The sequence below is a fragment of the Mesorhizobium sp. L48C026A00 genome (genome assembly GCF_000502375.1).
In the GTDB taxonomy this organism is placed as follows: domain Bacteria; phylum Pseudomonadota; class Alphaproteobacteria; order Rhizobiales; family Rhizobiaceae; genus Mesorhizobium; species Mesorhizobium muleiense.
This window is the reverse complement of the sequence record NZ_AYWU01000006.1, coordinates 513,443-567,720: the sequence shown is the minus strand read 5'-3', so window position 1 is coordinate 567,720 and position 54,278 is coordinate 513,443. Positions and strand designations below refer to the sequence as shown.

General features: G+C 62.1%; 46 protein-coding genes and 4 pseudogenes (1 of these 50 cut by a window edge). 29 read left to right on the top strand and 21 right to left on the bottom strand.

The features are described from left to right. The 4 genes and pseudogenes from X738_RS86665 to X738_RS56615 form a co-directional block, all read left to right on the top strand. Positions 1–183, top strand: a pseudogene (locus tag X738_RS86665) (hypothetical protein); the annotation flags it as partial. A gap of 52 nt (positions 184–235) precedes the next feature. Continuing rightward, positions 236–406, top strand: a complete 171-nt coding sequence (locus X738_RS82555) for a hypothetical protein (RefSeq protein ID WP_023798964.1) — start codon at positions 236–238, stop codon at positions 404–406. Between the two features lie 99 nt (positions 407–505). Further along, complete coding sequence (locus X738_RS56620; protein WP_023798963.1) at positions 506–1,339, top strand: helix-turn-helix domain-containing protein; 834 nt, start codon at positions 506–508, stop codon at positions 1,337–1,339. Between the two features lie 84 nt (positions 1,340–1,423). Continuing rightward, positions 1,424–1,846, top strand: coding sequence for a VOC family protein (locus X738_RS56615; protein WP_023798962.1), 423 nt, complete (start codon positions 1,424–1,426; stop codon positions 1,844–1,846). Here the strand turns inward: X738_RS56615 and X738_RS56610 are convergent. The 3 genes from X738_RS56610 to X738_RS56605 are packed head-to-tail and all read right to left on the bottom strand — an operon-like array spanning position 1,843 to position 3,838. Next, entirely contained in the window at positions 1,843–3,315 is a 1,473-nt protein-coding gene (locus tag X738_RS56610; protein WP_023798961.1) for a cobyric acid synthase, read from the bottom strand. The two genes, X738_RS56615 and X738_RS56610, sit on opposite strands and share 4 nt — an antisense overlap. Beyond that, positions 3,315–3,452, bottom strand: a complete 138-nt coding sequence (locus X738_RS89035; protein WP_373420406.1) for a hypothetical protein — start codon at positions 3,450–3,452, stop codon at positions 3,315–3,317. Before X738_RS89035 ends, X738_RS56610 begins: the two co-directional genes overlap by 1 nt. Further along, entirely contained in the window at positions 3,449–3,838 is a 390-nt protein-coding gene (locus X738_RS56605; RefSeq protein ID WP_441295545.1) for a dimethylsulfonioproprionate lyase family protein, read from the bottom strand. Before X738_RS56605 ends, X738_RS89035 begins: the two co-directional genes overlap by 4 nt. Positions 3,839–4,091: 253 nt before the next feature. On the opposite strand from X738_RS56605, the gene X738_RS56600 reads away from it, so the two are divergent. Then, the gene (locus X738_RS56600) at positions 4,092–5,261 is read left to right on the top strand and encodes an isobutyryl-CoA dehydrogenase (RefSeq protein ID WP_023798960.1); all 1,170 of its coding nucleotides are present in this window, start codon (positions 4,092–4,094) and stop codon (positions 5,259–5,261) included. Positions 5,262–5,509: 248 nt separating this feature from the next. Then, positions 5,510–6,394, top strand: a complete 885-nt coding sequence (gene mmsB / locus X738_RS56595; RefSeq protein WP_023798959.1) for a 3-hydroxyisobutyrate dehydrogenase — start codon at positions 5,510–5,512, stop codon at positions 6,392–6,394. Positions 6,395–6,886: 492 nt separating this feature from the next. On the opposite strand, the gene X738_RS56590 is transcribed toward mmsB, so the two are convergent. Continuing rightward, a complete protein-coding gene (locus X738_RS56590) occupies positions 6,887–7,426 on the bottom strand; it encodes a hypothetical protein (RefSeq protein WP_156942578.1) in 540 nt (179 codons plus the stop codon). Between the two features lie 566 nt (positions 7,427–7,992). On the opposite strand from X738_RS56590, the gene X738_RS56585 reads away from it, so the two are divergent. Further along, positions 7,993–10,017 (top strand): ABC transporter ATP-binding protein/permease, encoded by a 2,025-nt coding sequence (locus tag X738_RS56585; RefSeq protein WP_023798955.1) that lies wholly within the window; start codon positions 7,993–7,995, stop codon positions 10,015–10,017. A gap of 108 nt (positions 10,018–10,125) precedes the next feature. On the opposite strand, the gene X738_RS56580 is transcribed toward X738_RS56585, so the two are convergent. The 3 genes from X738_RS56580 to X738_RS56575 form a co-directional block, all read right to left on the bottom strand. Continuing rightward, positions 10,126–11,505 (bottom strand): aspartate aminotransferase family protein, encoded by a 1,380-nt coding sequence (locus X738_RS56580; protein ID WP_023798954.1) that lies wholly within the window; start codon positions 11,503–11,505, stop codon positions 10,126–10,128. A gap of 69 nt (positions 11,506–11,574) precedes the next feature. Then, positions 11,575–11,697, bottom strand: coding sequence for a hypothetical protein (locus tag X738_RS0141405; RefSeq protein ID WP_031254781.1), 123 nt, complete (start codon positions 11,695–11,697; stop codon positions 11,575–11,577). Positions 11,698–11,742: 45 nt separating this feature from the next. Further along, the gene (locus tag X738_RS56575) at positions 11,743–13,812 is read right to left on the bottom strand and encodes a prolyl oligopeptidase family serine peptidase (RefSeq protein WP_023798952.1); all 2,070 of its coding nucleotides are present in this window, start codon (positions 13,810–13,812) and stop codon (positions 11,743–11,745) included. A 141-nt stretch (positions 13,813–13,953) separates the two neighbouring features. Between X738_RS56575 and X738_RS56570 the strand changes: the two genes are divergently transcribed. Then, entirely contained in the window at positions 13,954–14,511 is a 558-nt protein-coding gene (locus X738_RS56570) for a hypothetical protein (RefSeq protein WP_023798951.1), read from the top strand. Here X738_RS56570 and X738_RS56565 read toward each other — a convergent pair. Beyond that, positions 14,508–15,668, bottom strand: a complete 1,161-nt coding sequence (locus X738_RS56565) for an MFS transporter (protein WP_023798950.1) — start codon at positions 15,666–15,668, stop codon at positions 14,508–14,510. The genes X738_RS56570 and X738_RS56565 overlap by 4 nt on opposite strands. Before the next feature lie 124 nt (positions 15,669–15,792). After that, positions 15,793–17,661, bottom strand: coding sequence for a phospholipase D-like domain-containing protein (locus tag X738_RS56560; protein WP_023798949.1), 1,869 nt, complete (start codon positions 17,659–17,661; stop codon positions 15,793–15,795). Between the two features lie 228 nt (positions 17,662–17,889). Here X738_RS56560 and X738_RS56555 point away from each other — a divergent pair, with 228 nt between their 5' ends. The 3 genes from X738_RS56555 (at position 17,890) to X738_RS56545 (ending at position 23,678) form a co-directional block, all read left to right on the top strand. Next, the gene (locus X738_RS56555) at positions 17,890–19,467 is read left to right on the top strand and encodes a trimethylamine methyltransferase family protein (RefSeq protein ID WP_023798948.1); all 1,578 of its coding nucleotides are present in this window, start codon (positions 17,890–17,892) and stop codon (positions 19,465–19,467) included. Positions 19,468–19,645: 178 nt separating this feature from the next. After that, entirely contained in the window at positions 19,646–22,240 is a 2,595-nt protein-coding gene (locus tag X738_RS56550) for a GcvT family protein (protein ID WP_023798947.1), read from the top strand. Positions 22,241–22,310: 70 nt separating this feature from the next. After that, complete coding sequence (locus tag X738_RS56545) at positions 22,311–23,678, top strand: M24 family metallopeptidase (RefSeq protein WP_023798946.1); 1,368 nt, start codon at positions 22,311–22,313, stop codon at positions 23,676–23,678. A 4-nt stretch (positions 23,679–23,682) separates the two neighbouring features. Here the strand turns inward: X738_RS56545 and X738_RS56540 are convergent, their stop codons facing one another. Next, complete coding sequence (locus tag X738_RS56540) at positions 23,683–24,483, bottom strand: phosphate/phosphite/phosphonate ABC transporter substrate-binding protein (protein ID WP_023798945.1); 801 nt, start codon at positions 24,481–24,483, stop codon at positions 23,683–23,685. Between the two features lie 85 nt (positions 24,484–24,568). Next, a pseudogene (locus X738_RS56535) lies at positions 24,569–25,586 on the bottom strand (fatty acid desaturase). Positions 25,587–25,814: 228 nt separating this feature from the next. Between X738_RS56535 and X738_RS56530 the strand changes: the two are divergent. Both X738_RS56530 and bmt read left to right on the top strand, forming a co-directional pair. Then, positions 25,815–26,657 (top strand): helix-turn-helix domain-containing protein, encoded by an 843-nt coding sequence (locus X738_RS56530; RefSeq protein WP_023798944.1) that lies wholly within the window; start codon positions 25,815–25,817, stop codon positions 26,655–26,657. A 90-nt stretch (positions 26,658–26,747) separates the two neighbouring features. Further along, positions 26,748–27,764, top strand: coding sequence for a betaine--homocysteine S-methyltransferase (gene bmt, locus X738_RS56525; protein ID WP_023798943.1), 1,017 nt, complete (start codon positions 26,748–26,750; stop codon positions 27,762–27,764). 111 nt (positions 27,765–27,875) lie between these two features. Here bmt and X738_RS56520 read toward each other — a convergent pair whose 3' ends face one another. From X738_RS56520 to X738_RS56505, 4 genes are all read right to left on the bottom strand, one after another. Continuing rightward, positions 27,876–30,011, bottom strand: a complete 2,136-nt coding sequence (locus X738_RS56520; protein ID WP_023798942.1) for a YfbK domain-containing protein — start codon at positions 30,009–30,011, stop codon at positions 27,876–27,878. 2 nt (positions 30,012–30,013) lie between these two features. Further along, the gene (locus tag X738_RS56515) at positions 30,014–30,574 is read right to left on the bottom strand and encodes an RNA polymerase sigma factor (RefSeq protein WP_023798941.1); all 561 of its coding nucleotides are present in this window, start codon (positions 30,572–30,574) and stop codon (positions 30,014–30,016) included. 115 nt (positions 30,575–30,689) lie between these two features. Next, positions 30,690–31,379: a hypothetical protein gene (locus X738_RS56510; protein WP_023798940.1), complete on the bottom strand. Its 690-nt coding sequence runs from the start codon at positions 31,377–31,379 to the stop codon at positions 30,690–30,692. An 89-nt stretch (positions 31,380–31,468) separates the two neighbouring features. Continuing rightward, positions 31,469–33,043 carry a trimethylamine methyltransferase family protein gene (locus tag X738_RS56505; protein ID WP_023798939.1) on the bottom strand — a complete coding sequence of 525 codons (1,575 nt, stop codon included), beginning with the start codon at positions 33,041–33,043 and terminating at the stop codon, positions 31,469–31,471. A 271-nt stretch (positions 33,044–33,314) separates the two neighbouring features. Here X738_RS56505 and X738_RS89030 point away from each other — a divergent pair. Further along, positions 33,315–34,165, top strand: a pseudogene (locus tag X738_RS89030) (corrinoid protein). 125 nt (positions 34,166–34,290) lie between these two features. Here X738_RS89030 and X738_RS56495 read toward each other — a convergent pair. Then, positions 34,291–34,500 carry a hypothetical protein gene (locus tag X738_RS56495; RefSeq protein WP_023798938.1) on the bottom strand — a complete coding sequence of 70 codons (210 nt, stop codon included), beginning with the start codon at positions 34,498–34,500 and terminating at the stop codon, positions 34,291–34,293. Positions 34,501–34,783: 283 nt separating this feature from the next. Beyond that, a complete protein-coding gene (locus X738_RS56490) occupies positions 34,784–34,924 on the bottom strand; it encodes an entericidin A/B family lipoprotein (RefSeq protein WP_023798937.1) in 141 nt (46 codons plus the stop codon). Between the two features lie 64 nt (positions 34,925–34,988). Between X738_RS56490 and X738_RS56485 the strand changes: the two genes are divergently transcribed. Continuing rightward, on the top strand, positions 34,989–35,618 hold the full coding sequence (locus tag X738_RS56485) for a DUF1638 domain-containing protein (protein WP_023798936.1): 630 nt from the start codon (positions 34,989–34,991) through the stop codon (positions 35,616–35,618). A 7-nt stretch (positions 35,619–35,625) separates the two neighbouring features. On the opposite strand, the gene X738_RS56480 is transcribed toward X738_RS56485, so the two are convergent. After that, positions 35,626–36,549 (bottom strand): NAD-dependent epimerase/dehydratase family protein, encoded by a 924-nt coding sequence (locus tag X738_RS56480; RefSeq protein WP_023798935.1) that lies wholly within the window; start codon positions 36,547–36,549, stop codon positions 35,626–35,628. A 123-nt stretch (positions 36,550–36,672) separates the two neighbouring features. Between X738_RS56480 and X738_RS56475 the strand changes: the two genes are divergently transcribed. From X738_RS56475 to X738_RS56425, 11 genes and pseudogenes are all read left to right on the top strand, one after another. Next, on the top strand, positions 36,673–37,245 hold the full coding sequence (locus X738_RS56475; protein ID WP_023798934.1) for a DUF4893 domain-containing protein: 573 nt from the start codon (positions 36,673–36,675) through the stop codon (positions 37,243–37,245). 401 nt (positions 37,246–37,646) lie between these two features. Next, on the top strand, positions 37,647–41,054 hold the full coding sequence (locus X738_RS56470) for an AAA family ATPase (RefSeq protein ID WP_023798933.1): 3,408 nt from the start codon (positions 37,647–37,649) through the stop codon (positions 41,052–41,054). A 50-nt stretch (positions 41,055–41,104) separates the two neighbouring features. After that, positions 41,105–41,641: a nuclear transport factor 2 family protein gene (locus X738_RS56465; RefSeq protein WP_084833689.1), complete on the top strand. Its 537-nt coding sequence runs from the start codon at positions 41,105–41,107 to the stop codon at positions 41,639–41,641. Between the two features lie 410 nt (positions 41,642–42,051). Then, on the top strand, positions 42,052–42,963 hold the full coding sequence (locus X738_RS56460) for a fatty acid desaturase (RefSeq protein ID WP_245277645.1): 912 nt from the start codon (positions 42,052–42,054) through the stop codon (positions 42,961–42,963). 247 nt (positions 42,964–43,210) lie between these two features. Next, a complete protein-coding gene (locus X738_RS56455; protein ID WP_023798930.1) occupies positions 43,211–43,513 on the top strand; it encodes a virulence factor in 303 nt (100 codons plus the stop codon). Further along, positions 43,506–44,105 (top strand): methylenetetrahydrofolate reductase C-terminal domain-containing protein, encoded by a 600-nt coding sequence (locus X738_RS56450; protein WP_023798929.1) that lies wholly within the window; start codon positions 43,506–43,508, stop codon positions 44,103–44,105. The genes X738_RS56455 and X738_RS56450 overlap by 8 nt, the downstream gene beginning before the upstream one ends. Then, positions 44,102–45,206: pseudogene (locus X738_RS56445) on the top strand (methylenetetrahydrofolate reductase). The gene X738_RS56450 and the pseudogene X738_RS56445 overlap by 4 nt, the downstream one beginning before the upstream one ends. A 78-nt stretch (positions 45,207–45,284) precedes the next feature. Beyond that, on the top strand, positions 45,285–46,259 hold the full coding sequence (locus tag X738_RS56440; protein ID WP_023798928.1) for a methyltetrahydrofolate cobalamin methyltransferase: 975 nt from the start codon (positions 45,285–45,287) through the stop codon (positions 46,257–46,259). Beyond that, positions 46,210–48,339, top strand: a complete 2,130-nt coding sequence (locus X738_RS56435; RefSeq protein ID WP_036269602.1) for an ASKHA domain-containing protein — start codon at positions 46,210–46,212, stop codon at positions 48,337–48,339. Before X738_RS56440 ends, X738_RS56435 begins: the two co-directional genes overlap by 50 nt. A 189-nt stretch (positions 48,340–48,528) precedes the next feature. Then, on the top strand, positions 48,529–48,714 hold the full coding sequence (locus X738_RS56430) for a hypothetical protein (protein ID WP_023798926.1): 186 nt from the start codon (positions 48,529–48,531) through the stop codon (positions 48,712–48,714). 248 nt (positions 48,715–48,962) lie between these two features. Next, positions 48,963–49,946 (top strand): alpha/beta hydrolase, encoded by a 984-nt coding sequence (locus tag X738_RS56425; protein WP_023798924.1) that lies wholly within the window; start codon positions 48,963–48,965, stop codon positions 49,944–49,946. 1 nt (position 49,947) lies between these two features. On the opposite strand, the gene X738_RS56420 is transcribed toward X738_RS56425, so the two are convergent. Beyond that, positions 49,948–50,847 (bottom strand): LysR substrate-binding domain-containing protein, encoded by a 900-nt coding sequence (locus X738_RS56420; protein ID WP_023798923.1) that lies wholly within the window; start codon positions 50,845–50,847, stop codon positions 49,948–49,950. A gap of 207 nt (positions 50,848–51,054) precedes the next feature. Here X738_RS56420 and X738_RS56415 point away from each other — a divergent pair, with 207 nt between their 5' ends. The 3 genes from X738_RS56415 (at position 51,055) to X738_RS56410 (ending at position 53,005) form a co-directional block, all read left to right on the top strand. Continuing rightward, entirely contained in the window at positions 51,055–51,243 is a 189-nt protein-coding gene (locus tag X738_RS56415) for a hypothetical protein (protein ID WP_023798922.1), read from the top strand. A gap of 324 nt (positions 51,244–51,567) precedes the next feature. Next, a complete protein-coding gene (locus X738_RS82545) occupies positions 51,568–51,714 on the top strand; it encodes a hypothetical protein (RefSeq protein ID WP_198032808.1) in 147 nt (48 codons plus the stop codon). 352 nt (positions 51,715–52,066) lie between these two features. Beyond that, on the top strand, positions 52,067–53,005 hold the full coding sequence (locus X738_RS56410; protein ID WP_268931722.1) for a GlxA family transcriptional regulator: 939 nt from the start codon (positions 52,067–52,069) through the stop codon (positions 53,003–53,005). Positions 53,006–53,058: 53 nt separating this feature from the next. On the opposite strand, the gene X738_RS56405 is transcribed toward X738_RS56410, so the two are convergent. Both X738_RS56405 and X738_RS56400 read right to left on the bottom strand, forming a co-directional pair. Continuing rightward, positions 53,059–53,907 carry a DUF1194 domain-containing protein gene (locus tag X738_RS56405; RefSeq protein ID WP_023798918.1) on the bottom strand — a complete coding sequence of 283 codons (849 nt, stop codon included), beginning with the start codon at positions 53,905–53,907 and terminating at the stop codon, positions 53,059–53,061. A 239-nt stretch (positions 53,908–54,146) separates the two neighbouring features. Next, positions 54,147–54,278 carry the end of a GcvT family protein gene (locus X738_RS56400; RefSeq protein ID WP_023798917.1) on the bottom strand. The gene runs 2,430 nt beyond the window's last position, so the window shows 132 of its 2,562 coding nt (coding positions 2,431–2,562); the start codon falls outside the window, past its right edge; its stop codon occupies positions 54,147–54,149.

Genomic DNA, 54,278 nt, shown 5'->3' with positions numbered 1-54,278 from the left:
CCGGCGAAGGAGAAAACTGTCACCCATGCAATCAGTCCATTCTGTTACCTATCTATCCGGTTCGGACACCGCCCTCTTCTCCCCGTCCCTAAACGGGGAGAAGTGCCCGGCAGGGCGATGAGGGGCGGCGCCAAGATCGACAATTGGTGGTCTCCGCCGCTGCGCACGCTGATTGGTGTGTGAACGGGGCGCCTGATAGGATGCGGTTGTACGAATCATGTCGGAGGAGCCACACATGAATCTCAGTGCGCCTACGCAGCTTATTTTCATCATATCCCTTGTTATCGCCATCATCGGTCTTCTCGCCGCTCTCGGCGTTTTTGCGTTCATTCCCCTGGCCGCGGTGTGGATCGTCCTCATCGCTTATGTCGTGCTTGCCGGCGGCTGCCTGGTTCGCGGCGCTTAAGCCTCAGATCTCTCAGGCAACTCGGAGCGCCCGGCCACAAGCCGGGCACTTTTGATTCTGAGGGTTGGTCTGCTACCATCCGCGGGCGGAGGAAAGCTCATGTCTGCCCAGAGCGAAGACGGCAGCAACCAGCACAGTCCTGGCCTCGACCGGTTCGAGATGGTTCGGCGTGCGCCTGGCCCTAGGCTCCAGGGTTCAGTCACTGACATCTGCGGCTACCGCGAAACCATGCCCGGCCGTTTCCGCAACGTCGAATACGCATCGCTGACCGTGCCGCTGGTCATCAGCTTTGCCGAACCCTTCGCCATCGGGCTCGGCAAGGAGCCGGGCGACAACGACCGCTTCGCCAGTTTCGCCGCCGGCCTCTATGCCGGTCCGGTGGTGATCGAATCCCGCGGCGGCGCCTGCTGCATCCAGGTCAATTTCACCCCGCTCGGCGCCCGACGCTTCTTCGGCCTTGCGATGAGCGAACTGACCGACCGCATGGTCGGCCTCGACGATGTGCTCGGGATCGAAGGCATCGCGCTGCGCGAAAGACTTGGCAATGCGCACGGCTGGAACGCACGTTTTGCCATCGTCGAGACGTTCGTCGCCGCGCGGCTGACTGACGCCCGCGAAATGCAGGCCGAAATCGCGTGGGCCTATGACCGGATCATCGTCTCGGGTGGCCGCATTCGCGTCGCATCGCTCGCCGACAGGCTGGGCTGGAGCCGCAAGCATCTCGCGGGAAAATTCTCCAACGCGATCGGCGTCGGCCCCAAGACGCTGTCGCGCATCGTCCGCTTCAACCGGGCGCTCGGCCTGTCAAGGCAGGGCAAATCCGACTGGGCTGATATCGCCGCCGATTGCGGCTATGCCGACCAGGCGCATCTGGTGCGCGAATTCCGCGACCTTGCCGGCGAAACGCCGACGGCGCTGGCCGCCCAGGCATAGAGGCGCAGGTAACATTTCTTCAAGACGTGGGAAAAGCCTTCGCCCAGACTGGATTATCGTCCAATCCAATTGAAGGAGATCGTCATGACCATGTCAGTCGAACCGCCCAGGCTCTATCCCACCTTGCGCTACCGCAATGCCGCGAAAATGATCGACTGGCTCGGTGAAGCCTTCGGCTTTGCCGTTCATGCCCGCTACGGCGAAGGCGACATCGTCCAACACGCCGAACTGACTTTCGGCTCCTCGATGATCATGCTGGGCACCGCACGCGACGACAAGTTTGGCCAGATGATCGGCGCACCGGGCCCGGGTGGCGGCAGATCGATCTATGTTGCCGTCGACGATGCCGATGCCGCTTATGCCAGAGCCAAAAAGGCCGGCGCCGAAATACTGGAAGAGCTCACCGACCGCGACTATGGCAGCCGCGAATTCATCTGCAGCGATCCGGAAGGCAATGTCTGGTCGTTCGGCACCTATTGGCCAAAGGCCGGTGAGCCCGCCAGCTAACGCGCCAGACCAAAGATAGCGTCGCAGTCGAGGTGGGTTTCCAGTTCGGCTGCGACCTCGTCCAATGCCCGTTCGACCTCGGCGCGATAATCGATGCCGCCGCCTTTGACGCCGAGATTTTCCAGGAATTTCGCCCGAAAAGCGTCGGCGGAAAACAGCCCGTGCAGATAGCTGCCCGACACCTTGCCGTCGGCGGAGACGGCGCCGTCATCGGCGCCGTTGATGACGGTGGATGGGCGCAGCGTGTCCGGACCGGTGGTGCGGCCGAGATGGATCTCGTAGCCCTCGAGCGGCAGGTCGAACTGGACCGAGCGCGCGCTGACATTGCGCACCGTCTTTTCCGGCTCCATCAGCGTTTCGACGTCGAGCAGGCCGAGCCCGTCGGTCTCGGTAACGCTGCCCTCGATGCCGTCGGGATCGCGCACGACACGGCCAAGCATCTGGAAGCCGCCGCAGATGCCGACGACGTGGCCGCCGCGCTTGCGATGGGCAAGCAGATCGCGGTCCCAGCCATTTTCACGGAACCTTAGCAGGTCGCCGATCGTCGACTTGGAGCCGGGAATGATCACCAGCCCAGCGTCGTCCGGCAAATGCTGGCCGGGCGGCACGAAGACGACCTCGACCTGCGGCTCGGCCTTGAGCGGGTCGAGGTCGTCGAAATTGGCGATGCGCGAAAGCATCGGCACGGCCACCTTCAGCGCGCGCTTCTCTCCGGACGCCAGGCGTTCGAGCACCACGGAATCTTCCGAGGGCAGCCGCGCCGCCGCCTTCAGCCATGGCACGACGCCAAAACAGCGCCAGCCGGTGAAGCTCTCGATCGCCTTGATGCCGTTATCGAACAGCGAGACATCGCCGCGGAACTTGTTGATGAGATAGCCGACGATCATGCGCCGGTCCTCTTCCGGCAGGATCAGATGGGTGCCGGCGACCGAGGCGATGACGCCGCCGCGATCGATGTCGCCGACGAGGATCACCGGCACGTCGGCGCGCGTCGCAAAGCCCATATTGGCGATGTCGCGGCTCCTGAGATTGATCTCGGCCGGCGAGCCGGCGCCTTCGACGATGACGAGGTCGGCACCCTCGGCGACCTCGGCCCAGGAGTCCAGCACGGCATCCATCAGCCGGCCCTTCAGCGCCTGGTAGTCTCGCGCCCGCGCCTCGCCGAACACCTTGCCCTGCACCACCACTTGGGCGCCGATATCGGTCTGCGGCTTGAGCAGCACCGGGTTCATATGGACGGTGGGCACAACGCCGCAGGCGATCGCCTGCAGCCATTGGGCGCGGCCGATCTCGCCGCCGAGTTTGTCGCCCGGAATATCGGCGACGGCGGCGTTGTTCGACATGTTCTGCGGCTTGAACGGCCGCACCTTCAGCCCACGCTTCTTCGCCACGCGGCAGAGGCCCGCGACCAGCACCGTCTTGCCGACATCGGAGCCTGTGCCCTGCAGCATGATCGCCTTGGCCGCCATCAATTCCTGCCCTGTGAAACGCTGCCGGTGATCGTGGATTTCGCGGCCAGTGGTCCGCCGCGCCAGAGGTAGAGCGCCAGCAGCGGCTCCTTGCCGGTGCGCATGGCGTGGCTGACATCAGAGGCATGGTGGATCACCTCACCCGCCTCGCGCCTGCCAAAGTCGCCTTCGCCCATGCGCCANCCATGCGCCATTCGGTGCCGCCGGTCAGCGGAATGTAGATCTCCTCGGCGACATGATGGTGGTCGGGATAGACGATTTCAGGTCCGAGGATCAGCAGACCGGCCGCGACCTCGTCGTTGACGAAATGGCCGCGCGTGCCGAAGACCTCCAGCCAGCCGTAATTGTCGATGAACGTCTTGCCGAAATCCGCCTCGCTGTAGGTCTGCCCCCAGCGCAATTGGCCGCGACGCTCCGCAAGCAGCCGCGCCAGCGGCTGGGCGTTGGCCGGAGCGAGCTCGACGATACGATCGAGCTGGCGCAGGCAGGCAAGCGGACGCGGATCGAGCGGTCGTGCCGGCATGGCCCAGCCGATCCGGGCCACCTCATTGCGCACCAGCGCATCATCGAATGTTGCGAGAGTGGCGTGGAAACGCTCGAGCAGTTCATCGAAATTTGTCGTCACGCCTTGCCCCAGACACGCATTATCACACAGCCGCCCCCAGATCGTTGGATGGAGCTAGTCGGCTTGCGCGGCGGCATCATTGGTCTAGATTGAACCGCGCGCAAAGCCAAAAACGACAGGCCAGGAGGCCGACGACATTACGGAGCACGCCATGGACGCCGCTGTTGATGCGGGCACCAGCCAGTTCGAACTCAACGAGGACCAGCGCGCCATCCAGCAAATGGCCGAGGCCTTCGCTGCCGATCGCGTTGCGCCGAACGCGCTCGACTGGGACCGCAACAAGCATTTTCCGGCGGACGTGATCCGCGAGACTGGCCCGCTCGGGCTTGGCGGCATCTATGTCAGTGACGATGTCGGCGGCTCAGCGCTCGGCCGGCTCGACGCGGTGCTGATCTTCGAGGCGCTTTCGCGCGCCGATCCGGCCTTCTCCTCCTTCATCTCGATCCACAATATGGTGGCTTCGATGATCGACCGCTTCGGCAGCGACGAGCAGCGCCAGCACTTCCTGCCGAAGCTGACCTCTATGGAATGGCTGGCGAGCTATTGCCTGACCGAGCCGGGTTCGGGATCGGATGCTGCGGCGCTGAAGACGCGTGCGGTGAGGAGCGGCGGCGACTATGTGCTGAACGGCGTCAAGCAGTTCATTTCGGGCGCCGGCGACAGCGACCTTTACATCGTCATGGCGCGCACCGGCGCCGACGGTCCGAAGGGCATTTCGACCTTCGTCGTGCCGAAAGATGCGCCCGGCCTGTCTTTCGGCGCCAACGAGCACAAGATGGGCTGGCACATGCAGTCGACCCGCCAGGTCGTCTTCGAGGACTGCAAGGTGCCGGTTGAAAACCTGCTCTCGGACGAAGGCGCCGGCTTCGGCATCGCCATGGCCGGGCTCGACGGCGGCCGGCTCAACATCGCCGCCTGTTCGCTGGGCGGGGCGCAATCGGCGCTCGACAAGGCGCTGTCCTACACCGCCGAACGCAAGGCCTTCGGAGCCAAGATCAACCAGTTCCAGGCGCTGCAATTCAAGCTGGCCGACATGGAGACCGAGTTGCAGGCAGCACGGATATTCCTTTACGCCGCTGCCTCGAAGCTCGACCGCAAGGCCCCGGACGCCTCGAAATGGTCTGCGATGGCGAAGCGCTTCGTCACCGACGTCGGCTTCAACGTTGCCAACGACGCGCTGCAACTGCATGGCGGCTATGGCTATCTGCACGATTACGGCATCGAGAAGCTGGTGCGGGATTTGCGCGTTCACCAGATTCTCGAAGGCACCAACGAGATCATGCGCGTCATCATCGCACGCGCGCTGATCGGGCGGCAGTAGGGCAGTAGGGCAGTAGGGCAGTAGTAGTGACCGGCAGGATCAATTCTTACAAGGACCTTATTGTATGGCAGCAGGGGAGATATCTGGCGCATGATCAAGCTTTATCAGATGCGACCTAGGCATAGGAAAAATGCTTCGCAACTTATAAGCAACTAGCGCCCGAATAGGCTGCCCTACTGCCCGACTGCCCGACTGCCCGACTGCCCTACTGCCTAACTGCTGCCTTACCCAAACCACGGAGTGCCATCATGACCACCATCGCCTTCATCGGCCTCGGCAATATGGGCAATCCGATGGCAGCCAATCTCGTCAAGGCTGGATATGCCGTTCACGGCTTCGACCTGATCCCGGAAAATCTCGCCAACGCCAAGGAGCATGGGGTCGTCGTCATGGCCAATGCCGTTGCCGCCGTGAAGGAGGCCGATGTGGTCATCACCATGCTGCCGGCCGGCAAACACGTTCTGTCGGTCTATGAAGACATCGTGCCAAAAGCGAAAAAAGGCGCGCTGTTCATCGATTCCTCGACCATCGACGTCGAATCGGCACGAAAAGCCCACGCCATTGCCGCCAGACACAAGCTGCTGTCGATCGACGCGCCGGTTTCCGGCGGCACCGGCGGCGCCGCCGCCGGCACGCTGACCTTCATGGCCGGCGGCGCGAAGGAAGCTTTTGCCAAGGCCGAACCAATCCTCAAGCCGATGGCCGGCCGCATCGTCCATTGCGGCGATGACGGCGCCGGACAGGCGGCAAAGATCTGCAACAACATGATCTTGGGCATTTCGATGATCGGCGTCGCCGAAGCCTTCGTTCTGGCGGAAAAGCTCGGCCTGTCGCACCAGGCGCTGTTCGACGTCGCCTCGAACTCGTCGGGCCAGTGCTGGTCGCTGACCACCTACTGCCCGGTCCCTGGTCCGGTGCCGACATCGCCGGCCAACAATGGCTACAGGCCGGGGTTTGCCGCGGCACTGATGCTGAAAGACCTGAAACTGTCGCAGGAAGCCGCGCAAAGCGCCGGTGCGGTGACGCCGCTGGGCGCCGAGGCCGCACAGCTTTATGCGCTGTTCAACGCCCAGGGGCATGCCGCTGCCGACTTCTCCGGCATCATAAATTTCCTGCGCGGCACCTCGGCGTAATGCATGTCGCCCAAAAGCTTGCCCTTCAGACGCGACGCGCTTTCAGCCTCGAAACTCGACCGGCTTTCGGTTTCCGGCAAGAAACGCGGAAATTTAGATTTGCTTAAACTATCGATAACCACCCGGTAACGATGTCCCTGTAGAACGGAGTGCGAGGCGGCCTATCGCAACCGCCCGGCGCTCCGGATCAGGTCTCGCGTACCGGAGCCCGTAAGTTTCGCCAAGTGTTCAGTCAGCGAAGCGCCATGCGTATCTGGCAAAGCCGCGTTCCCGATGGAGCGCGGTTTTTGCATTAATGGGCCGGGACCGCGCGGCCCTCGGTGGTGCAAGTCACGACCCCGTGCGGCCAAGGGAAGAGGGCTATGCGAGCCTCTTCTCAAGTTGCTCCATCCAATCGAGTTGCGACCAGCTTGCCGTCCATCATCATGGGGATGATTGCCAGCTTCTTTTCTTCCAGGAATTCCAGATCGGCGCTGCCTTGATTGAGGTCCATCAGCTGCTCGACTTTCCATCCGGATGAATGCGAAAGAGCGCCCCTGCGACCCAATCCGTAACCAGCCAATTCCCTGCCCCGTCTGATTCTAGACCATCCAGATTTCCAACAGGCTCGCCGGACCCGATGTCAGAGATGGCCTTCGTCTTCAGGTCGATCGCGATCAGATGGCGGGGTGTCTTGGACGAAAAATCCGGCTGGACGTCGCGACCCCAACCTGCGACGAGGAGGCGACCGTCTTCGACGCGCAGACCATTCGGATGCAGGAGATCCTCGCTCTCGAGCCAGACGGAGAGAGCATCATTGTCCGGAACATAAATCCTGTTCGCCAGCATGTCGGAAGCAAAGACCCGACCCGCCTCGTCGATAGCGGGATCATTGAGGAATTGAGCGCCTTCTGCAGGCCACGTTCCAGTGATCTGACCGCTCTCGACGTCGACAGCCATGAGCCGATCGATGTCGGTGACGAAAAGCGTATCGCCTTTCATCACCAATCCCTTGGGCGCATTAAAGCCGGTCACCCATTCGGCTGCCTGCAATTTTCCGTCAGGCGAAACTTTCGAAAGGTATCCAACCCCATCCTTGCCGGCGGGCTCGCCGACAATGTTGGAGACGTAGAAGACGTTCCGCTTTGCATCGAAGAGGACGCTCTCTGGGGCCTTGAAGCCGTCAAGCGACCAGACCTCCTCCGCCGTCGCCGGCAACCCTGTCACTCCTAGTAGCAGAATAGAAAATAGAACTGTCTGCAGCCTAATCATGATAGCCTCCCTATGTTATTTTGACGCGTTTATGTAAAACGCAACTACAAATTGCGTTGTCGATCTTACAAAACTTACAGTTTACGCTTCGATTGCTCTGACAAGCCTATGTGCCAAGCGGCTTATGCTTAGCCAGCATTACAATTCCCCAGATGAATGGCAGCTCCAACACCACTGTCGTTGGAAGCCGCACTGCGGACGAAAGATTGTCGACACGCTCGCGAAGCGGCAGCAGATCAAGGAAGACGCCAGGAAACGAAGCCGACCGCATCCGCGCCGACGTGGAGATCAAGCGGCTTGAGCGGACATCATTGAAACCTTCTGATTTCCAAGCCGTTATCGCCGGTATGTCCGGGGCTAAATCCAAGCCGAAATCCGTCTCCAAATCGCGCGATGGCGAGAAGTCGCGCCAGGAGAAGCAATCGACTGTCGAAGCCGCGTCTGAGATCGCCGGCGCGGCTCCGCCGCCGCTGGATTTTGTCGAACCCGATCCGGAGCTGACCCCTGAGGAGGCCGAGCAGGCGCGCAAGAGATACTTGCTGAGGCGTTTCTGGATCAGCGCGCGCGGTTACTGGGGCCGCGGAGGCGATAGGCGGGCTTGGCCGTACACGATCGGGTTATTGCTCCTGATCGTCATCAATGTCGGCTTCCAGTATGGGATCAATGTCTGGAATCGCGCAATTTTCGATGCCCTTGAGCAACGCAATGCGCGCACCGTCTATGTCCTGAGCGCCGTTTTCGTGCCGCTCGTGCTCGGAAGCGGAAGCCTTGTCGTTGCACAGGTCTTCCTTCGCATGACGATGCAGCGCCGCTGGCGTTCCTGGCTCACCAACGCGGTCATCGCGCGGTGGCTTGCAAGCGGCCGCTACTTTCAGTTGAACCTCGTCGGCGGCGACCACCAGAACCCTGAAGCACGCATCACGGAGGATTTGCGGATTGCCACCGAATCCCCGGTCGACTTCATCGCCGGTGTCATCAACGCGTTTCTGTCGGCCTCGACCTTCATCGTGGTGCTCTGGACGATCGGCGGGGCCCTGACTCTGCCGATCGCAGGTTCGACGGTGACCATTCCCGGCTTTCTCGTCATCACCGCGGTGCTCTATGCCGCGATCACATCCACCTCGATGGCGGTCATTGGCCGCCATTTCGTCCACCTCTCCGAGGAAAAAAATCAGGCGGAAGCCGAATTCCGCTACACGCTGACCCGAGTGCGGGAAAACGGCGAGAGTATCGCATTGCTCGGCGGCGAGGAGGAAGAGCGTAGCGGCATCGACAAGACGTTCGCCTATGTGCTCAGGCAATGGGCGCTCCTTACAGGTCAGCACATGCGCACAGCGCTGGTATCGCAGGGGGCGAGTCTGTTTGCGCCTGTCGTGCCGGTTTTGCTTTGCGCTCCAAAGTTTCTCGAAGGCGGCATGACACTTGGACAGGTCATGCAGGCTGCCTCAGCCTTTGCCATTGTGCAGGGCGCGTTCGGATGGCTGGTCGACAACTACCCCCGTCTCGCCAATTGGAACGCCTGTGCAAGGCGCATCGCCTCGCTGATGATGTCGCTGGACGGGCTCGAGCGCGCCGAACAGAGCAACACGTTGGGACGCATAAAGCGCGGCGAAGCTGCAGGCGATGCGATGCTCAGCCTGAACAATCTCTCCGTGTCGCTCGACGACGGCACCGCCGTGGTCAAGGAAACCAAGGTCGTGATCGAATCAGGCGAGCGGGTGCTCGTCGCCGGCGAATCCGGCTCAGGTAAGAGTACGCTGGTGCGGGCCGTCGCAGGTCTGTGGCCGTGGGGCGGCGGCAGCGTCAACATCCACGCCGACAGACGGCTGTTCATGTTGCCGCAACGGCCTTATGTCCCCACCGGGACGCTTCGCCGCGCAGTCGCCTATCCAGGCGCCGCCGATCGCTGGACGCTGGACGAGATCAAGGCTGCCCTCGACAAGGTCGGGCTCGATTATCTGAACGACAAGATCGAGGACGACGCGCCATGGGACCAGACCCTCTCGGGTGGCGAAAAGCAGCGGCTCGCCTTCGCGCGTCTTCTGCTGCACAGCCCCGATATCATCGTGCTGGATGAAGCAACGTCAGCACTCGATGAAAAGAGCCAGGACAAGATGATGGAGATGATCGTTCACGAATTGCCGAAGGTCACCATCATAAGCGTGGCGCATCGCGCCGAGCTGGAAGCCTTTCATAGCCGCAAGATCACCTTGGAGCGGCGCGAGGGCGGCGCAAAGCTTGTCAGCGATATCGATCTTGTCCAGCGCAAGAGAAGACGGAACTTGCTTGAGCGATTTATGCGGCGCCGGCGCGCCGTACCGAAGCGCAGCACTGCCTTGAGCAAAGCGGCGCTGCCCGAGACAAAAAAGTGAAATCCGCCGATCGGGCCTCGGCTCTTGGTGAGCGGCTCCTCCGGCTGGCAGAATCCGGCATTCAAACGCCGGGCGTCCGGTTGCAGAACGCCCGGCGATCGTTTTATCTCACCGCTTGCGCAAATCCGCCTGCGCCAGGTCAAGCGCCTTGGCGATGCGGCCGCAGGCCATGTCGATCGTCTCGCGCGTCCAGATCAGTGGCGGCGACAGGATCATCGTATCGCCGGTGGCGCGCAGCATCATGCCTTGGGCAACTGCGTGGTCGCGGACGGTCACGGCCGCGCTCCCGGCCGGCAGGAAGCGCTCCTTGGTCGCCTTGTCGCTGACGATCTCGATCGCCCCCATCAGCCCGATCGAGCGCACCTCCCCGACCAGATCGTGCTCGCCGACGTGCTCCTGCAGCGCCTTGGCGAAATAGGGTCCGGTGTCGTTCTTGACCCGATCGACCAAACCTTCCCGCTCGATGATCTCGAGGTTCTTCAGCGCCACGGCGCAGGCCACGGGGTGGCCGGCATAGGTATAGCCGTGATTGAACTCGCCGCCCTTCTCGACCAGCGTCGCGGCGATGCGGTCACCGACCAGCAATGCCGACAGCGGCTGATAGCCGGAGGTCAGCGCCTTGGCGGTGGTGATGGTATCGGGCTCGATGTAGAATGTCTGCGCTGCGAACCACTCGCCGGTGCGGCCATAGCCGGTGATGACCTCGTCGAGCATCAGCAGGATATCGTATTTGCGGCAGATGCGCTGCACTTCCGGCCAATAGCTCATCGGCGGTATCTTCACGCCGCCTGCTCCCATCACCGGCTCGCCGATGAAGGCGGCGACCTTGTCGGCGCCGGCTTCGAGGATGGCATCCTCGACGGCCTTGGCCGCGCGCAGGCCGAAATCATGGTCGCTTTCGCCGGGCAGAGCCAGCTCATAGGCATAAGGCATCATCACATGGACGATGTTGGGAACCGCGCCGTTGAGCTGCTTGTGCATCGGCTCCATGCCGCCCAGCGACGTGCCGGCGATGGTCGAGCCGTGATAGGCGCTCTTGCGCGAGATGATGCGGTTCTTCTCCGGCTTACCTTCCAATGCCCAATAGTGGCGCACGAGGCGTAGCGCCGTGTCGTTGGCCTCCGAACCGGACGAGCCGAAGAACACCTGGTTGACATGCTTCGGTGCCAGTTCCGCCAGCTTTTTGGCCAGCAGCACCGGTGTCGGGGTCGAGCATTTGAAGAAGGAATTGTAGTAGGGCAGTTCCTTCATCTGGGCGTAAGCGGCGTCGGCCAGCTCATCGCGCCCGTAACCGATGTTGACGCACCACAGCCCGGCCATGCCGTCGAGGATTTCCGTGCCTTCGGAATCGTAGATGAACGGCCCGTCGGCGTGGGTGATGATGCGTGAGCCGGCCTCGCGCATCTCCTTGTGGTCGGTAAACGGATGGAGGTGATGCGCAGCATCGATCTGCTGAAGCTGCTTCAGCGAATAATTCTGATAGGTCATGTCTGATCTTCCTCTTGAACCAATCCGGCAATTGCAGACAATCCGGCAATTGCAGCGGGGGCGGATTCGTCAGAGGAAGGCGGGCGGCGAATAGCCGATGCGGGCGCAAAGCCGCAAAAGCTCGGCGCGAAGCGTGCGCGGCGACGGCGTCACCGCCACCCCAAACGCGCAGCATGCCTTCATCCAAGCCATGCAGCATCTTAGGCGGTCTGATGCGCTCAGTTCAAGCCGTTCCGTTCAAGTCGTTTCGGTCAGCGCCCGTTGCAGGAAGACATACTTCATCGCCGCCTGTGCCGCTTGCGGCCGGCGATCGCCGCGCCCGCCATGGCCGCCCTCGGTCTCCTCGAAAAACAGCGTCTTCGCGTGGCCGGCAGCCTGCAGCCGTGCCGCCATCTTCCGCGCATGGCCGGGATGGACGCGGTCGTCGGCGGTCGATGTGGTCAGCAGCACCGGCGGATAGGCGGCATCGGTCTCGACATGCTGATAAGGCGAGTAAGCCGCCAGCGACGCGGCCTCTTCCGGCTTCGCCGGATCGCCATACTCGGCCATCCAGGATGCGCCGGGCGGCAGTTCGGTGTAGCGCAGCATGTCGAGCAGCGGCACGTCGATGATCACCGCGCCGAAAAGCTCCGGATGCTGGGTCAGCGAAACGCCGGTCAGCAAGCCGCCATTCGAGCCGCCCTGGATGCCAAGCGTCGCCGGCGTGGCGATTCCGCGTTCCACCAGGTCTTGCGCGACCGCGGCGAAATCGTCGAAGGCGTTCTGGCGATTGGCCTTGAGCGCGGCCTGATGCCAGTTCGGACCGAACTCGCCGCCGCCGCGGATATTGGCCTGCACATAGGCATTGCCCTTTTCCAGCCACAGCCGGCCGCGCACGCCGGCATAGCCGGGCAGTAGCGGCACTTCGAAGCCGCCATAGCCGTAAAGCAGCGTCGGCACCGGCCCGTCCTGGTCGCGCCGCCTGACGACGAAATAAGGGATTTTGGTGCCGTCCTTCGAGCGTGCCTCGAACTGTTCCGAGACCAGGGACGATGCATCGAAACGCGCCGGCTGCGATTTCACGGTTGTCAGCATCGCTGCATTGTCGTCCGACCAGATGATCGAGCTCGGCGTCAGGAAATCGGTGAAGGAGAAGGACACGCTGGAGCCGAAACGCTCGGCGTGGCTGATGCCGACACTGCCGTTTTCGGGCAGCGCCACCGGCTGCAGCGACCAGCCGCTGCCGCTGCGATCGCAGGCGACGACCTTGCCGCGCACATTGTCCATCAGATTGATGAACAATCGGTCCCGCGTGCGGGCAATGCCGGCAATCGAGACACGATCCGCCGGCTCGAGCACGGTCTCAACAGGTGCGAGCGCATTGGTCTCGATCCAGCGCGCGAAGTCCAACGAATAGAGGCCATCAGGATTGCACAGCGTGCCGTTCGGCGCCGTCCACGGGCTGCGCACTCCAAAGACTAACTGATCCCTGAACAGCACCGTGTCGGTCACGTCGTCCGGCAACGGGATGCGTCTGTTTTCGCCGGAGGGCAGACGCAGAAAACTGTGCGAAGCAAAGAAATCGAGCGTCCGGGTCAGCAAGATATGACGCTTGTCGCCGTCGAATTCGAGGGAACCGCCGGCGGCGAGATCCTGCTTCTGCGCCTCGAAAATCGGCGTCGCATCCTCCAGCCTGGTGCCGCGCTGCCAAAGCTTGACCACGCGCGGATAACCGGACTGGGTTTTTTCGTCCTCTTCGAAGGCAGCCGAGACGATGACCGTGTCCTTGTCCAGCCAGTTGAAGCCCGACTTCGAGGCAGGAGCACGAAAGCCGTCCTCGACAAAGGACTTGCTGTCGATGTCGAATTCGCGCATTTCGCTGGCGTCGCCGCCATCCGGCGACAGGCTGAGCAGGCAGCGGCTGAAATCGGGGTAAAGCCGGCTGGCGCCGCTGAACACCCATTTCACACCCTCTTTGGCTGACAGACTGTCGAAGTCGATGATCGTCTCCCATTCCGGCTTCTCGGTCTTGTAGGAAGCGACCGGAGTACGCCGCCAGAGGCCGAGCACGTTGGTCTTGTCCTGCCAGAAATTATAGACGTGGCCGTTGAGCGCAAACCCGACGGCAATGTTGTCTTCGGCCGTCATCAGGTCCAGTGCGGTTTGGAAGCAGGTCTGGTACAATGGATCGCCCTGCAACTCGGCGACCGTGATCTCGTTCTGACGGTGAACCCAGTCGAGCGTTTCCTTGCCCGTTCTGTCCTCCAGCCAGAGAAAGGGATCCTCAGTCGCCGAATTGGGACGCGTCTTTGTGTTCGAACTGGTCATGTGGTCTCCGATAGATTCGTCAAGGCTCGGCAACGTCGTCTTGCCACTATCGGTATTCAACTTGGAACGCAAAAGGAGCCATTGCGCTGTTGGCCTCCTAAGGTGGGGCCTCCTGCCGCCCGCAGGCCACGAGGGAACTCCATGCAACATCTGTACATTGCGAAAGAGAAGTTCGGTCCTTTCAGCGGCACTGCGTGGACCATGTACATCAACTGGTCCGGCCTCACCCAATTAAGCGAGGTCGTCTCACTCGATGGAATGCTCGGGCCGGTCGCGCTGGGACAGGTAAAGGACAGCTACTGGCCCCATATTGTTAACGAGGACTACATGCTCGATTTCTTTGTGGACCTGGACTTCCTCCTTTCGGAGTTGGCGGATCCGGGCGATTTGAATGTCCTCAATGTGATACGAAGACCGTCGGTTGACGTGCGTTCACTCGACTGGAACGGATTTACCTTCCTGGGCTACGACTTGTTGGATAAAGACGTCTCCATAAGCGCTTTGACCAACTGCGGAGGATTTCCTGACGTGTTTGCGAACACGGAACTGTCCGATATTGGATTGATACCCGATTTTGATCGTGCTGTTGAAATTCGAGACCTTCTACGCAGGATGCATCCCTCTGAACACCATGCCGAATGTGATTTATGGGCGATTTCCAGATGGCACGGAAATGAAGGCACCCCGCAATTGTATTAGACCGCTCGCCCCCGCAATACGGTTGTGACCGCCAACGCCAGACAAATGGCGCCAAGCGTGATCGGCAGGCCGTCCGCGCCGAGAATATCCATGGCGCCGCCCGCCAGCGGCGGCACGGCGATGCCCCCGACGCCCCACATTAGCGAGAAGGCGGCGTTGCCGGCGACCAGTGCCGAGCCGGTAAACCGCTCGCCGAGCTCGATGATCGACATCGTGTAGATGCCGTAGGAAACCGCGCCCCAGACGAACACGCACGGCCAGATCAGCGGCGTCTCTATGAGAACCGGCAACAGCACACACCCGAGCACCGTTAGCGATACACAGATAAATCGCACCAGACGCGCTGTCAGCCGTTCCGCCAGCAGGCCGAGCGGCACCTGCATGGCGATGTTGCCGGCGATCATCATCGACAGCAGCGCCGACATGCGAGCCTCCGCGATGCCATAATGCGCTCCGTAGACCGGCAGCAGTGCCAGCACCCCCTGTTCGAAACCGGCGGCCACCACCACCGCCGACAGCAGCAACCATGCCATCGGCATGAAACCCATCACCGAAACCTGGTGCCCGGCTTCATCGACCTTTGGCAGCCGTCCCAGCACCAGCGCCAGGCAGACGCCGCAAAAGACGAATGCGGCGATGCCGACGAGAAACGGCGGCCATCCTTCGGTGCCGACCGCAAGCAGGCACAGCGGGCCGGCCGCGAAACCTGCCGAAATGACTGTAGAATAGATGCCCATCACGCGACCGCGGCGCGCCGGAGGCGCCAGCGCGATCACCCAGATCTCGCTCAGCACATAGAGCGGATTGGTCACCACGCCGATCAGGAAGCGCAGTGGAAACCAGAGATAGACATTTTGCGTCCAGCCGATCAGCGCCAGCATGATGGCGGAAAGGGCCGCGCAGGTCAGCGCCGTGCGCCCTGCCCCGAACCGACGCGCCAGCGCCGGGATAAGCGGCGACGAGACGATAAAGCCGACCGGCGTCATTGCCGCCGACAGGCCGATCATGGCCGGCGAGACGCCCTGGCGCTGCAGGATGAAGCTCAGCAGTGGGTAGCTCAGCCCTTGCGCGATGGCGAACACCGAAACGGTGGCGATCACGCCGGTGATCGCCGCCCACTGCATTGTCTGGTCGCTGTTCTGTTCCGCCCGGTCCATGATCCGCACCACGAAACCTGCACGATTAGCGTTTCGGCGGCGTGCCGGGAAGCACCGGCGGCAGGAACCGCTTGCGCCAGCCAGAGCATGCCTTGTTAAGGACTCCGCGGCGCCATTCAGGCCACTACGGAAAATACCGGGCAATCGCCCCCTTCCTGCCCTCCGCGTAAGGCTTCAGCCACTTGTCGTCGATGGAGAGCCCGTCATTGTCCGACGGTCCTTCTCCAATCGTTCTGCGCCAGGCGCGGAACTTGTAGTGGTCGAACACGTCGAGCATATGCACCGCAAAGGCCGCAGCGAACGTCTTGTCGCCTTCGACGATCACCATGTTCTCGTCGTTTTCATAGGACGCCTTGTAGCCAAGGTTGTGGCTGCCGGCGATGACGGTCGCATTGTCGGCCATCGGATCGATGATCACGATTTTGTCGTGCACGATCGCATGGCCGACGGTCAGCACTTCCGCCTGGAAATCCCGCGCAACGGAGGCCCCCGTCAGGTTGGCCGCCCTGACGATGGAGACGTTCGGCGCCTCCCAGACCTTCTCCGGAAAGACGAATGGCGATTTGCCGTCCTTGTTCGATTTGTTGGTGACTGGATCCCGGGTCGGAGCAATATAGTTGGGCATGGCGGTGTGATCGCTGATTGCGCCTTGCACGATCAGCTTTGGATTCGCCGTCGCCGCCGCGACCGCCTGATCGATGACCGAGTTGTTGCCAAGCCGCGACGGATTGAACACGAGAAAGAGCACCGCCTCCTTCGCCGCCTTGATTCGTGCGAAAACGTCTTCGAGATCGACAGGCCGCACCGAGATGTCCTTTTTGCTGCGGTCGGGATCGTTTGGCGAGAACCAGATGGTGGTCCCATCGACATGGTTCGGTGTGCGATTCTTCAGGCGAAACGGCCTGCCTTGCTTCTGCGCCACACGTCCGGCGGCGCTATCGCTCGCCGGCGGCGGGAACACGTCGGCCTTCATCCGTTCCCAATAGGCATCGAACACTTCGGCCATGGCAGGGTCGTCGCGGATGAAGGCGTTGTTGGACTGTCCGCAAATGCCCGTCGACGTCCAATTGGTGCTGCCGGTCATGACCGCTTGCGGATTGCCCTGGGCGTCGCGGTAGACGGCAAACTTGTTATGGCCGATATGGTTGTTGTTGAACAGACGATCGGTCACCACGACGCCGGCGTCGCGCAGCCGCTTTCTGAAGGGCGCGTTGCCCGCGTCCCACGCCCTCGTTTGTTCATCCCTGCCCGAATTCGAAAGAATGACGTCGACGACATCCTTGGCGTCGATGATCGCGTCGCACAACTCGTCATCGCCAAGCTCGTAGAGGGCAAGCCTGACAGTGCCGCCCTCGGCCTTGGCCCGTTTCATCAGGCTGGTGAGCACATCCGGAACCTCGCCATGAAGATAGGCGCGGATCTTGCTGCCGGGACGCTGAAGCTCGGCCCTGATCTTGTCGCGCTGCCCGACCTTGATGCCGGCGTCTTCCAGCGCGCGCGACAGCCATTGCGTCGAGAGCACGCCGTTGGTGAAGGCGAGCCGCGCCTTGCCGAACATCGATCCCAGGAAGATGGTCGGGCTGACGGCGCCTTGTCCGAGATAGCCGAGCGGCCGAGCCGCTCCGGTATAGGCTTTCTCGGGACGCACCGGCACTGGATCGAGGCCGGGCCGCATGTCGCCGACCGGACGCACCCGGTAGGCGACCAATTCGCCATCCGGCCTGATTTCGACGCTGTCGCGGCGCCGCCGCACCGTAAGATCGCGCCAGAATGTCTTCTGCACCGGCCAGACGCCGGTATCCTGCGGAATCCAGTCCTTGTTGCGTTGCCCCCGGAAAGGCACCCAGGACGCCAGACAGCGTTCCTCGCCGGTGCCGGGATAGATACGGACGATCTCGAAGCCGAGACAGCCGTCGATCATTCCGTCAATATCCCAGGCAATGAAAGCGACTTCGTTGTTGGTCGCTGCACGCACACTGACAACATCCGACACAGAAATAGTCTCCCTCAGGACGGTTTGTATTCAATGTACTTGCTCAATATGACGTGATCGCAACGTGACATGTTTCACAGTTCGGGCACAGATCTGGATTCGCCCTGGTGCGTCCGGCTGGCGAACGTCCATGTCGCTTCCCTCGTCCTAGTGGTCGCCGCCTCCGCAATGGCGGGACGGCGGTCGGTCCATTATGCCGCCGCACCGTCGCAGCGTACGAGGACTATCATGACCGCCGCCCTTCATCCCGCCGAACCGGCATTGACAAACGACCGCGCCCGTCGCGGCGGCCGCGCGGGCAAGCGCGCCGGCGCAGCGGCGGCATTCGAGCAGCCGCCTTTCCGTCAGCTGAAAATCCCGCTGACGCCGACCAGGCTGGTCTCCGACGACGAACTGGAATCGATCCACCTCGCCTCGCTGCGCGTTCTCAGGGAAATCGGCGTCGACGTGCTGCACGACGAGGCAAGGCGCATCATGAAGGCGCATGGCGCGGATGTCCGCGAAGGCAGTGAGCGGGTGCGCTTCGACAGCGACATGATCCTCGAGCTGGTTTCGCACTGCCCGTCGGAATTCACCATCCATGCCCGCAATCCGGCGCACAATGTCCGCTTCGGCGGCGACAACCTGATCATCTCGATGATGGCGTCGGCGCCCAATTGTTCCGACATCGACCGCGGCCGCCGCCCCGGCAACCAGCAGGACTACCGCAACTTCCTCAAGCTTGCGCAGATGCACAACATCCTGAACTGCACCGGCGGCTATCCGGTCGAGCCGATCGATATCCATCCCTCCGTCCGCCACCTCGAATGCATCCGCGATCTGAGCGTGCTCACCGACAAGGTGTTCCACATCTACTCGCTCGGCAAGGAGCGCAATGTTGACGGCATCGAGATCACCAGGATCGCGCGCGGCATCAGCGACGAACAGCTTCTCGAACAGCCGTCGGTGTTCACCATCATCAACACCAATTCGCCGCTCAAGCTCGACGTGCCGATGATGGAAGGCATCATCCAGATGTCGAGCAAGGGCCAGGTCGTCATCGTGACGCCGTTCACCCTGTCGGGCGCCATGGCGCCGGTGACCATCGCCGGCGCGCTGGTGCAGCAGAATGCCGAAGCGCTGTCCGGCATTGCCTTCGCTCAGATGGTGCGCAAGGGCGCGCCCGTCGGCTATGGCGGCTTCACCTCCAACGTCGACATGAAGTCCGGCGCGCCGGCCTTCGGCACGCCGGAATACATGAAGGCGCAATTGGTCGGCGGTCAACTCGCCCGCCGCTACAACATCCCCTACCGCACTTCCAACACCTGCGCCGCCAACACGGTCGACGCACAGGCCGCCTATGAAAGCGTGTTCTCGCTGTGGGGCGCCATCCAGGGCGGCGGCAATCTGATGATGCATGCGGCCGGCTGGCTGGAAGGCGGCCTGCGCTGCTCCTACGAGAAGACCATCCTGGACATCGATCTGCTGCAGATGGTGGCCGAATTTTTGACCCCGCTCGACCTTTCGGAGGAAGCACTGGCGATCGACGCCATCCGCGATGTCGGTCCCGGCGGCCATTTCTTCGGCACCCAGCATACCCAGGACCGCTACAAGACCGCCTTCTATTCGCCTATCATCTCCGACTGGCGCAATTTCGAGACCTGGGCAGAAGCCGGATCGCCGACAGCTATCGAAAAAGCCAATCGGGTGTGGAAGGAGCGGCTGGCCTCCTATGAAGAGCCCTACATGGACCCGGCTATCCGCGAGGAGCTCGACGCCTTCGTCGACAAACGTCGGTCCGAAGGCGGCGCGCCGACTGATTTTTGATCATCTGCATTGATTTGATGAACAGGCGACTCCCACTCCGTCGAGCTCCGCTCGACACCTCTCCCCCGATCGACGGGGTAGAGGAAGGGCGTGAGATTATTCCAGCCAGCGCCCTTCCTCGCTTTGCTTTCACGCCCCGCCCACTCGATTCAATCTCTTCAAAAACGGAACTATCTTCATGAAATCTCATGCAAAAGCGGTTGTCATCGGTGGCGGCGTCGTCGGCTGCTCGGTGCTTTACCATCTGGCCAAGGCGGGCTGGACCGACATCATGCTGATCGAGCGTTCGGAGCTCACCTCCGGTTCGTCCTGGCATGCGGCGGGCGGCTTCCATACGCTCAATGGCGATCCCAATGTCGCCAAGCTGCAGGCCTATACGGTGCAGCTCTACAGGGAGATCGAAGAGCTTTCAGGCCAGTCCTGCTCGCTGCACCTGACCGGCGGCGTGATGATGGCCGACACGCCCGAGCGCATGGACTTCCTGCGCCTTGCCCACGCCAAAGGCCGCTATCTCGGCATGGACACCGAGCTGATCACGCCGTCAGAGGCCAAGGCGATGTTCCCGCTGATGGACGAGACCAATTTCGTCGGCGCCATGTGGGATCCGGTCGAAGGCCATCTCGATCCTTCCGGCACCACCCACGCCTACGCCAAGGCCGCCAGGAAGCTCGGCGCCGAGATCGTGCTGCGCAACCGCGTCGTCGAGCTGACGCAGGAGGTCGACGGCACCTGGAACGTCGTTACCGAGCAAGGCACGGTCAAGGCCGAGCACGTCGTCAACTGCGGCGGCCTGTGGGCGCGCGAGATCGGCCGCATGGTCGGCGTCGAGCTGCCGCTGCTGGCCATGGAGCATATGTACCTTTTGACCGAGCCGATGCCGGAGGTCGAGGAATTCAACAAGTCGACCGGCCGCGAGATGATCGGCGTTATGGACTTCAAGGGCGAGATCTACACCCGCCAGGAACGCAACGGCATCCTGCTCGGCACCTATGAAAAAGCCTGCAAGCCGTGGTCTCCGGTCAACACGCCGTGGGATTTCGGCCATGAGCTGCTGCAGCCCGACATCGACCGCATCGCGCCGTCGCTGGAAATCGGCTTCAAGCATTTTCCCGGCATCGAGAAGGCCGGCATCAAGCAGATCATCAACGGTCCCTTCACCTTCGCGCTGGACGGCAATCCGCTGGTCGGCCCGGTGCAGGGCCTGACCAATTTCTGGTGCGCCTGCGCCGTCATGGCCGGTTTCTCGCAAGGCGGCGGCGTCGGGTTGGCATTGTCGAACTGGATGGTCCATGGCGATCCCGGCTTTGACGTCTGGGGCATGGACGTCGCGCGCTTCGGCGAATGGGCGACGCTGCGCTATACCAATGCCAAGGTGCGCGAAAACTATTCGCGCCGTTTTTCCATCCGCTTTCCCAACGAGGAACTGCCGGCGGCACGCCCGGCCCAGACGACTCCGCTTTACGACACGATGCTGGCCAACAACGCCGTCATGGGCGATAGCTGGGGCCTTGAAACCCCGCTCTGGTTCGCACCGAAAGGCACCGAGCCGAATGACATCGTTTCCTTCCATCGCTCCAACGATTTCGGGCCGATCGGCGAGGAAGTGCGCGCCACCCGCGAGAAGGTCGGCGTCACCGAGATCGCCAATTTCGCCAAATACGAAGTCTCCGGGCCGGGATCGGAAGATTTCCTCAACCGGCTGATGACCAACCGCATGCCGAAGACCGGCCGCATTGTGCTGACCCCGATGCTAAACGAGTTCGGCAGGCTGATCGGCGATTTCACCATCGCCAAGGCGGGCGAAGAGCGCTTCATGATCTGGAGCTCGTCGGCGGCGCAGAAGTATCATATGCGCTGGTTCGAGAAGCACCTGCCGAAGGATGGTCCAGGGGCGTCACAGGTCCGCATTCACCGCTTCGACCAGACGCTGGTCGGCTTGTCGATCGCCGGGCCGAAATCACGCGACCTGCTGCAGAAACTGATTGACGCCGACATCTCGACCAAGGCCTTCCGCTTCATGGACTTCCGCGAGATGGCGGTCGGCGGCGCGCCCTGCATGGTCAATCGCATCACCTATACCGGTGACCTCGGCTACGAGATCTGGATGGCGCCGGCCTACCAGCGTCTCGTCTACAAGGCGATCAAGGATGCCGGCGAAGCGTTTGGCCTGGTCGATTTCGGCATGCGCGCCCTGCTCTCGATGCGCCTGGAAAAGAATTTTCCGACCTGGTTCCGCGAACTGCGCCCGATCTACGGGCCGTTCGAGGGGGCGATGGACCGCTTCGTCAAGCTGGAGAAGAACGACTTCATCGGACGCGACGCGGCAGCCAGGGAGCAGGCAGAAGGGCCAAAACTGCGCCGTGTCTCCTTCATCGTCGATGCCGCAGACGCCGACGTGATGGGCGNGATGGGCGACGAACCAATCTGGGCCAAGGTCGGCGGCAAGGACTACGGCACGGTGGAAAAGCCGCACGGCTATGGTGCGGCGCGTTTCGATACGGACGGCAAGGAAGTGCGCGGCTCGAGCGCCGCGGAAGGCGCTTCGGCCGTGCGCGGCATCGTCGACGGCGACTGGCGCGTGGTCGGCTGGGTCACCTCCGGCGGCTATGCCCATTACGTCCAGAAATCGATGGCGCAAGGCTATGTGCCGGCGGCCTTGGCCGCGGACGAGAGCGCCGGACTGTTCGAGATCGAGATCCTCGGAAGCCGACGACCAGCCCGCATCAATGTCGAGCCGCCTTTCGACCCGAGCGGCGAGAAGATGCGGGCCTGAAAGCATTGGACCCAAAGGCCCGCCCTCGGGCCTGACCCGCGCGGCCGATTGATATCGGGAGGATAGGAAAATGAGCGATCCGGGCGTCGAGCGACGGTTCGGTCGTCATCGCAGGATCGCGCCGTTCGAGCCAGACGAAGCAGGCTCAATCGATGCGTTGCGCCTGAAGTCGCGGCAGAAGGCCGCTGAACTCAACCAGCATGTGCTTGGCTACGGCGCACTGGCGGAAGCCGAGTGGCACGCCGCCGGCATTGCTGCTCCCGACCTGCCCGCCATGCGCCAATACCGGCTCGACCGCATCCGCGCCGAGCTGAAGCGCCGCGGCTATGCGGGAGCCTTGCTCTACGATCCGATCAACATCCGCTATGCGACCGACTCGACCAACATGCAGCTCTGGGTCGCACACAATCCGACAAGACATTGTTTCGTTGCCACCGAAGGTCCGGTGGTGCTGTTCGACTATTTTTCCTGCGAGCACCTTTCCGACCACTCCGGCGTCGTCGACGAGGTTCGGCCGGCAGTGTCGTGGATGTATCTCTACAGCGGCGAACTCACCGAGCAAAAAGTCCGCCGCTGGGCCGCCGGGATCGCCGATCTGGTCAAGCAGCATGGCGGCGGTATCGGCCGCATCGCCGTCGATCACATCAATCCCGAGGGCGTCGAAGCGCTCGCCCGCCTCGGCATCTCGATCGGCAATGGCGAAGCGCTGATGGAAAATGCACGCCTGATCAAATCGCCCGACGAAATCCTGGCCATGCGCCGGTCGATCGTCGCCTGCGAGGCGGCGATGGGTGAGATGGAAGCAGCATTGAGGCCAGGAATTTCCGAAAACGAACTGTGGGCCGAACTCCACCGCGGCAACATCGCGCGTGGCGGCGAATGGGTCGAAACCCGGCTGTTGACGTCCGGCCCGCGCACCAATCCCTGGTTCCAGGAATGCTCGTCGCGAACGATCGCAGCCGGCGATCTCGTCGCTTTCGATACCGATTTGATCGGCCCTTACGGTTTCTGCGCCGACCTGTCGCGCACCTGGCTCTGCGGCGACACCGAGCCATCCAACGAGCAACGCGAGCTGTTTCGCATCGCCGCCGATCAGATCGCCCACAACATCGGCCTGATGCAGCCGGGCACATCGTTCCGCGATCTTGTCGAACGCTCGGCGGTGCCGCCCGGAGATTGTTTCCCGACGCGTTACGCCGTGCTCTATCACGGTGTCGGCCTGGCCGACGAATACCCGACGCTGCCGCATGCCATCGACTGGACCGAAGACACGCCCGACGGCGTGCTTGTGTCGGGCATGGTGCTTTGCGTCGAGAGCTATATCGGCCGGCTTGGCGGACGCGAGGGCGTCAAGATCGAAGAGCAGATCCTGATCACCGAAACCGGCAACGAGCAGCTTTCGACCTATCCGCTCGACGAGCGGCTGCTCGGCGACTGATTTTTTATGCGGTCGCCGCGACCGCCTCGCGCAGCGCCTCCACGATCTTTTCCGGTGTCGTTCTGGCAGTGATGAACGGCAGGCCCTTGCGCCGCGTTGTCCAGCCGACGACTGTGACCGCTTCCGCTGCCGGCTCGAAGCGCCGCGCATTGGCCCAGCTCTGGCAGTCGATGGCCGCGACATCGGCCTTGCCCTCGGCAATGGCGACGATCGAGGCGCGGTGGCCACCGCTTTCGCTGCGCTCGGAGAAGATGTCCAGGCTTTCGCCCAGCGCCTCCAGGTCACGCGTCGGCGCGATAATGCCCGACATGGAATCGAGGCTGTTGAAGGTAAAATGCTTGCCACGCAGGACATCGAGCGGGATGAGCGGGCTGCCGTCGGACGGTGAGCCAACCGTTGGCGCTTCACCTGCACGCATCACCAGCGCGCTCGAATAGAGTTCACCCTGCCCGCCCTCGAACGCGTCGTAACGCGGCTGGCCGACCAGTTGAACATGCGTCGCCAGCCCGAATTCCATCGGACCCCAGCAGGTCTGTGCGAACAGCAGCGCCGGATGCAGCCAGAGGCCGAAAAAATCCAACTCATCCGGCGGCAGCGTCGCCGGATCGGGCGCCATGACCTTTCCGGCGGCGTCGCGGATGCCGCCTTCCACAGGCCGCAGATCGGCATTGACGCGAGCGATGGTCTGCGGCGCGTCGATGCCTTTTTGCCGGAAGGCATCACGCAGCCGCGCCCATTGGGCGTCGACCTCGCTCCGCATTTCAGACCAGTCGTACATCGGCAAGCCGGCAACGAAATCGCTCATGCCGGGACTTTGATCGTTACGCTGAGAAAAATTGACGAGGCCATTGACGCGCACCTGGGCATCGCTGCCGGCAATACCCAAAAATTCATTCTTTCGGCGGCTCGGCCGGTACCGGCGCACTGCCAAGCCCATTGAGGCTGCGCGCCCTGACGCGCGGCTTGAACGCCCGGCCCGGTTCCGGCGTGCGCCGCAGCACCGGGTGGACGATCGGCTCCTTGGCCTTGAAGGCATATGCCTTGAGCAGCGCGAAATAGTTCGGATAGGCATAGCCATTGTTCATCCGCAGCCACTCGTCACGGCGCTCGCGAAACAGCTTCGGCAGCCGGTACCAGGCCACCGTCGGGCTCTTGTGATGAACGAAATGCAGATTGTTGTTGAGGAACAGGAACGACAGCGGCGAACGTTCGACGATCACCGTACGGCCTTCCGGATGCTCCGACCACTGATGCTCGGCGAAGGTGCGGATCGAGATCAGCGACTGGCCCAGCCACACCGGCACCAGGATGTAGAGCCATAGCGGGATGCCGAAGCCGAACTGCACGACCGGCAGCACCACGGCGAGGCCGATGGCGTGCAGCAGCCATGCCTTGCGGATCACCTTGTCGCCGGCAAGCATCTGTCTGGCATCGTCGATGAAGAAGCCGGTGCACGACAGCCACGGGCCGAGAATGAGCCGGCCGATCATGGTGTTGTTGATCTTCAGCAGGAACTTCATCGCCGGCGGCAATTCGTCATGGTGCCACAGCGCCTTGTAGTAGCTTTCAGGATCGTCAAGCGGATCGGTCAGCCGTTCGTCGGCATGATGGCGCNTGGCGCAGATGAATGGTCTTGAACCGCCGGAAAGGCCAGACGAGACCAATCGGCAGGAAGACGAAAGCTTCGTTGATCTGCGCTTTGCGGGTCGGATGGCCATGCAGGACTTCGTGCGCCAGCGAGGATTGCAGCGCCGCCATCAAGGCCAGGACGAGGAGCGCCAGCAGCGGATAGGACGGCCACAGGAACAGGCCTGCTGCAAGCCAGGTGCCGTAGCAGAAAATCGCGAGGAAAACGGTCGGCCATTCGATGGCCGGTGCCTTGCGTCGTCTGTTATTCCTGCTTGTCATGGATCGACCACTGCCCTTCCAGTCGCCGGAACCGTTTTGATTCCTGACAGCATTGTGTCAGGAGCATCGTGATGCTGCAACGCGATAAAGCGCACAAAATGTTGCGATTGCGCATTTTCAGCCGCATATGTTATCTATTGTAAACACACTGGAGGATTCATTTACGCCAAAACTGCCGTGTTGGCGGATTTGGCGGATTTTTTTCCTCCTGAAGATCGGAATGTCGAGATGGACAAACGCGACCTGTCGACGGTGTTTCGGGAGCGCCTGAAAATGCTCCTGACACGATCGGACCTGAACCAGTCTGCTTTCGCGACTGCGGTGGGCATCGACCGCTCGGCGCTTTCACAGCTGCTGTCCGGCGCCTCGACACGCCTGCCCCGCGCCGAAACGCTGCTCAACATCGCCGCCGAATTCAAAGTGTCGCTCGACTGGCTGCTCGGCCTCAGCCAGGACGAAGGCGTCACCGGTGAAATCCGCGAGAGCCTGGAGATCGAGGAAGCGCCTGACGGCTTCGACCGCACGCTGCTGGCCAGGTGGCATGCCGAGGCCGCCGGCACGAAAATCCGTTACGTGCCGGCCGGCATTCCCGATCTTCTGCGCACCGAAGCGCTCGTCGATTACGAGGCTGGTATCACCAACAAGAGCCGTGAGGCCCAGGCCGGCGAGACGCAGTACCGCATCGACTACAACCGGCGGCCGGAAACCGACATGGAAGTCTGCATGCCGCGCCACACGCTGGAGATCTTTGCGCGCGGCCTGGGCGTCTGGGACCGTTTCCCTGAGGCCGCCCGCCACCAGCAGCTTCTACACATGGCGACGCTGCTCGACGACCTTTATCCCACCTTCCGCCTGTTTCTCTATGACGGGCGGATGCGGTATTCGATCCCCTACACAATCTTCGGGCCCTATCGCGCCGCCATCTACGTCGGCGACATGTATCTGGTGCTGAACGCGACCCAGCCGGTCCGTACGCTGACCAGCCATTTCGACAATCTGATCCGCGCCGCCGATATCAATGCGCACGAAGCAGCCAGCTTCACCCAAAGGCTGGCGGAAATGCAATTTTGACGGCCTGCTTCCTGCACCTAACATTGACGCCATATAAAGATTTCTTTATATCCTTATCTCGACAAACAATCCCGGAAGGCGTAGTTTCCAATGACCAATCCAATTGACGCTTTGCTTGCCGAAAAGGGCGTTCTGCTCGCCGATGGCGCAACCGGCACCAATCTGTTCGCCATGGGGCTGGAGGCTGGCGAGGCTCCAGAGTTGCTGAACGAGACGGCGCCGGACATCATCACCAGTCTGCACCAGAACTTCGTCGAGGCCGGCGCCGACATCATCCTGACCAACTCCTTCGGCGGCACCCGCCACCGGCTGAAGCTGCACCATGCGCAAGACCGCGTGCATGCGCTGAACCAGCGCGCCGCCGAGATCGCCCGCGCCGTCGCCGATAAAGCCGGCCGCAAGGTCATCGTCGCCGGCTCGGTCGGCCCGACCGGCGAGTTGCTGGTGCCGCTCGGCGCCATGACTTATGACGAGGCGGTCGAGGCGTTTGCCGAGCAGATCGAGGGCCTGAAGGCCGGCGGCGCCGAAGTCGCCTGGATCGAGACCATGTCGGCGCCGGACGAAATCCGCGCCGCAGCCGAAGCCGCGATCCGCGTCGGCCTGCCCTATACCTACACCGGCTCCTTCGACACCGCCGGCCGCACCATGATGGGGCTGTTGCCGAAGGACATCCACGGCGTCGCCGATGGCTTGTCGCAGGCGCCGCTCGGTGTCGGCGCCAATTGCGGCGTCGGCGCCTCCGACATCCTCGCCTCACTACTCGACATGACCGAGGCGAAGCCGGAGGCGACGGTGATCGTCAAGGGCAATTGCGGCATTCCGGAATTTCGCGGCGCCGAGATCCACTATTCCGGCACGCCCGAGCTGATGGCCGACTATGTCAGGCTGGCCGTCGATGCCGGCGCAAAGATCGTCGGTGGCTGTTGCGGCACCTCGTTCGCCCACCTCGCCGCCATGCGCAAGGCACTCGATGCGCACACAAGGTCGGATCGCCCGACCGTCGAAAAAATCGTCGAGCGCATCGGCCCGATGCGCAACAAGCAGGCGACGGTCAACACCGTCGAGACCAGCGAAGCCCGCCGCGAGCGCCGGCGCAGCCGCGCCTGACGCAATTGAAAAAGGCCGGCAAGGTTTTCCCTGCCGGCCTGCCTCACCGCCCATCGGTCGGTTTTCCGTATCAGAACGATCCCATCTGAGGAAAACCGGCCGTCACACCCACTACCGGTTACCGCCGAGCGCCGAGGCAAGGCGCACCAGCGAGAGGAACTCGGACCGGTACCCGAACGGGTCGGCTCCCCGGGCGGCAGTGGCAATCTCGATGATCTTGTCGTAGCCGAACTTCGCGGTCGCATCCTCGTCGCGCAGCTTCTGGCCAAAAGCTGCGACGGCAACGGAGAAGCGCTGGTCGATGCTGGCCTGGTCGAAACCAGCCACTTCGTTGGCTGATGTCACCGGCGTGGTGATCAGCTTCGAGGCATCCTCGTTCGGCAGCTTGTAGCGGATCTTGACGAACGCATATTCGTCGGCATTGGCGACGCCGCCATTGTTCACGGACGCCTGCCCGTAGCGCAGCGGATCGATCTTCTCGCCGCCGCCGTCCTTCGGCGTGATCTCGTAGATCGCGGTAACCGAATGCCCCGAACCGATCTCGCCGGCGTCGATGCGATCGTTGTTGAAATCCTCGCGGTTCAAGGCGCGGGTCTCGTAGCCGATCAGCCGGTATTCCGAGACTTTTTGCGGGTTGAACTCGACCTGGATCTTCACGTCCTTGGCGATGGTGAACAGCGTCGAGGACGCATCCTCGACCAGCACCTTCTCCGCCTCGGCCAAAGTGTCGATATAGGCGGCGGTGCCGTTGCCGTTCTGGGCGATGGCCTGCATCATCTGATCGTTCAGATTGCCGCGGCCGAAACCGAACACCGACAGGAACACCCCGGTCTTGCGCTCCTTTTCGATCAACCGCTTCAGATCGTCATCGTCGGTTTGGCCGACATTGAAGTCGCCGTCCGTCGCCAGCATCACGCGATTAATGCCGTCGTTGACAAAGGATTTCTGCGCCAGCCGATAGGCTTGCCTGATACCCGCCTCGCCGGCCGTGCTGCCGCCGGGCGCCAACGTGTCGATGGCATTGAGGATCTTGTCCTTCTCCGAAACCTTCGTCGGCTCCAGGACAGTGCCGGCATCGCCCGCATAGGTGACGATCGAGACGGTGTCGTCGGGCTTCAATTTGTTGACCAGAAGCCGGAAGGCGGACTGCAGGAGCGGCAACTTGTCCTGCTCGTTCATCGAGCCCGACACGTCGATCAGGAAGACCAGATTGGCCTTGAGCTGCTCGGCCGGCTTGGCGTCGAAACCCTTGATGGCGACATGCATCAGCCTGGTGTGTTCGTTCCACGGCGTCGGCATGACGCTGACGGTCGAGTTGAACGGCGTCGAGGCAACGTCCGGAGCTTTCCAGTCATAGGGGAAGTAGTTGATCATCTCCTCGACGCGGACCGTGTCGGCCTGCGGCACGACACCTTCCCTGAGCGAACGCCGCACGAAGGAATAGGAGGCCGTGTCGACATCGATCGAAAAGGTCGAGACCGGGTCTTCGAGCGCGGCACGCACCGGATTGCTCTTGAAATCCTCGACGCGGTCGCGGTTTTGCTCCGGCAGCATCTGGTCGGCCGGCATGGCCTGCGGCTGTACCATCAGCTTGGATTCGGCGCCTGGCATGCGGCCAGCCTGCGTGGCTCCGTCGGCTTTCGGAGGAGATATGGACATCATCACTCTGCCAGACGTCGCAGCTCCACCATCCCTTGCGAACTCACCTTTCGGCGCAGGTGCCGGCTCGGGCGCCACATTGCGGGCCAGAGCGTCCTGCTGCGCCAGGCCGGCAGCCGATTGTGGCTTCGGCGGCGATGCCGGCGCGACAAGCGCCTCGGCTGCGACGCGGTTTTCGGCGTCGGCATCGGCTTTCTTCCGCTTGTCGGCCTCGGCTACGGTGAGCGGCCTTGCCGGCGCTTTAGCCGCTGGTTTATCGGCCAGCGTTTCAGCGATCTTCTCGTCCCCACCGGAATAGAACGGCTGCTCCTGCAGCATATAGATCGTGGCGTATCCGGCGATCGGCAGGGCGACGAGCCCGGCAATGGCCGGGATAGCGAAGAGTTTCTTTTGCATGATTTCGCTCCAGAGCTTTTGTGCTCGCTCTGTGAGACGAAGCCCTTTCGCCGTTCCTTGGGCGGCAGGTGAAGTTTTTTCGCCCAGGTCGTAAGCCCGCATGGCGGCCTCGAAGGCACGCGCCTTCGCGTCGGTACCGGGTGCCGGTGCTGCGATGTTGCGCAGCCTGTTGAGTTGGTTGTCGTCGACCATGATCACACTTCCCCGGCTGAAAGCATGAGCGCCTTCAACCGTTTCTTCGCTTCATGGATGTGCCAGGAAACCGTCGTCTCCGAGATGCCCATCGCCTCGGAAGCGAGTGCGTGGCTCAGCCCTTCGCCATAGACGAGCAGCACCGCGTCGCGCTGCTTGTCCGGCAGCATCCGCACCGCCGCCCAAAGCGCCTCGGCTGGATCTTCGGGCTCGGCCGAGGCCCCTCCCGCGATCAGCTCGTAGGCCCCGTAGGCTTCGGTCTTGATCGCCTCGCGGACGGTCTTGCGCATCATGTCGCGTGCCGCATTCAGCGTCATGGTGTAGAGCCAGGTGGTGAAGGCGCCGCTGCCATGATAGTCGCGGATCGCCCGGCCGAGCCGGACGCAGACTTCCTGGGCGATATCCTCGGCGTCGGCCTTTTTCCCGCACCAGCGATAGGCGGCGCGATAGACGAAGTGATAGTGCCTTTCGAGCAATTTGCCGAAAGCCCCCCCGTCACCGCCCTGCGCCCGACCGATCAGCTCGGCGTCGGAGGCTTCGCTTTCATCCAGCATCATCGCCATCATTTGCCTGTTGGACGAAGGCTAATGACGATTCCTTGGGATGATGGAAAGATTTTTTGCAGGGCGGTCGGGGTCGCATTTACGGTGTTCAAGTTTCGTTCGGCATTCCGCGATGCTACAGGCCCGCGAACGCGGCCATGTGGAAGGCTTGAACCTGCGGCGGATAGCGATAGGCCGCGCCGTAGGGACAGGCATTGCGGTCGAGACAGCCGCCGGTTCGGCACGGCGCGCCGTTGTGCCCACACACATGCGCCAGACAGTCTTTGTGCACAAAACCATCTGCAGAATACGCGTCGACCGGACAGGATTTCAGGCAAGGTTTGTCGACACATGCATCGCAAAGGTGAACCACTTCGCGAGTTTCCCCAAACGCAATCTCGTGCTCGAACAGCAGCGCGCCGCGATAGGCGTGCCACAGCCCGTATTGCGGATGCATGAGGATGCCGAGCGGTGACGGTCTCAGACCCTCCGCCTGCATCGCCCATTGCTGGAACGGCAGATAAGGCTTGTCAGACGGCGACACGGCACGCGCGCCGAATTTCTTCGCCACCGTGCCGATCACTTCGCGCGACCATGCATCGATCGGATCGGCAATAGTTTGCGATTGGCCTTCCCGCCAGCGCAGGAAATGCGGCCACGGCGCAGCGCCCGCCTGTCCCACCAGCAACACGGATCTGGCGGCAGCGCCGGAGAGACCGGAGGGTGTTTCCTCACCGGCTGCAAAATTGAAGCCGCCGCGCAGGATGAGGCCGTGGGCGGAAAGCGCCGCCGCTATATCTTCGACCATGCTGCGCTCAAGGATCATCCCTTCCTGTCCGGCTCGGAAAAGGCGCTCCGCCAGACTTCCTTGTGGATGATGTTGGCGACTTTAGCCCCGCCTGACTCGGGCTCCTTTCAGGTGAAGGCGTCGGCCATCGACGCCTTCTTGCTGGCGATGAAGTCCTTCAGCCCATCGTCGATGCCCTGATCGAGATGCGGCGCCTCGTAGCTTTCCAGCCAGCGGCGAGCGAGTTCGTTGGCGCGCTGTGGTGCCGACTTTTCGCCTTCGGCCAGCCACTGCTCGTAGGAATTGTTGTCGGCGATGCTGGAACGGTAGAATGCCGTCTGGAAATTGGCCTGGGTGTGGTCACAGCCGAGATAGTGGCTGCCCGGGCCGACCTGGCGGATGGCATCCATCGCCTGGCCGTTCTCCGACAGGTCGACGCCTTCGGAGAACTTCTGAGTCATGCCGAGCTGGTCGATGTCCATCATGAATTTTTCGTAGCAGGAAGCAAGCCCGCCCTCGAGCCAGCCGGCCGAATGCAGCACGAAATTGGTGCCGGCGAGGATCGTCGAGTTCAGCGTGTTGGCGCTCTCATAGGCCGCCTGCGCGTCCGGGATTTTCGAGGCGCAGAGCGAGCCGCCGGTGCGGAACGGCAGACCAAGCCGGCGCGCGAGCTGCGCCGCGCCATAGGAAACCAGTGACGGCTCCGGCGTGCCGAAGGTCGGCGCGCCCGACTGCATCGAGATCGACGAGGCGAAGGTGCCGAACAGCACCGGTGCGCCCGGTCGGATCAGCTGCGTGAACGACGCGCCGGCCAGCACTTCGGCCAGGACCTGGGTCAGCGTGCCGGCGACGGTCACCGGGCTCATCGCGCCGGCGAGGATGAACGGCGTGACGATGCAGGCCTGGTTGTGGCGCGAATAGACTTTCAGCGCCCCCAGCATGGTCTCGTCGAACACCATCGGCGAATTGGCGTTGATCAGGCTGGTCAGCACCGTGTTGTTCTCGACGAAATCGTCGCCGAACACGATCTTGGCCATTGCCACCGTGTCTTCGGCGCGCTCCGGCGCGGTGACCGAGCCCATGAACGGCTTGTCCGAATATTTGATGTGGCTGTAGATCATGTCGAGATGGCGCTTGTTGACCGGCACGTCGACCGGCTCGCACACCGTGCCGCCCGAATGGTGGATCGACGGCGCCATATAGGCGAGCTTCACGAAATTCCGGAAATCCTCGATCGTCGCATAGCGCCTGACGCCGTCGAGGTCGCGCACGAAGGGCGGGCCATAGACCGGTGCGAAGACCGTGGCGTTGCCGCCGATCTGCACCGAACGTTCGGCATTGCGGGCATGCTGGGTATAGACAGACGGCGCCGTCTTCAAAAGTGAGCGGCAGAGCCCCTTGGGAAAGTGCACGCGCTCGCCTTTGACGTCGGCGCCGGCCTCTTTCCACAGCTGCAGCGCCTCGGCGTCGTCGCGAAAGATGATGCCGATCTCTTCGAGCACCGTGTCGGTGTTCTTCTCGATCAGCGTCAGCCCTTCCTCGTCCAGCACCTCATAGACGTTGATCTTGCGCTTGATGTAGGTGAGCTGGGTGCCGGGGCCGCCACCCGAGCGCGCCGCCCGTCGGGCAGCGGCACCACCACTGGCAGCGCGTCCGCGCCGCGCGTTTGACGCTTCCTGGTCGACCGGCGCGTTCTCACTCATGATCGTTCTTCCCTGGCTTTTGTTCTGGCACAATTATTATTGCCGCATATCGCGGCTTCTGGCCGGATCGTAGTCATGCACCCTATTCGAAACGGCCCGCCAGCGCCAACGCCTGTCGCAAAATCGACAAGAATTCCAATAGATCTGCAGTCGCTTTCCTTTTGCGGGAAGTCGCAAATCAGCTATGGACGCTGGCCTGTAGCGGGTTAGGTATTGACGTGATATTTGAGGCCCCGCAATTGCATCTGTGCGGCAAGGAGCTGGATTAAAAATGGCCGACGACGAGATCATCCTTTCCGAGCTTTCCGACGACGAACTCGTGCAGCAGATGCACGACGACCTTTATGACGGGCTGAAGGAAGAGATCGAGGAAGGCACCAACATCCTTCTCGAGCGCGGCTGGGCGCCTTACAAGGTGCTGACCGAGGCACTNGGAAGAGATCGAGGAAGGCACCAACATCCTTCTCGAGCGCGGCTGGGCGCCTTACAAGGTGCTGACCGAGGCACTGGTCGAGGGCATGCGCATCGTCGGCGAGGATTTTCGCGACGGCATCCTGTTCGTGCCGGAAGTGCTGTTGTCGGCCAACGCGATGAAGGCGGGCATGTTCATCCTGCGTCCGCTGCTTGTCGCCACCGGCGCGCCGAAGCAGGGCAAGATGGTGATCGGCACCGTCAAGGGCGACATCCACGACATCGGCAAGAACCTTGTCGGCATGATGATGGAGGGCGCCGGCTTTGACGTCATCGACCTCGGCATCAACAATGCGGTGGAAAAATATCTCGACGCCATCGAACAGCACCAGCCTGACATCATCGGCATGTCGGCGCTGCTGACGACGACCATGCCCTACATGAAGGTCGTCATCGACACGATGAAGGAAAAGGGCATCCGCGACGACTANGCTGCTGACGACGACCATGCCCTACATGAAGGTCGTCATCGACACGATGAAGGAAAAGGGCATCCGCGACGACTATGTCGTGCTGGTCGGCGGCGCCCCGCTCAACGAGGAATTCGGCAAAGCCGTCGGCGCCGACGCCTATTGCCGCGACGCGGCCGTGGCAGTCGAGACCGCCAAGGATTTTATGAAGCGCAAGCACAACGTCCGCGCTTCGGCCTGAACTGACGAGGAGAACACAAGAGCATAAGTACGGAGCCCGTACTTATGCTCTTGCAGACGAGGCGCCGCGTAGCGCCGGTCAAGACTTCAACAAGCAACAGCGATCCGCGTAGCGGCTTGAATCGCCTATTCTGACTCTTTCGCCTCTTCCTTTTTCAGGATCGGCGTGTCGGCGGTTGTATTCGAGACGCTTGCGACTGTGGTTTGCTGATCTACGCTTGCAGCTTTGGTTTGCTGATCTACGGAAGCCGTCGTTTTGTTGTGGCCGACACATTCCGCTGCGGCGCCGGATACCGAAAGGCCCAGAGCGGCGACAACCAAGAGAGCGGTCTTCATTCTATGCTCCTAGCTTCGTTGTTGAGGTACAGGGAAAGACTACCGGCATGTCCCGCATTCGAAAAGTCAACTTTTTGTGCCTGCCCCAGCGAACCCCCACCTGACGAAACAATTGCAATAGGCGGACACCACGGCCGCTTCGACCTCACTTCGGCGAATTCAGCATGGACCATAAACCGAGCCAAGCCTTGCAACGCGACTTTGTTGTTCCCAGATGTTACAATGACTTAACGCGCATCGCTTGAACTATGTTGATCGCGATTCGCGTTGATGAGATTGCGGATCAGGGATTCTCGACCGTGTCCTCAACCGCGTTGGCTGTCGATTTGACATCCCTGCCGACGCCGCGGACGGTGTTGGCGCAGGCCGAAAGAGCCAGGGCGCAAGCGAGGATGGCGATCGGCGCAATGCGTAGCGGTTTCATGAATGGTATCTCCCTCAACAGATAGGTTCGTGGGACAGCAACGAAAATCGGTTAGACTGGTTCCATGAGCATTGCGCGAAAACTACAACCCGATCAAGGTGACAGGCTGCTTGTCATCGCCTGCGGGATGATTGCGCGCGAAGTTCTGGCCGTTAAGGAGCAGCTGGGGCTCGACCATCTCGACCTGACCTGCCTGCCGGCGGAGTTCCATTTCTACCCGGACCGCATCGCGCCGGCCATGGACAAGGCAATCGAGAAGGCCAAGGCGGACGGCTACACCAATATTTTCGTCGGCTATGCCGATTGCGGCACCGGCGGCCTGCTCGACCGCGTCTGCGAGAAGCATGGGGTCGAGCGCATGGCCGGTCCGCATTGCTTTGCCTTCTACCAGGGCATGGAAGCCTATGCGAAAATCGCCGGCGACGACATGATGTCGTTCTACATGACCGATTTCCTGTGCCGGCAGTTCGATGCCTTCTTCATGAAGCCGCTCGGCCTCGACAGGCATCCGGAGCTGATCAAGGACTATTTCGGCAATTACGAGAAGCTAGTCTATATCGCCCAGACCGACGATCCGGAACTCGACAAGGTCGCCGAGAAAGCCGCGAAAATGCTCGGCCTCGCCTATGAGCGCCGTTCCACCGGCTATGGCGACCTGACGACGGAGCTGGCCAGCGCCGCGGCACACGGCTGACGTTCGATCAGGCGCGGTCTTCTTCCACTGCAAGCCCGGCAAGCACAGCGGCAAAGCGCGTCTTGCAGACGAAGCCCAGCCTGTCCCGCGCCCGCGACGCGTCGTAGATACGGTCGATCGAGGAAAACATCGTCCAGCCTTTTCGCGCATAAAGCGCCGGAAACTCCGGAAAATAACGCGCCACGACTGGCGGCGCGTCAGCGATCAATGCCTCGCAATCATCAGGCCGGAACGGCGTTGGCGCCGAGATGATGAAGACGTCGAAGCCTAGCTGTGGAGCCTTCTCCAGCGCCGCGACATGGGCCTCGGCGGCATCTTCCACGGTCAGTCGGCGGAACAACAGCTCATTGGCCTTGGTGTTGGCGTCCGACTGCTCGATCGCATGCGCCATGTCGTCTGCCTCGGGAAAGAACCGGGCGGTGCGCAGCACGATCACCGGCAGTCCGGACTGGATGTGATAGAGGCGGCAAAGATGTTCGGCCGAGAGCTTGGTTACGCCGTAGATGTTGCGCGGCTCGGGCGACATGTCTTCCGTCAGCCAGGCGGCCTTGCGCGCACCGCCGGTGAGGCCGGCGCGTATGGCTTTCGAGATCATCAGCGAGGTCGTCGACGTGAAGACGAAGCGCTGAACGCCTGATACCACCGCCGCGTCGAGCAGGTTCAGGGTGCCGCGCACATTCGTCTCGATGAAATCCTCATTGCGTTGGTGTTCGATGTCAGGCTTGTGCAGCGCGCCGCTGTGGACGATCGCCTCGATGCGGTTTTCCCCGACCGTCCGCATCACCAGATCACGGTCGGCGACCGAGCCGATCATTTGCGTTTGCGCCGACGGGACCGGATCCAGCCCGATGACGTCATGGCCAAGGGCCCGCAGGCGCGGCGCTAGCGCGCTGCCCAGCCAGCCTGACGACCCCGTAAGCAAGATCCGCATCGGCAAAACCACGAGTTTTAAGCTGACCGCTGTTAAGCACGGATGACAGGCCGCCGCGAACCGGTAAGTTGTATGCCAAACGAGAAAACAGGCTGTTCCAGCCGTCGACCGGGAAACGCACCGATGATCGCTCGCCTCCTGATTGCCGCAGGCGTTTTCTGCTTCGCCCTGCCCGCGCTCGCCGATGGCGAGGTGCAGAAGCTGATCACGCCCGCCGACAAGGTGCGGCTCGACAAATATGCCGAGACGCGCAAGGCAGCCCTTGATGAAGCCAGGGCCGGCGACGACGCCGAGGTCAAGCAGCTCGACGCCTTGCTGGCAAAGCCGCTGGTCGCGTTTTCCGACAAGGACCTGGCCGGCAGCTGGCAGTGCCGCACCATCAAGGCCGGCGGACTGAGCCCGCTCGTCATCTATGGCTGGTTCAAGTGCAAGGTGAGCGACGATGGTTCGGGCTGGATGCTGGAAAAACGCACCGGTTCGCAGCGCACCAAGGGCCGTTTCTTCGACGACGGCGAAAAGCGCGCGATCTATCTCGGCTCGTTCTTTGTCAACAACGATCCCGCAAAACCCTATGGCGGCGGGCCGCAAGGCGACCAGGTCGGCTATGCCTTTCGCAACAGCGCCAACGAATGGCGCATCGAGTTCCCGGCCCCCTATTACGAATCGAAGCTCGACATCCTTGAATTCAAGCGCTGAGCCCGCTGTCCTGAGGCCGATCATCAGGGTTAACCCGGCGGTCCAAAGCGAACCCACGCGCTGGTGGTGAAGACCTGACGCTTGGTACCCACGAAGAAGGACGCGAGACGACCCCTTGCGGACCATCCCTGATGAGAGGTCAAGGGAACATCGTGACCCTTTCGCGACCTTGGCGCGGGCGTGGTTTAAGGACAGCTGTGGGGATCTGCCGTTCGTTCCAGCGATCTGAAATTCGGCAGGGTTCAAAGACCGGACGGTTGATCCGCCTACCTCGCTAACACGCCGGCCGCTAGAAGCCCGTCGGCCACAACTTCCATGACGTTGCATAGGACCCCAGTTGTGTAAGACTGCCGGACTGTTGCCGAAGGAGCCCTCCGGCGTCTCCACCGCGGAAGTGGGACATGGACATTGAGGAGTGGCTGCGCAGCTTAGGGCTGCAGCAATACGGCACGGCCTTTCGTAAGAACAACGTCGAGGCCGAAGTGCTCCTGCGGCTGACGGCCGAGGATCTCAAGGACATCGGCGTCAGTTCGGTAGGGCACCGCCGGAAGCTTCTGGAGGCTATTGCCGAGCTGCGGGAAAGTTCCTCTGCAATCTCAGCTGAAGGTGTCAAAGCCTTGACTCAAGTCGCCGAACTTGCGTCGGCACCGGCGTCCCCAACCGGTGCCGAGCGGCGGCAACTGACCGTGATGTTCGCTGATCTGGTCGGCTCCACCGCGATTTCGGCTCGGGTCGATCCCGAGGAGATGAGTGAGATCATCCGAGGCTACCAGAATTGTTGCGCAGGCGAGATTACCCGCTTCGAGGGACACATTGCGAAATTCATGGGCGATGGTGTGCTGGCATATTTCGGCTGGCCACGAGCGCATGAAGATGATGCCGAGCGGGCGGTGCGCGCAGGCTTGGCGGTTGCCAGTTCAGTGGCGCAACTGCGGGCGCCGGATGGCAAGCCGCTTGCGGGCCGGGTGGGGATCGCGACGGGTCTCGTGGTGGTCGGTGAGCTTGTCGGCGACAAGGAAGCGCGCGAGCGGGCGGTGGTCGGCGAGACGCCGACCTTGGCCTCGCGACTGCAGGACTTGGCCCGGCCGGGCAGCGTAATTGTCGCCGAGAGCACAAGACATCTGCTGGGCGATCTGTTCGAGTTGGAGGATCTGGGACCACAGGTTCTGAAGGGCTTCGAGACGGCCTTGAAAGCCTATTCCGTCAGAGGCGAGGGCCGGGCCGAAAGCCGCTTCGAGGCATTCCACACCGGCGCGCTGACGAAGCTCGTTGGCCGCGAGCAGGAGCTGGCTCTGCTTCTGGAACGCTGGTCGCGGGCGGAGGAAGGTGAAGGACAGGTGATCCTCCTCTCCGGGGAGCCGGGGATTGGCAAGTCGCGCATTGTGCGCGCCTTGCGCGAGCACTTGGCCAACGAATCGTACATCCCGCTCAGCAATTACTGCTCGCCGTACCACACCAACAGTGCGCTTTATCCGGTGGTCGGACTTTTGGAGCGGGCGGCGCATTTCGACCGTGATGACACCGCCGAGATGAAGCTCGATAAACTTGAAACTCTGCTCGCTCGGGGCGGCGAGCAGGACCGGGAGGCGGCGCAAGTACTGGCCGCTCTGCTTGCGATCCCAACCGAAACACGCTACCCGCCAATCGATCTGCCGCCACAGCGCATCAAGCAACGCACGCTGGAAATCTTGGTCGAGCAGCTCGCCGGCCTAGCCAAGCAGAAGCCTGTGTTGGCCGTATACGAGGATGTGCATTGGATCGACCCTTCGACACTAGAGCTGCTGGGCCTGGTAATTGAGCGGGTCCAGCGTCTGCCGGCACTGGTTCTGATCACCTTCCGGCCGGAATTCAGCCCACCCTGGACCAGCCATGCCCATGTGACCCAGCTCTCGCTTTCTCGTCTCACGCGACGGCACGGCGCAGCCGTGGCTCTCCGCGTCACCGGCGGCAAGGCGCTACCGCGCGAGGTTCTGGACCAGATCATGGCGCGAACTGACGGGGTTCCGCTATTCGTTGAGGAACTGACCAAGACAGTCCTGGAGTCAGGCCTTTTGCGGGACGTCGGCAATCATTTCGAGTTGACCGGAACTCTCCCGCCGCTGGCGATCCCGGCTACGCTGCACGACTCGCTAATGGCTCGCCTCGATCACCTGGCGCCGGTCAAGGAGGTGGCGCAGATCGGGGCTGTAATCGGCCGCGAATTCTCGCACGATCTGCTGGCCGCCGTGGCGCCGCATGACGAAGGCAAACTGCAGGACGCTTTGGCCCAGCTCTGCAGGTCCGAGCTGATCTATTGCCGCGGTGCGCCGCCGGAAGCGACCTACAGCTTCAAGCATGCGCTTGTGCAGGATGCGGCGTATTCCAGCCTTCTTAAAACTCGGCGGCAGCAGATGCACGCGCGCATCGCCGCGGCTCTCGAAGAGCGTGTGGCAGCGGGTTCCGAGGCTTTGCCGGAGATCATTGCCCATCACTGCACCGAGGCAGGCCTTATCGAGCGGGCAGTCAGCTATTGGTGGCAAGCCGCGCAATCGGCGATCCAGCGCTCTGCAATTTTGGAGTCGATCGCGCACCTGGAAAATGGGCTAAGACTTGTCCGCACGCTACCTGACACTCAGGAGCGCGTCCGCCTGGAGCTGGATATGCAGGTGGCGTTGGGCACCGCCTTTATGGCGGCCAAAGGTTGGTCGTCGCCGGCCACCGCAGCGGCGTTCGCGCGAGCCGAGGAGTTGTGCGAGCGAGTGGACGACATCACTCTGCGCAGCGTGGCCGACTACGGCCGGTATCTCGTCTACCTCCTGCGCGGTCAACTCGATGCTGCGCTGGCAACGACGACATCGATGCTGCGCAGGGCCGAATGCGACTGCGATCGGGCCACAATCATGATCGCACACCGGTGCGTCGGCATCACGTCGGTGCACCGGGGAGATTTTGATGCCGGACGCAAGCATATGGAGGCGTCGTTGGCGCTGTACGATCCGAACGAGCACGCTGCGCTTGCCTATCGATTCGCCTATGATCCCCGTATCGCAAACCTTTGCTATATCGCCCACGCGCTGCTGCACCTCGGTTATCCCGATCAAGCATTCGAGAAATACACCGAGTTGTTACAGGCTATAAGACACCACCGGCACAGCCCATCCGCGGCGTTCGGCCTGTTCCAATCGGCCCTGTTTTGCACTTATTCGAGAGATCTCGGCGCGTATAAGCGCGACAGCAACTTTGGTGCGGATGAGGCCATTGTCGATGAACTGATCTCAATCAGTACGGAGCACGGTTTCTCACTTTGGCGTACAGCAGGGGTCATTCTCAAGGGTTGGGTTCTGATCCAGGCGGGTGAGTCGGATAGCGGTCTTGCTCAAATGCGTGACGGCATAGTCGAATGGCGTGGGCACGACGCTAAGCTTTTTGTGCCACGCTGGCTGCTCATGCTCGCCAGCGCCCTCAGCAGGCTTGGCAACCCACGCGCGGCACTCGACAGGATCGAGGAAGGGCTCGCATTGATCACCGAGACCAACGAGCGGTGGAACGAGACTGAGTTGCACCTCCGGAAGGGCGAACTGCTCCTGGACTTGAAGGCGGACGAGAAGGCCGAGGCTTCCTTCCTGCACGCGCTTACCGTGGCCCAACATCAACGCGCCAAGCTTTGGGAGCTGCGAGCCGCCACATCTCTTGCCCGACTCTGGGTCCAGGGAAGCGAGCGGCAAAGGGCCCACGACCTTCTCGCACCGGTTTGCGGCTGGTTCACAGAGGGCTTCGCGACGCCGGACATCAAGGAAGCGAGGACGTTCCTCGATCTAGTAGAATCCTGATCTGCCGTTTTTGACAATCTGCTGCAGTCAACAATCTCAGGGAGGAGACGATGACGTTCCATTCACTCAGGACACGGGAAAAATTACACCCAGCTCGGATTTCGGCGGCGGTGCTGATCGCAATCACCTTGTCTGCCTTCGCGGTCGCTGCGGCGGAAGCGGCAAATGCAGCGGAAGCGGCAAAGAAATTCTTCGACGCTTACCGTGATCGGAAGGTAGACGCCATGACCACTCTTTTTACCGAGAATGCCACGTTCGTCTACGTGCCTTTCGGTGACGCTGGTTCCGGCAATGTCCTCAAAGATGGCGTGCCGGTCTGGCGGACGCTGATCGATGCTTTCCCTGACCTGCGCAACGAGGTTAGCGCAATCTGGGAGGACAAGAGCGGTGACGTTGCCTTCGTGGATGTTCACATCGGCGGAAAGCAGACTAAGGACGCGTTTGGAATCACGAACAAAGGCAAGGAGTATTGGTTGCGCCATCTGTTCATTCTGGAAACTAACGAGGAAGGCCGGATCATCAAGATCACGAGCTTTTGGGACAACGCTACTTGGTACACTCAGCTCGGCAAGACCAGCCTAGAGTGATCGCGAGTCGCGCTCTATTGCGCTCGAATGAGCCACATAACGACCCCGGCCGAAACGGCGCGATTCATCCAACCCCAGGAAGCCGCGCCGGGTCGCTCGTCCCGAAGTAGCGCGTCAAGTCCAATCACGATTTCGCAAGTGAGACCACGAAGGTCTGATGTGGTGCTGCCTGTGCGTTCCAATCGGCGACACGGAAGGCAGTTAACCGCCCATCGATGCAATTCGATTTGGGTATCAACCGTCAGATTTTCACGACTAGCACTATGTCTTTGCGGGCGCCGCGCCGCGGCCTGCCTTGGAAACAATGGTACCATCCGACGATCTGTCTATTTCTGGACCGGCGCAAAAACCGGCGTCTGGCAACGAGCGCCGATTTACCGGACAGCGCCCTGGCGATAAGCTTGGCCGTTATGAGCGAAATCGACCACCGCACCATCATCGCCAGCCTTTCGGTCCATGATCGTCGCGACCTCACCGCCAAACTGGACAGGCCTGGCATTGTCCGGCTGGCCGTTCACTGCGGGCTGGTTGTCGTGCTGGGTGCGCTGATCGCCGCCCGCATCCCGTTCTGGCCGGTTCTCGTGCTGCCGCAGGGGATCCTGATCGTCTTTTTCTTCACGCTGTTGCACGAGACGATCCACGAAACGGCCTTCAGGACGCCGTGGCTCAATCGCGCCATCGCCGCCGTGACCGGCTTCCTGATCCTGCTGCCGCCGGCATGGTTCCGTTATTTCCATTTCGCGCACCATCGCCACACGCACGATCCGGACAACGACCCCGAACTGATGGCTCCGAAACCGGAGACCATCGGCCAGTATGTGCGCTATCTCTCCGGGATCCCCTATTGGAGCGGCATGGCGCGCGTGATCGTCGTCAACGCCGCCGGCCGCAACCGCGACGGCTTCGTGCCGGAAAAAGGCCGCGACAAGGTGACGTCGCAAGCGCGTTGGTTCCTGTTCGTCTATGCAGTGCTGCTGGCGGCCTCGCTGGCCGTGCAGTCGGCGCTTCTGCTGTGGGTGTGGATCGTGCCGGTGCTCGTCGGCCAGCCCTTCTTGCGGGCCTATCTGTTAGCCGAGCACGCGCTCTGCCCGCATGTCGCCAACATGCTCGAAAACACCCGCACCACCTTTACCACAAGGCTGGTACGCTTCGTGGCGTGGAACATGCCTTACCACTCCGAGCACCATTCTTATCCGGCCGTTCCCTTTCACCGCCTGCCGCGTTTCCACCAAATTGTCGCCGAACATCTGCGCACGACCGAGCGAGGCTATATCCGCTTCCACAGGAAGCTTGTCGGCAGCTTCGATCGTCGCGCCGGCTGATCAAAACCAGGCCAAGCATCGAATATTTTCGCGTTTCCGTTGCGGCTGCCAATTGCGTCGCTTTTGAATGCGCGCGCGTCGTCCCATAACAAGCAGCCCGACAGCGCTTCCGGCAATGCTCGCACTCACTACAGCGCCGCGCGTCCTATTGGACGCGCAATGGACGCTGTAGCACTTTAAGTCGGCGCATGATCCTTTCCAAATTCGATGCCGATTTTCGGGGTCATGCGCGAGGAGTAGGAAATTCATGGCCGATCTGATCGTCGTCTACTGGCGCGACATCCCCGCCCAGGTCATCGTCAAGAAGGGCCGGCAGAACGCCAAGCGCGAACTGCCGCTGCGCTTTACCGAGGCGATCGACATGTGCGCGATGCGCACCGGCGCCGGCGGCACCGACGACTACCTTGCCGAATGGCGCAAGGCCGATCCCGTGTCGGTCAGCGACGATCTTGAAGGCGAGGTGGAAAAAGCCTTTCAGGACATCGACGCGAAATACGACCGCGAGCGACTGGTCGCTCTGGTCAAGGCGGGCGGAAAAGAAGATGTCTGAAACCACCCCGGCGATTACCCAGGCCACTCTGGTCAAGAAGGCAGCGCCGAAATCCGACTACAAGCCGGCCGACGTGTCGCCGCAGCGGCGCGTGCAGCGCTCCTTCGCTGTCAGGCTGTGGTCCGTCCGCCACTCGCGACTGCTCGAATGGTTCTACGCCAGGTTCTCCGACATGTTTTTGCTCCTCCATCCGCTGTGGAAGCGCATCGGTTACGGCCGCGTCGAAGGTCCGATCAAATTCGTCGAAAAACGCGTCAAGGGTTTTATGTTCGACTGCCGCATGTGCGGCCAGTGCGTCCTTTCTTCTACCGGCATGTCGTGCCCGATGAATTGCCCCAAGCAATTGCGCAACGGCCCTTGCGGCGGTGTGCGCGCCAACGGCAATTGCGAGGTCGAGCCTGATATGCCGTGCGTCTGGGTCAAGGCCTGGGAAGGTTCACGCAATATGGTGCATGGCGACAAGATCCTCGACGTGCAGAAGCCGGTCGACCAGTCGCTGCGCGAGACCTCGGCATGGCTGCGGGTGACCGCGCAGGCCGCCGCCGCCCGCGAAGCCGCGCGCCACGTTCCAAAACCTGGGGCACCGGCATGATCGGCCGCCAGCCCGACGAGAACCCGGCCGGCATCCATCTGCCGCTCGACCCCCTGCCCGGCCACACCTCGCGCGGCCGGCTGGAGCGCGTCCTGAGGCGCGGCGAATTCGCGGTGACCACCGAGCTNGACCACCGAGCTCAACCCGCCCGACAGCGCCGATCCGGAAGACGTCTACAACCGCGCCAAAATCTTCGACGGCTGGGTCGACGCCATCAACGCCGTCGACGCCTCGGGCGCCAACTGCCACATGTCGTCGGTCGGCATCTGTGCGCTGCTGACCCGCATGGGTTATGCCCCGATCATGCAGATCGCCTGCCGCGACAGGAACCGCATCGCCATCCAGGGCGACGTGCTGGGCGGGGCGGCGATGGGCGTCGCCAACATGCTGTGCCTGACCGGCGACGGCGTGCAGGCCGGCGACCAGCCAGGCGCCAAGCCGGTATTCGATCTCGACTGCATGTCACTGCTGGAAACCTGCCGCATCATGCGCGACAACGGCAAGTTCCTGTCCGGCCGCAAGCTGACGACGCCGCCGCAGCTTTTCCTCGGCGCGGCGATCAACCCTTTCGCGCCGCCGATCGATTTCCGCCCCTACCGGCTGGGCAAGAAAATCGCCGCCGGCGCGCAATTCGTGCAGAGCCAGTACTGCTTCGACGTGCCGATGTTCCGCACCTACATGCAGCAGGTCCGCGATCTCGGTTTTACGGAAAAATGCTTCATCCTGTGCGGCGTCGGACCGCTGGCCTCGGCCAAGACCGCCAAATGGATCCGCTCAAATGTGCCGGGCATTCATATCCCCGATTCGATCGTCAAGCGGCTGGAAGGCGCCCAGGACCAGAAGAAGGAAGGCAAGCAGCTCTGCATCGATATCATCAACGAGGTGAAAGAAATTCCCGGCGTCTGCGGCGTCCATGTGATGGCCTATCGCCAGGAGGAATATGTCGCCGAGATCGTCGATGAATCGGGCGTGCTGAAGGGGCGCCAGCCCTGGAAACGCGAAATCCGCCGCGACGATCAGCTCGTCGCCGACCGGCTCGACCACATTTTGCACGACGAGATCACCGAAACGCAGGTCGACATGGTCAAGACCGCGCATTGATAGCGCGGACGCCACCATTCGCTTGATCGAAAACAGAAACGATATAAAGAAGTCTTTATATCACGAGGGAGAGATTGCATGACCCGGACGATCGTCGCCTCGGCGACACGAGAAATCATCATCGGCTTCGACCAGCCCTTCTGCGTGATCGGTGAGCGCATCAATCCAACCGGGCGCAAGAAGCTCGCGGCCGAGATGATCGCAGGCAATTTCGATACCGTCATCAGGGACGCGCTGGAACAGGCCGCCTGCGGCGCGACCATGCTCGACGTCAATGCCGGCGTCACCTCGGTCAACCCGAACGAGACCGAACCCGGCCTGCTGGTGCAGACGCTGGAGATCGTGCAGGGGCTGGTCGACCTGCCGCTGTCGATCGACAGTTCGGTGACCGCGGCGATCGAGGCGGCGCTCAGGGTCGCCAAGGGCCGGCCGCTGGTCAACTCCGTCACCGGCGAGGAAGAAAAGCTCGAAGCCATCCTGCCGCTGGTCAAGAAATACAATGTCCCGGTGGTTGCCATCTCCAACGACGAGACAGGCATTTCGATGGATCCGGATGTGCGCTTCGCCGTAGCCAAGAAGATCGTCGAGCGCTGCGCCGATTTCGGCATTCCGGCGCATGACGTGGTCGTCGACCCGCTGGTCATGCCGATCGGCGCGCTCGGCGACGCCGGCCGCCAGGTCTTTGCCCTGCTGCGCCGGCTGCGTGAAGAGCTCAAGGTAAACACCACTTGCGGCCTGTCAAACATCTCGTTCGGCCTGCCGCACCGCCACGGCATCAATGCTGCCTTCATCCCGATGGTGATCGGCGCCGGCATGACCTCGGCGATCATGAACCCGGTGCGTCCGCAAGAGATGGAAGCGGTGCGCGGCGCCAATGTGCTGAACGGCACCGACGAGAACTGCACCAACTGGATCAGGACCTACAAGGACTACAAGCCGGCCGAAGGCGGCCAGGCGATCGCGGCGCCCACGCAAGTCAATGCGCCGGGCGAAGGTAATGGCAATGGCGGTCGCCGGCGCGGGGGTCGTGAAGCCCGTATGGCCCGAGGATAAGCGCGCAATCGTGAACTCTCCTGCCAACATCACCGATCCACTCGTGCTGTTCATGCCGTCCGGCAAGCGCGGGCGGTTTCCGGTCGGCACGCCGGTGCTCGATGCCGCACGCCAGCTCGGCGTCTATGTCGAGAGCGTGTGCGGTGGACGCGCCACCTGCGGGCGCTGCCAGGTCGAGGTGCAGGAAGGCAATTTCGCCAAGCACAAGATCGTCTCTTCCAACGACCACATCTCGCCCAAGGGCGCCAAGGAGGAACGCTACGAACGCGTGCGCGGCCTTCCCGAACGGCGCCGCCTGTCCTGCTCGGCGCAGATCCTGGGCGATCTCGTCGTGGATGTGCCGCAGGACACGGTCATCAACGCCCAGACCATTCGCAAGGATGCCGACACCAGGGTCATTGCCCGCGATTCGGCAATCCACATGTGCTATGTCGAGATCGAAGAGCCCGACATGCACAATCCATCAGGCGATCTCGATCGCCTGAAGATCGCGCTGATGAAGGACTGGGGGCTCAACAGCCTCGATTTCGATTTCCATCTGCTGCCGCAGGTGCAAGTCATCCTGCGCAAAGGCAACTGGACCGCGACCGCCGCCATCCACAAGGATGCCGACAGCGAGACCGCGCGGGTCATCTCGTTGTGGCCCGGCCTCAAGAACGAGGCCTACGGGCTTGCCTGCGATATCGGCTCGACCACCATCGCCATGCATCTGGTGTCGCTGCTGTCGGGCCGCGTCGCCGCCTCGTCAGGCACGTCGAACCCGCAGATCCGCTTCGGCGAGGATCTGATGAGCCGCGTTTCCTATGTGATGATGAACCCGGACGGCCGCGAAGGCATGACGGTCGCGGTGCGCGAGGCGATCTCGGGCCTCGTCGACAAGGTTTGCGCGGAAGGCAACGTCCAGCGCAACGACATCCTGGATTGCGTCTTCGTCGGCAATCCGATCATGCACCATTTGTTCCTCGGCATCGACCCGACCGAACTCGGCGGCGCGCCCTTCGCGCTGGCTGTCTCGGGCGCCGTGCACATCAAGGCGTCGGATATCGGCCTGAAGCTCAACCAGGGCGCTAGGCTCTACATGCTGCCTTGCATCGCCGGCCATGTCGGCGCCGACGCGGCTGCGGTGACGCTGTCGGAAGGCCCGCACCGCCAGGACGAGATGATGCTGATCGTCGATGTCGGCACCAATGCCGAGATCGTGCTCGGCAATCGCAAGCGCGTCGTGGCGGCCTCGTCGCCCACCGGTCCGGCCTTCGAGGGCGCGGAAATCTCCGGCGGCCAGCGCGCTGCGCCCGGCGCCATCGAGCGCGTCCGCATCGATCCCGACACGCTGGAGCCGAAATACCGCGTCATCGGCTCGGAACTGTGGTCCGACGAGCCCGGCTTCCTCGACAGCGTCCAGGCAACCGGCGTCACCGGCATCTGCGGCTCCGGCATCATCGAGGTGGTCGCCGAGATGTACCTGGCCGGCATCATCTCCGAGGACGGCGTCGTCGACGGTGGGCTCTGCGCCCGCTCGCCGCGCGTCACCGCCAGTGGCCGCACCTTCTCCTACGTGCTGAAGGAGGGTGAGCCGAGGATCACCATCACCCAGACCGACGTGCGCGCCATCCAGCTCGCCAAGGCAGCACTCTATGCCGGCACCAAGCTGTTGATGGAAAAGCAGCACACCGATCATGTCGACCGCATCCACTTCGCCGGCGCCTTCGGCTCCTTCATCGATCCGAAATACGCCATGGTGCTGGGACTGATCCCCGACTGCGATCTCGACAAGGTCTCGGCCGTCGGCAACGCCGCCGGTGCCGGTGCGCGCATGGCGCTGCTCAATCGCGGCTATCGCCGCGAGATCGAGGAAACGGTGAGCCGGATCGAGAAGATCGAGACGGCGCTGGAGCCGAGATTCCAGGAGCATTTCGTCTATGCCATGGCGCTGCCGAACAAGATCGACCCGTTCCCAAAACTATCGGCGGCGGTGAAGCTGCCGCCGCGCAAGACCGTGAGCGAGGACGGCATTGCCGGCGATGCCGCCCCACGGCGTCGTTCGCGCGAAGGCCACGCCGCCCGGCGCGGCCGGGGGTAGCATCCCGCTGCTAAAAGCTGCACTCACCCTCATTCTCATTTGCATGCATATGTTTCCGGATCAGCCCAAACAGAAACAAGGCGCTGTTTTCGCGAAATCCACCCGATACACACGCGGCGCATTTAACCGGCATCGAACGGCAGGCAGGAAATAACTTTCAGCCGCCGCAGCACTCCAAGGGAGATGAAGATGTCGATGTTCGAAAGCCTCGGCCGCTTTGGTACGGCCATCAAGCATGCGCACAACAGGAACAGATCGGTCCGGGCCATGAACAGCCTGCCGCCCGAAATTCAGAAGGATATCGGCTGGCCCGTGTCGCCGCGCAACGACCCGCAGGTCACCTTCTCGGCCCTGCTTTTGGGTTCGGCGCGCTGATGACCTTCGCCGACAAATGCAAGCTGCTGGCCAAGCGCCGGAACCGTCATCCGGCTCCGGCAGCAAGCGACCGTCGGCTGCGCGCCGTACTGCTGCCCAGGCGCTGAGCGATGCTGCGCTGGCCTTGATTGCCAGCCAGATCACAGGGCCGTGTTGAGACCGCGCAAATCTTGACATTCTGGGCGAAGGCACGATCTTCGATTGCGAGGGGTTCTCTTAGTCGGCTCAGCCGAAGTCCGTGTGTCCGCATGCCCAGTATCAAAAGCCACGTCGTTTCCTTCGTGCTCAGGTATAGCCGCAAGAAAGCCTTTTCCAGCCCGGAAAACCTGCAGCGCTGGATCGCCTACGCCCGCAAGACGGAGAACCATCAGCCGCCCGCATCGCTGCATCAGCGTTTCGAGATCGCGACGCGCAGCGTGGACGGCTTTCCCGTGTACGAGATCGCGCCGAAGACCGGCGAGCGAAAGCGGATCCTCTACCTGCATGGCGGCGCCTATGTCTTTCAAATCACGTCTTATCACTGGGGACTGATCGCCGATATGGCCGACCGGCTGGGCTTCGGCATCACCGTGCCGATCTACCCCATTGCTCCCGAACACGATTTCCACGCCATGTTCGGCATGGTCGGCGAGGTCTACCGTCAGATGCTCGACGAAACGGAAGCGCAGGACATCGTCTTCATTGGCGATTCCGCCGGCGGCAACATGGCCGTGGTGCTGACCATGATGGCCGCGGAAGCCGACCTGCCATTGCCGTCGCGCCATGTGCTGATTTCGCCCGGGCTCGATCTGTCGCTCGCCAACCCCGAAGTGTTCGAGGCGGAACGCTACGATCCGTGGCTGGGAATTCCTGGCGGGCTGGAGGCAGTCCGGCTCTACAGTGCCGGCATAGATCCCAGCGACTGGCGCATCAGTCCGCTTTACGGTGACCTCTCGGTGTTGCCGAAAACGCTGCTTTTGACCGGTTCGCGCGACATGCTGACCCCCGACAATCTGATCTTCGCGCAAAAGGCCCGTGCCGCCGGTGTCGCGATAGAGGTTGTGCACGAGCAAGGCATGTTCCATGCTTGGCCGCTGATCGACATGCCAGAAGCGCGGCGCGCGCGGGACAGCATCGTGACGTTTTTAGCCAGCGACACCGAAAGCTATCATGCCAAGGCCGGCGAATTGGCACTGCAAAGGACAGGTCGTGAAGTCCCCACTCACAACCTGTCTACGCCGTCGAAGTCCTGAATCAAAACTTTCCGGTTTCTTTGAACACTTCGAAGGTCGCGCGGATGTGATCGGCAACGGCTTTCACTGGCGCGCTGGCGTCCGGCGCCACGACCATGGCCAGATTGTAGGTGCCGATATCGGGCATGCCGTCCTTCGGGCAAAGCTCGACCATGTCGCTGCCGAGGAACGATTTCGGCAGCGGCGCCACCGCGAGGTCGGACATGATTGCGGCGCGCTGGCCGGCGGTGTGCGCACTCATATAGGCGACGCGGTAGTTGCGGCCCTCACGCCCAAGCGCTTCGAGCGCCCCGGCCCGCCAGGCGCAGCCCTCTTCCCACAATGACACCGGCAGCGGTTCGCGCAGATGCGCGCAGCCGCCCTTGGCGCCGGCCCAGACGATCGGTTCGGTGAGCAGCACTTCGGCGCCGAGCGCGCTGGTCTTGTATGAATTGGTGAGAAGCGTGATGTCGAGCGCCCGGTCGTCCATGCGCCGACGCAGATTAACGCTCTGGTCGATGGTCACGTCGACGGCGATCGAAGGATGCGACTGTGCAAAACGCTTCAGCACGTGCGGCAGCACGCGCTCGCCATAGTCGTCGGGCGAGCCGAGCCGCACCACCCCGACAATGTCGGGGATGATGAACTTCGACACCACCTCGCGGTTGATCGACAACAGCCGGCGGGCGTAGCCGAGCAGCATCTCGCCATCCGTGGTCAGCGTCACCGAGCGCGCGTCGCGCGCAAACACCGAGCGGCCGAGAATGTCCTCCAGCTTCTTGATCTGCATGGAGACGGCCGACGGCGTGCGGAAGACGGCACTGGCAGCGGTGGTGAAACTGCCGGTCTCGGCGATCGCCACGAAGGTGCGCAAGACGTCGAGATCGAGCAGCGGCAACGGATGATTGAGTGGGGCGTTCATCGGGATCGACCTTCAATTTTTCTGATGCAAACTATCATTCCATTTCGTTTGATTGAACATCACTTTGGGAGGATAGTCAACTCCATCGAAGGCAGACGGCGATTACACGGATCTGCAATCGACGCGAAATGAAGCTGAAACAAACCGGATGTAGCGCTTGGTGCGCCGAGCGACCGGCACCCGACCCAACCCTAAAGGAGAATTGAAATGTCTGTCCTGTCATCCATCGGCCGCATCGCGACCGAATTCAGCGCGGCCCGCGCCCGCTACCAGACCGAACGCGCCATCCGCTCTCTGCCGATCGAACTGCAGAAGGATATCGGCTGGCCTGAAGCCGCCGACACCAAGACCGGCACTCGACACGGCGTTGGATCCTGGGCTGGCGGAGCAAAATAGATCGTGTGTATCAAAAGCTGAAGGCCTGCCGCACAGACCATGTCCGGCAGGCCTTTTTATTTGTTGATCAAATGTTCATTTAGAGCCATGTCGCCGTTGCATGACGCATATGAATACGCCGCATAGCAGCGGGATTCCTGCCTAACGCCTTGTACATATTCACAAATCTTGGGCAGACTGCCCAAACTTATCGCATGCCATGTCGCTTTTCATGTCAAGTGCTTCGCTTTTGTGATTTAGTTTCCCTTCACGTAAGCCTATATCAGCGCCAGCCAACGAGCTGCCCCACTCCATCACGCGAAGGCGACCCGTCTGAGCAACCGAATGGAGATGATGATGAAGCTTTTTGCCCGCCTTTTTGCTCGCCGTGAAATGAGCCTGACGACCGCGCTCGAGCGCCAGCGCCTTGCCAACACCATGCCGGGCCAGACCGGCGCCGTGGCCGCCGCACGCCTCGGCTTCGTCGCCTGATCTGCCAAGCTCGCAAGCGGCGCTCGCTGCTGCTGCTTCGAAGTTGATCACAGCGCCGCTTCGGTTTGCCGAGGCGGCGTTGCTTGGTCATGCCCCGACCACACGCGGCAAATGCTTAATCCGGCAGCATGTCGGGTCCGTCATCGCATAGCGATTGCCCATTTGCGACCCATGTCGCAAATAAAGTCTTTTCGTTGCCGCCTAGCCGATTGACAAGAAAGATTTTTCCTGATGTCGCTATGCTGATCGCGACATCCTGTTCGCGCCATTGCAGCGTGAGGGTTACCCTGTGAACGTCGTAAATCATCCGATCAGGCGATCGTTTGTATTCTTCCTGGTCCCCGATTTCACCATGATCGCCTTTGCAACGGCGCTCGATCCGTTGCGCTCGGCCAACCGGATGCTCGGCTACGAAGCCTACCGCTGGCGGCTCGCCAGCATCGACGGCAAGCCGGTGCGCGCCTCGAACGGCGTCGAATGCGCCGTCGACACCTCGCTGGAGGACGAACGCAAGAAGATGTCCGGCTCCGAACGGCCGAACATGGCGGTCGTTTGCAGCGGCATCAATGTCGAGCGCTACCAGAACAAATCGGCCTTCGCCTGGCTGCGCGAGGAATACAATCGCGGCGTCGCCATCGGCGGCCTGTGCACTGGCGCTCATATACTGGCCGCCGCCGGCCTGTTGTCCAACAAGCGCTGCGCCATTCATTGGGAGAACCTGCCGGGCTTTTCCGAAGCGTTCCCGAAGGCCAATGTCTTTGCCGACCTCTTCGAGATCGACCAGAACATCTACACCTGCGCCGGCGGCACCGCGGCGCTCGATATGATGCTGAAGCTGATCGGCGACGATTTCGACGACAATCTCGTTAACCGGGTCTGCGAGCAGGTCTTGACTGACCGCGTGCGCAGCCCGACCGATCGCCAGCGCCTGCCGCTGCGCGCACGCCTTGGCGTGCAGAACTCCAAGGTGCTGACCATCATCGAATTGATGGAAGCAAACCTGTCCGAGCCGCTGTCGTTGATCGAGATCGCCGACCATGTCGACCTGTCACGCCGGCAGATCGAGCGCCTGTTCCGCACCGAGATGGGACGATCCCCTGCCCGCTACTATCTGGAGATCCGCCTCGACCGGGCTCGGCACTTGCTGATCCAATCATCGCTGCCGGTGGTCGAAGTGGCGGTCGCTTGCGGCTTCGTCTCCGCCTCGCATTTCTCCAAATGCTACCGCGAGCTCTATGCGCGCTCGCCGCAGCAGGAGCGCGTCGATCGCAAGCAGTTGCTGGCCGCGTAGACAAGGCAAGGCAATATTTTGCACGCGTACCTCTGGCGGATGGCGATGGAAGTCTAGCGGGTGTCGAACATCCAGCTTCGGTCGCGCCACATTTTCTCGCCGACCAGGCAGTCGGTGGCCGGCTTGTCCTGCGCCAGCACCACCGGCGGATGCGCCGCTTCTTCCGCCGCCCATTGCGGTGAGGCAGGCCCGGCAAGCTCAAGCACCAGCTTGCGGCGGATCGCTTCGGGAAACTGCGTCCACTCGTTGACCGGGATCATGAACGCGCCGGGCCCGCCGATGACGCAGTCTGTGTAATAGCGGTCGAGATAGTTGACGTCGTAGACGCTGGTGAAGCCGCCCCGGGTCATCAGCGGCAGGCCGTTGATGGTAATGCCTTGCCTGACCAGTTCGTCACGGATGATGTCGACGGGGGCACCTTGATTGTTGGGGCCATCGCCTGAAATGTCGATGACGCGCTTGACGCCCTGAAAGCCGCTCTCGGCGAAGAGATCGCTGCTGAATTGCAAGGCACCGGAAATCGAGGTGCGCCGCGCGCTGTTGGGCGCATGGGCGGAGAGTTGCTCGACCACCCGCTCGGCGTCGGCACGATTGGCGATCACCGTCCACGGCACGATGATGTGCTGCCAGGTCGTGCCGGCCCATTCGACATAGGTGACGGCAATCTTGCCGTAGGCGCCGTCGGCGATGGCCTGCAGTACCGTGTCATGCGTCAGTGCCGCGACATAGCCGCGACGCTGGATTTCGAGTTCGGCCGGCGACATCGACAGCGAAACGTCGACCGCCAGCACCAGTTCGACGTCAACGGGATCGGCAGCGCGGGATTCCGGCGCCTGGACGAACGTCAGCGCCAGCGCGGCGGCGCCTGAGAGGAGATGTCCTGCGCGGGGAAAAGCAGACATGCCGCAAGGTAAGCGAAAATCGTCGCGCCACAAAGCGAAAAGCCTAGCCCCGGGCTAATGCATGTCGTCCAAAAGCATGCCCTCGGGCTTGAACCAAGGATGCGCAGCGGGTTTGGGCAACGACTTGCATAAAAACGAGAACTTAAGGCGCTGCCGCATGACCCCACAAAACGTGACGCGCCTTAAGTCCTTGCATTCACATTTTTGCGAGTCCGCCCCTCACCTCTTTTGTGGGAGGCTCAGCTTCGTGGCTTGAGATTCTCCGGGTCGTAGAGCGGCCTGTAGCCGACGGCGGCCACTTCGACCGGGTATTTCTCGCCGAAATATTCGACATCCAGCTTGCGGCCCTCCTGGCAATACGTCCACGGCAG

Coding starts and splice junctions, on each gene's coding strand:
- X738_RS82555 (WP_023798964.1), top strand. CDS start 236: ATGAATCTCAGTGCGCCTACGCAGCTTATTTTCATCATATCCCTTGTT.
- X738_RS56620 (WP_023798963.1), top strand. CDS start 506: ATGTCTGCCCAGAGCGAAGACGGCAGCAACCAGCACAGTCCTGGCCTC.
- X738_RS56615 (WP_023798962.1), top strand. CDS start 1,424: ATGACCATGTCAGTCGAACCGCCCAGGCTCTATCCCACCTTGCGCTAC.
- X738_RS56610 (WP_023798961.1), bottom strand. CDS start 3,315: ATGGCGGCCAAGGCGATCATGCTGCAGGGCACAGGCTCCGATGTCGGC.
- X738_RS56600 (WP_023798960.1), top strand. CDS start 4,092: ATGGACGCCGCTGTTGATGCGGGCACCAGCCAGTTCGAACTCAACGAG.
- mmsB (WP_023798959.1), top strand. CDS start 5,510: ATGACCACCATCGCCTTCATCGGCCTCGGCAATATGGGCAATCCGATG.
- X738_RS56585 (WP_023798955.1), top strand. CDS start 7,993: ATGTCCGGGGCTAAATCCAAGCCGAAATCCGTCTCCAAATCGCGCGAT.
- X738_RS56580 (WP_023798954.1), bottom strand. CDS start 11,505: ATGACCTATCAGAATTATTCGCTGAAGCAGCTTCAGCAGATCGATGCT.
- X738_RS0141405 (WP_031254781.1), bottom strand. CDS start 11,697: ATGGCTTGGATGAAGGCATGCTGCGCGTTTGGGGTGGCGGTGACGCCG.
- X738_RS56575 (WP_023798952.1), bottom strand. CDS start 13,812: ATGACCAGTTCGAACACAAAGACGCGTCCCAATTCGGCGACTGAGGAT.
- X738_RS56570 (WP_023798951.1), top strand. CDS start 13,954: ATGCAACATCTGTACATTGCGAAAGAGAAGTTCGGTCCTTTCAGCGGC.
- X738_RS56565 (WP_023798950.1), bottom strand. CDS start 15,668: ATGGACCGGGCGGAACAGAACAGCGACCAGACAATGCAGTGGGCGGCG.
- X738_RS56555 (WP_023798948.1), top strand. CDS start 17,890: ATGACCGCCGCCCTTCATCCCGCCGAACCGGCATTGACAAACGACCGC.
- X738_RS56545 (WP_023798946.1), top strand. CDS start 22,311: ATGAGCGATCCGGGCGTCGAGCGACGGTTCGGTCGTCATCGCAGGATC.
- X738_RS56540 (WP_023798945.1), bottom strand. CDS start 24,483: ATGAGCGATTTCGTTGCCGGCTTGCCGATGTACGACTGGTCTGAAATG.
- X738_RS56530 (WP_023798944.1), top strand. CDS start 25,815: ATGGACAAACGCGACCTGTCGACGGTGTTTCGGGAGCGCCTGAAAATG.
- bmt (WP_023798943.1), top strand. CDS start 26,748: ATGACCAATCCAATTGACGCTTTGCTTGCCGAAAAGGGCGTTCTGCTC.
- X738_RS56520 (WP_023798942.1), bottom strand. CDS start 30,011: ATGGTCGACGACAACCAACTCAACAGGCTGCGCAACATCGCAGCACCG.
- X738_RS56515 (WP_023798941.1), bottom strand. CDS start 30,574: ATGGCGATGATGCTGGATGAAAGCGAAGCCTCCGACGCCGAGCTGATC.
- X738_RS56510 (WP_023798940.1), bottom strand. CDS start 31,379: ATGATCCTTGAGCGCAGCATGGTCGAAGATATAGCGGCGGCGCTTTCC.
- X738_RS56505 (WP_023798939.1), bottom strand. CDS start 33,043: ATGAGTGAGAACGCGCCGGTCGACCAGGAAGCGTCAAACGCGCGGCGC.
- X738_RS56495 (WP_023798938.1), bottom strand. CDS start 34,500: ATGAAGACCGCTCTCTTGGTTGTCGCCGCTCTGGGCCTTTCGGTATCC.
- X738_RS56490 (WP_023798937.1), bottom strand. CDS start 34,924: ATGAAACCGCTACGCATTGCGCCGATCGCCATCCTCGCTTGCGCCCTG.
- X738_RS56485 (WP_023798936.1), top strand. CDS start 34,989: ATGAGCATTGCGCGAAAACTACAACCCGATCAAGGTGACAGGCTGCTT.
- X738_RS56480 (WP_023798935.1), bottom strand. CDS start 36,549: ATGCGGATCTTGCTTACGGGGTCGTCAGGCTGGCTGGGCAGCGCGCTA.
- X738_RS56475 (WP_023798934.1), top strand. CDS start 36,673: ATGATCGCTCGCCTCCTGATTGCCGCAGGCGTTTTCTGCTTCGCCCTG.
- X738_RS56470 (WP_023798933.1), top strand. CDS start 37,647: ATGGACATTGAGGAGTGGCTGCGCAGCTTAGGGCTGCAGCAATACGGC.
- X738_RS56465 (WP_084833689.1), top strand. CDS start 41,105: ATGACGTTCCATTCACTCAGGACACGGGAAAAATTACACCCAGCTCGG.
- X738_RS56460 (WP_245277645.1), top strand. CDS start 42,052: ATGAGCGAAATCGACCACCGCACCATCATCGCCAGCCTTTCGGTCCAT.
- X738_RS56455 (WP_023798930.1), top strand. CDS start 43,211: ATGGCCGATCTGATCGTCGTCTACTGGCGCGACATCCCCGCCCAGGTC.
- X738_RS56450 (WP_023798929.1), top strand. CDS start 43,506: ATGTCTGAAACCACCCCGGCGATTACCCAGGCCACTCTGGTCAAGAAG.
- X738_RS56440 (WP_023798928.1), top strand. CDS start 45,285: ATGACCCGGACGATCGTCGCCTCGGCGACACGAGAAATCATCATCGGC.
- X738_RS56435 (WP_036269602.1), top strand. CDS start 46,210: ATGGCGGTCGCCGGCGCGGGGGTCGTGAAGCCCGTATGGCCCGAGGAT.
- X738_RS56430 (WP_023798926.1), top strand. CDS start 48,529: ATGTCGATGTTCGAAAGCCTCGGCCGCTTTGGTACGGCCATCAAGCAT.
- X738_RS56425 (WP_023798924.1), top strand. CDS start 48,963: ATGCCCAGTATCAAAAGCCACGTCGTTTCCTTCGTGCTCAGGTATAGC.
- X738_RS56420 (WP_023798923.1), bottom strand. CDS start 50,847: ATGAACGCCCCACTCAATCATCCGTTGCCGCTGCTCGATCTCGACGTC.
- X738_RS56415 (WP_023798922.1), top strand. CDS start 51,055: ATGTCTGTCCTGTCATCCATCGGCCGCATCGCGACCGAATTCAGCGCG.
- X738_RS82545 (WP_198032808.1), top strand. CDS start 51,568: ATGGAGATGATGATGAAGCTTTTTGCCCGCCTTTTTGCTCGCCGTGAA.
- X738_RS56410 (WP_268931722.1), top strand. CDS start 52,067: ATGATCGCCTTTGCAACGGCGCTCGATCCGTTGCGCTCGGCCAACCGG.
- X738_RS56405 (WP_023798918.1), bottom strand. CDS start 53,907: ATGTCTGCTTTTCCCCGCGCAGGACATCTCCTCTCAGGCGCCGCCGCG.